51 protein-coding genes and 1 pseudogene (2 of these 52 only partly in view) are annotated in these 57,671 nt (G+C 48.4%); 42 read left to right on the forward strand and 10 right to left on the reverse strand.

The genetic code is table 11. The annotated features are described in order from the left end of the window. Together ACLTD4_RS11430 and ACLTD4_RS11435 are read right to left on the reverse strand one after the other, a co-directional pair. Window positions 1-869, reverse strand: an 869-nt coding sequence (locus tag ACLTD4_RS11430) for a diaminopropionate ammonia-lyase (RefSeq protein WP_412331318.1), incomplete at its 3' end; no start/stop codon positions are given. A gap of 59 nt (window positions 870-928) precedes the next feature. Next, complete coding sequence (locus ACLTD4_RS11435) at window positions 929-1,576, reverse strand: transcriptional regulator (RefSeq protein ID WP_002602709.1); 648 nt, start codon at window positions 1,574-1,576, stop codon at window positions 929-931. Between the two features lie 325 nt (window positions 1,577-1,901). On the opposite strand from ACLTD4_RS11435, the gene ssnA reads away from it, so the two are divergent. From ssnA to modA, 14 genes are all read left to right on the forward strand, one after another. Next, on the forward strand, window positions 1,902-3,236 hold the full coding sequence (gene ssnA, locus ACLTD4_RS11440) for a putative aminohydrolase SsnA (RefSeq protein ID WP_055659339.1): 1,335 nt from the start codon (window positions 1,902-1,904) through the stop codon (window positions 3,234-3,236). A 452-nt stretch (window positions 3,237-3,688) separates the two neighbouring features. Continuing rightward, window positions 3,689-6,679, forward strand: coding sequence for a putative selenate reductase subunit YgfK (gene ygfK, locus ACLTD4_RS11445; RefSeq protein ID WP_117634243.1), 2,991 nt, complete (start codon window positions 3,689-3,691; stop codon window positions 6,677-6,679). 17 nt (window positions 6,680-6,696) lie between these two features. Continuing rightward, window positions 6,697-9,264: a selenium-dependent xanthine dehydrogenase gene (xdh, locus tag ACLTD4_RS11450; protein ID WP_117623184.1), complete on the forward strand. Its 2,568-nt coding sequence runs from the start codon at window positions 6,697-6,699 to the stop codon at window positions 9,262-9,264. Window positions 9,265-9,460: 196 nt separating this feature from the next. Next, complete coding sequence (locus ACLTD4_RS11455; RefSeq protein WP_055659334.1) at window positions 9,461-9,970, forward strand: pyridoxamine 5'-phosphate oxidase family protein; 510 nt, start codon at window positions 9,461-9,463, stop codon at window positions 9,968-9,970. Window positions 9,971-9,998: 28 nt separating this feature from the next. Next, window positions 9,999-11,375: a dihydropyrimidinase gene (gene hydA, locus ACLTD4_RS11460; protein WP_117623185.1), complete on the forward strand. Its 1,377-nt coding sequence runs from the start codon at window positions 9,999-10,001 to the stop codon at window positions 11,373-11,375. Between the two features lie 21 nt (window positions 11,376-11,396). Continuing rightward, a complete protein-coding gene (yqeC, locus tag ACLTD4_RS11465) occupies window positions 11,397-12,173 on the forward strand; it encodes a selenium cofactor biosynthesis protein YqeC (RefSeq protein WP_117623186.1) in 777 nt (258 codons plus the stop codon). 21 nt (window positions 12,174-12,194) lie between these two features. Beyond that, a complete protein-coding gene (locus tag ACLTD4_RS11470; protein ID WP_055659327.1) occupies window positions 12,195-12,539 on the forward strand; it encodes a winged helix-turn-helix domain-containing protein in 345 nt (114 codons plus the stop codon). Between the two features lie 198 nt (window positions 12,540-12,737). Beyond that, complete coding sequence (locus ACLTD4_RS11475; protein WP_117623187.1) at window positions 12,738-13,772, forward strand: molybdopterin-binding protein; 1,035 nt, start codon at window positions 12,738-12,740, stop codon at window positions 13,770-13,772. Window position 13,773: 1 nt separating this feature from the next. Beyond that, entirely contained in the window at window positions 13,774-14,262 is a 489-nt protein-coding gene (gene moaC, locus ACLTD4_RS11480; protein ID WP_117623188.1) for a cyclic pyranopterin monophosphate synthase MoaC, read from the forward strand. After that, window positions 14,259-15,263 (forward strand): GTP 3',8-cyclase MoaA, encoded by a 1,005-nt coding sequence (gene moaA / locus ACLTD4_RS11485; RefSeq protein ID WP_117623189.1) that lies wholly within the window; start codon window positions 14,259-14,261, stop codon window positions 15,261-15,263. Before moaC ends, moaA begins: the two co-directional genes overlap by 4 nt. 4 nt (window positions 15,264-15,267) lie before the next feature. Continuing rightward, entirely contained in the window at window positions 15,268-15,711 is a 444-nt protein-coding gene (locus ACLTD4_RS11490; RefSeq protein ID WP_002602720.1) for an MOSC domain-containing protein, read from the forward strand. Then, window positions 15,690-16,181: a molybdenum cofactor biosynthesis protein B gene (locus ACLTD4_RS11495; protein WP_117623190.1), complete on the forward strand. Its 492-nt coding sequence runs from the start codon at window positions 15,690-15,692 to the stop codon at window positions 16,179-16,181. The genes ACLTD4_RS11490 and ACLTD4_RS11495 overlap by 22 nt, the downstream gene beginning before the upstream one ends. Before the next feature lie 30 nt (window positions 16,182-16,211). Continuing rightward, entirely contained in the window at window positions 16,212-17,015 is an 804-nt protein-coding gene (yqeB, locus tag ACLTD4_RS11500) for a selenium-dependent molybdenum cofactor biosynthesis protein YqeB (protein ID WP_117623191.1), read from the forward strand. Next, complete coding sequence (gene modA / locus ACLTD4_RS11505) at window positions 17,012-17,830, forward strand: molybdate ABC transporter substrate-binding protein (RefSeq protein ID WP_055659317.1); 819 nt, start codon at window positions 17,012-17,014, stop codon at window positions 17,828-17,830. Before yqeB ends, modA begins: the two co-directional genes overlap by 4 nt. Window positions 17,831-17,845: 15 nt before the next feature. Here modA and ACLTD4_RS11510 read toward each other — a convergent pair. Beyond that, window positions 17,846-17,896: pseudogene (locus ACLTD4_RS11510) on the reverse strand (DUF6783 domain-containing protein); the annotation flags it as partial. On the opposite strand from ACLTD4_RS11510, the gene modB reads away from it, so the two are divergent. The 4 genes from modB to ACLTD4_RS11530 all read left to right on the forward strand — a co-directional run bounded on the left by modB (window position 17,883) and on the right by ACLTD4_RS11530 (window position 20,729). Beyond that, the gene (gene modB / locus ACLTD4_RS11515) at window positions 17,883-18,641 is read left to right on the forward strand and encodes a molybdate ABC transporter permease subunit (protein WP_412331322.1); all 759 of its coding nucleotides are present in this window, start codon (window positions 17,883-17,885) and stop codon (window positions 18,639-18,641) included. The pseudogene ACLTD4_RS11510 and the gene modB overlap by 14 nt on opposite strands. A gap of 9 nt (window positions 18,642-18,650) precedes the next feature. After that, the gene (locus ACLTD4_RS11520) at window positions 18,651-19,697 is read left to right on the forward strand and encodes a sulfate/molybdate ABC transporter ATP-binding protein (protein ID WP_002602725.1); all 1,047 of its coding nucleotides are present in this window, start codon (window positions 18,651-18,653) and stop codon (window positions 19,695-19,697) included. 17 nt (window positions 19,698-19,714) lie between these two features. After that, a complete protein-coding gene (locus tag ACLTD4_RS11525; RefSeq protein WP_002602726.1) occupies window positions 19,715-20,287 on the forward strand; it encodes an NTP transferase domain-containing protein in 573 nt (190 codons plus the stop codon). A 100-nt stretch (window positions 20,288-20,387) separates the two neighbouring features. Then, window positions 20,388-20,729, forward strand: coding sequence for a hypothetical protein (locus ACLTD4_RS11530; protein WP_243008334.1), 342 nt, complete (start codon window positions 20,388-20,390; stop codon window positions 20,727-20,729). On the opposite strand, the gene ACLTD4_RS11535 is transcribed toward ACLTD4_RS11530, so the two are convergent. Beyond that, window positions 20,715-22,523, reverse strand: a complete 1,809-nt coding sequence (locus ACLTD4_RS11535; RefSeq protein ID WP_181988662.1) for a bifunctional 3'-5' exonuclease/DNA polymerase — start codon at window positions 22,521-22,523, stop codon at window positions 20,715-20,717. The genes ACLTD4_RS11530 and ACLTD4_RS11535 overlap by 15 nt on opposite strands. 352 nt (window positions 22,524-22,875) lie before the next feature. Between ACLTD4_RS11535 and ACLTD4_RS11540 the strand changes: the two genes are divergently transcribed. The 21 genes from ACLTD4_RS11540 to ACLTD4_RS11640 all read left to right on the forward strand — a co-directional run bounded on the left by ACLTD4_RS11540 (window position 22,876) and on the right by ACLTD4_RS11640 (window position 44,730). After that, window positions 22,876-23,178, forward strand: a complete 303-nt coding sequence (locus ACLTD4_RS11540; RefSeq protein WP_117623193.1) for an HPr family phosphocarrier protein — start codon at window positions 22,876-22,878, stop codon at window positions 23,176-23,178. Between the two features lie 376 nt (window positions 23,179-23,554). Continuing rightward, window positions 23,555-24,820 carry an HlyC/CorC family transporter gene (locus ACLTD4_RS11545; protein WP_117623223.1) on the forward strand — a complete coding sequence of 422 codons (1,266 nt, stop codon included), beginning with the start codon at window positions 23,555-23,557 and terminating at the stop codon, window positions 24,818-24,820. A gap of 129 nt (window positions 24,821-24,949) precedes the next feature. Continuing rightward, entirely contained in the window at window positions 24,950-27,196 is a 2,247-nt protein-coding gene (locus ACLTD4_RS11550; RefSeq protein ID WP_117623194.1) for an extracellular solute-binding protein, read from the forward strand. Between the two features lie 498 nt (window positions 27,197-27,694). After that, window positions 27,695-28,534: a glycerophosphodiester phosphodiesterase family protein gene (locus ACLTD4_RS11555; protein WP_055659305.1), complete on the forward strand. Its 840-nt coding sequence runs from the start codon at window positions 27,695-27,697 to the stop codon at window positions 28,532-28,534. 10 nt (window positions 28,535-28,544) lie between these two features. Continuing rightward, on the forward strand, window positions 28,545-29,681 hold the full coding sequence (locus ACLTD4_RS11560) for an extracellular solute-binding protein (RefSeq protein WP_117623195.1): 1,137 nt from the start codon (window positions 28,545-28,547) through the stop codon (window positions 29,679-29,681). 65 nt (window positions 29,682-29,746) lie between these two features. Further along, window positions 29,747-30,769: an ABC transporter ATP-binding protein gene (locus ACLTD4_RS11565; RefSeq protein WP_412331319.1), complete on the forward strand. Its 1,023-nt coding sequence runs from the start codon at window positions 29,747-29,749 to the stop codon at window positions 30,767-30,769. Next, window positions 30,766-32,514, forward strand: coding sequence for an ABC transporter permease (locus ACLTD4_RS11570; RefSeq protein WP_117623196.1), 1,749 nt, complete (start codon window positions 30,766-30,768; stop codon window positions 32,512-32,514). The genes ACLTD4_RS11565 and ACLTD4_RS11570 overlap by 4 nt, the downstream gene beginning before the upstream one ends. Before the next feature lie 130 nt (window positions 32,515-32,644). Further along, entirely contained in the window at window positions 32,645-33,322 is a 678-nt protein-coding gene (locus ACLTD4_RS11575; protein ID WP_002602736.1) for an MgtC/SapB family protein, read from the forward strand. Between the two features lie 35 nt (window positions 33,323-33,357). Continuing rightward, window positions 33,358-34,050 (forward strand): MgtC/SapB family protein, encoded by a 693-nt coding sequence (locus ACLTD4_RS11580; protein WP_055659300.1) that lies wholly within the window; start codon window positions 33,358-33,360, stop codon window positions 34,048-34,050. 239 nt (window positions 34,051-34,289) lie between these two features. After that, the gene (locus ACLTD4_RS11585) at window positions 34,290-35,078 is read left to right on the forward strand and encodes a DeoR/GlpR family DNA-binding transcription regulator (RefSeq protein ID WP_117623198.1); all 789 of its coding nucleotides are present in this window, start codon (window positions 34,290-34,292) and stop codon (window positions 35,076-35,078) included. A 28-nt stretch (window positions 35,079-35,106) separates the two neighbouring features. Continuing rightward, on the forward strand, window positions 35,107-35,913 hold the full coding sequence (locus ACLTD4_RS11590) for a BtpA/SgcQ family protein (protein WP_270467476.1): 807 nt from the start codon (window positions 35,107-35,109) through the stop codon (window positions 35,911-35,913). 19 nt (window positions 35,914-35,932) lie between these two features. After that, window positions 35,933-37,129: an ABC transporter substrate-binding protein gene (locus ACLTD4_RS11595; RefSeq protein ID WP_055659296.1), complete on the forward strand. Its 1,197-nt coding sequence runs from the start codon at window positions 35,933-35,935 to the stop codon at window positions 37,127-37,129. Window positions 37,130-37,141: 12 nt separating this feature from the next. Continuing rightward, window positions 37,142-37,918, forward strand: coding sequence for an ABC transporter permease (locus tag ACLTD4_RS11600; protein ID WP_055659294.1), 777 nt, complete (start codon window positions 37,142-37,144; stop codon window positions 37,916-37,918). After that, on the forward strand, window positions 37,918-38,718 hold the full coding sequence (locus ACLTD4_RS11605; RefSeq protein ID WP_055659293.1) for an ABC transporter permease: 801 nt from the start codon (window positions 37,918-37,920) through the stop codon (window positions 38,716-38,718). The genes ACLTD4_RS11600 and ACLTD4_RS11605 overlap by 1 nt, the downstream gene beginning before the upstream one ends. After that, a complete protein-coding gene (locus ACLTD4_RS11610) occupies window positions 38,691-39,458 on the forward strand; it encodes an ABC transporter ATP-binding protein (RefSeq protein WP_117623199.1) in 768 nt (255 codons plus the stop codon). Before ACLTD4_RS11605 ends, ACLTD4_RS11610 begins: the two co-directional genes overlap by 28 nt. Before the next feature lie 16 nt (window positions 39,459-39,474). Next, the gene (locus ACLTD4_RS11615) at window positions 39,475-40,218 is read left to right on the forward strand and encodes an ABC transporter ATP-binding protein (RefSeq protein WP_055659290.1); all 744 of its coding nucleotides are present in this window, start codon (window positions 39,475-39,477) and stop codon (window positions 40,216-40,218) included. A gap of 34 nt (window positions 40,219-40,252) precedes the next feature. After that, window positions 40,253-40,885, forward strand: coding sequence for a ribulose-phosphate 3-epimerase (locus ACLTD4_RS11620; protein WP_117623200.1), 633 nt, complete (start codon window positions 40,253-40,255; stop codon window positions 40,883-40,885). A gap of 1 nt (window position 40,886) precedes the next feature. Beyond that, window positions 40,887-41,999: a M42 family metallopeptidase gene (locus ACLTD4_RS11625; RefSeq protein ID WP_055659286.1), complete on the forward strand. Its 1,113-nt coding sequence runs from the start codon at window positions 40,887-40,889 to the stop codon at window positions 41,997-41,999. 33 nt (window positions 42,000-42,032) lie between these two features. Further along, window positions 42,033-42,938, forward strand: coding sequence for a sugar phosphate isomerase/epimerase family protein (locus tag ACLTD4_RS11630; RefSeq protein ID WP_181988663.1), 906 nt, complete (start codon window positions 42,033-42,035; stop codon window positions 42,936-42,938). After that, on the forward strand, window positions 42,931-43,794 hold the full coding sequence (locus ACLTD4_RS11635; protein ID WP_055659283.1) for a transketolase: 864 nt from the start codon (window positions 42,931-42,933) through the stop codon (window positions 43,792-43,794). The genes ACLTD4_RS11630 and ACLTD4_RS11635 overlap by 8 nt, the downstream gene beginning before the upstream one ends. Before the next feature lie 12 nt (window positions 43,795-43,806). Beyond that, the gene (locus tag ACLTD4_RS11640; RefSeq protein WP_117623202.1) at window positions 43,807-44,730 is read left to right on the forward strand and encodes a transketolase family protein; all 924 of its coding nucleotides are present in this window, start codon (window positions 43,807-43,809) and stop codon (window positions 44,728-44,730) included. Window positions 44,731-44,875: 145 nt separating this feature from the next. Here the strand turns inward: ACLTD4_RS11640 and ACLTD4_RS11645 are convergent, their stop codons facing one another. Together ACLTD4_RS11645 and mgtA are read right to left on the reverse strand one after the other, a co-directional pair. Next, entirely contained in the window at window positions 44,876-45,466 is a 591-nt protein-coding gene (locus tag ACLTD4_RS11645) for a hypothetical protein (RefSeq protein WP_117623203.1), read from the reverse strand. A 32-nt stretch (window positions 45,467-45,498) separates the two neighbouring features. After that, on the reverse strand, window positions 45,499-48,153 hold the full coding sequence (gene mgtA / locus ACLTD4_RS11650; protein ID WP_117623204.1) for a magnesium-translocating P-type ATPase: 2,655 nt from the start codon (window positions 48,151-48,153) through the stop codon (window positions 45,499-45,501). Between the two features lie 485 nt (window positions 48,154-48,638). On the opposite strand from mgtA, the gene ACLTD4_RS11655 reads away from it, so the two are divergent. Genes ACLTD4_RS11655 through ACLTD4_RS11665 form a run of 3 tightly spaced genes read left to right on the forward strand, consistent with a single transcriptional unit; the run spans window position 48,639 to window position 54,537 of the window. After that, the gene (locus tag ACLTD4_RS11655) at window positions 48,639-51,392 is read left to right on the forward strand and encodes a DEAD/DEAH box helicase (protein WP_117623205.1); all 2,754 of its coding nucleotides are present in this window, start codon (window positions 48,639-48,641) and stop codon (window positions 51,390-51,392) included. Beyond that, window positions 51,393-53,579, forward strand: coding sequence for an ATP-dependent helicase (locus tag ACLTD4_RS11660; RefSeq protein WP_117623206.1), 2,187 nt, complete (start codon window positions 51,393-51,395; stop codon window positions 53,577-53,579). Window positions 53,580-53,592: 13 nt separating this feature from the next. Next, window positions 53,593-54,537, forward strand: coding sequence for an N-acetylglucosamine kinase (locus ACLTD4_RS11665; protein WP_117623224.1), 945 nt, complete (start codon window positions 53,593-53,595; stop codon window positions 54,535-54,537). A 427-nt stretch (window positions 54,538-54,964) separates the two neighbouring features. Here the strand turns inward: ACLTD4_RS11665 and ACLTD4_RS11670 are convergent, their stop codons facing one another. Beyond that, window positions 54,965-55,708, reverse strand: a complete 744-nt coding sequence (locus ACLTD4_RS11670; RefSeq protein ID WP_117623207.1) for a hypothetical protein — start codon at window positions 55,706-55,708, stop codon at window positions 54,965-54,967. Between the two features lie 61 nt (window positions 55,709-55,769). After that, window positions 55,770-56,087 carry a hypothetical protein gene (locus tag ACLTD4_RS11675; RefSeq protein ID WP_117623208.1) on the reverse strand — a complete coding sequence of 106 codons (318 nt, stop codon included), beginning with the start codon at window positions 56,085-56,087 and terminating at the stop codon, window positions 55,770-55,772. A gap of 183 nt (window positions 56,088-56,270) precedes the next feature. Continuing rightward, window positions 56,271-57,671, reverse strand: partial view of a M56 family metallopeptidase gene (locus tag ACLTD4_RS11680; protein WP_412331320.1) — the 3' portion only. The gene runs 12 nt beyond the window's last position; the window shows 1,401 of its 1,413 coding nt (coding positions 13-1,413); its start codon lies off the right edge, out of view — the gene reads right to left on this strand; the stop codon is at window positions 56,271-56,273. Continuing rightward, window positions 57,670-57,671, reverse strand: partial view of a BlaI/MecI/CopY family transcriptional regulator gene (locus ACLTD4_RS11685; protein ID WP_117623210.1) — a 2-nt sliver only. The gene runs 412 nt beyond the window's last position; just 2 of its 414 coding nucleotides fall inside the window; its start codon lies beyond the right edge, outside the window; its stop codon straddles the right edge of the window (only 2 of its three bases are visible, at window positions 57,670-57,671). Before ACLTD4_RS11685 ends, ACLTD4_RS11680 begins: the two co-directional genes overlap by 14 nt.

The raw sequence follows: 57,671 nt of genomic DNA on the forward strand, positions 1-57,671 counted from the left end.
GTCTGCATATCGCCGTCCCCGGTCTGATTGCCGCCGTCGCCGGCGTTCGCACCCTTGTAGAGACAGGCTGCAACATCAGCTTCCACAACGACCACCTTTGGCGGGTTTTCCGGATAACGGTTTGCGAAGTAGCCCTGTACAGCTCCGGCAAGAGAACCAACGCCTGCCTGAACGAATACGTGAGTCGGTCTGTCGCATCCGTATTCCTCTAACTGCTCGCCGGCTTCCATCGCCATGGTTCCGTATCCCTGCATGATCCATGCCGGAATCTCTTCGTAGCCGTCCCATGCGGTATCCTGTACGACAACGCCGTGCTCTGTCTTAGAAGCGGCATCGGCTGCCATGCGTACACATTCGTCGTAGTTGACTTCCTCGATGGTAACGTCAGCGCCTTCCGCCTTGATGTTATTGAAACGGGTGATGGTGGAGCCCTTCGGCATGAAGACAACTGCCTTCTGTCCTAACCGGTTGGCCGCCCATGCAACACCTCGTCCATGGTTTCCGTCTGTGGCTGTAAAGAAGGTAGCCTGGCCGAATTCCTCGCGGAGTGCTTCGGAAGTCAGAACACTGTATGGAAGATCGGAGACGTCTTTACCTGTCTGCTGTGCTATGTACTTCGCAATCGCGAAGGAACCGCCCAAAACCTTGAAAGCGTTTAAACCGAAGCGGTAGGATTCGTCCTTCACATAAACCTGGCCGAGTCCTAAGTATTCAGCCATATGGTCGAGCTTCGCAAGCGGTGTCTTGCTGTACTGTGGGAAGCTCTCATGGAATTTCCTTGCCTTTCCGATTTCGTCCAGCGCCATGACAGGTAAATTCTTGTCGTCTGTCTTCGGCATGGTGTTAACCACCCATTCGATTGGATTCATGATGTTTGATTCTCCTTCTTATTTAATAATGAATTTAAAATGGAAATTTTATTGAAAACTTATTTGTTCTCTTTTCCGGCGTCCATGTAGCTGTAAAGCGTGAACTTGGATATACCGAAAAAGTTGGAAACCTTGTCGCCGGATTTTGTGATCAGGAATGCCCCGGCATCGTTTAAATACTGAATCGCTGTGATCTTGTCATCCTTGCTCATCAGCGCCACCGGTTTGCCGACCAGCTGTACGGACTGTTCGATGAGCGTATCTAAAAGGTCGTTGACGTTGTGCGTGATCTTTCTTGGCTGCCTGTCTTCTCCGGACATCTCCGCAGTGGAGATGAGAGAGCGGATCGAGTTGTCAACAGTGAGCAATCCTGTGATGTCATAATTTAAGGAAAAGATATAATCAATGGTACCGTCCTTTCCTCTTATATACATGGTACTGGATTTTAAAATCCTTCCGTCATCTGTCTTCGTTAAATAAGACAGCCGGTCTTTTAAGCATTCAGGATTCCGGTTCAGCGTTTCAAGAACGATTTCCGAAGGTCCGTCTCCCAGTTTTCGGTTGCTTACGTGACCGTTTTCGATATAGACGATGGAGCTCTCTATATCCTGCTTTTTTAAGTCGTGGATGACCACCTCACAGGCGTTTCCAAAATGGGATGCCACACCGTGTGCAATCTGCGTCAGTTGTTCGAGCTTTGAATCCATCTTGTAACCCCCCTTGCTTGAATTCTTATACTCCCATCATAACATAAAAAAATGAAAAATCAATACTTTTTCTAAAAATTTTTTAGGCAAACTAATTTTTTTTGTATTTTCATCTTGCATTTCTTACTTTTAGATGATACACTGTACCTATAAAGATATTTATGGTACAAACTGCATAAAAATGATGAGAAGGAAAAAGTTCTCAGGGACAATATGCAAGAACAATGCACGGGAGACGGGGAAGGTCCCATGTGCACACTGTATACTCAAAATTTTTAAGATTTTGACGAAAAATTAGGAAAAAGAGAGAAAAGGAGATGGAGACATGCTGATTATCGGTAATGGAAGAATGATCACAAGAAACCCGGAGGCTCCGTTTTTGGAAGACGGGGCAGTGGCGATGGATGGATCCACTATTATGAAAGTAGGAACGACAAAAGAGATAAAAGAGGCATATCCCGATGCAGAATATATCGACGCCAAAGGCGGCGTCATCATGCCGGCGTTTATCAACGCGCATGAGCACATCTACAGCGCATTTGCAAGAGGCTTAAGCATCAATGGCTACGATCCCCACGGTTTCCTGGAGATCCTGGACGGAATGTGGTGGACGATCGACCGCAACTTAACACTGGAGGAGACAAGGCTTTCCGCCATGGCAACCTATATCGATTCCATTAAGAATGGTATTACCACCACCTTCGATCACCATGCAAGCTTCGGCCACATACGCGATTCCCTGTTTAAAATAGAAGAAGCGGCTAAAGAGACCGGCGTTCGCTCCTGCTTATGTTATGAGATTTCAGACCGTGACGGCATGGATAAGGCCAGGGAAGCAGTAATGGAGAATGCGGCCTTTATCAAACACGCGCTGGCGGACGACAGTGATATGATCGCCGGAATGATGGGTATGCATGCGCAGTTCACTATTTCAGATGAGACCATGGAACTGGCAGCGGCCAACAAGCCGGCTGAGGTTGGATACCACATTCATGTGGCGGAGGGCATCGAAGACCTTCATGACTGCTTAAAGAAATACGGCAAACGCATCGTAGACCGTCTGATGGACTGCAATATCCTTGGTCCGAAGACACTGCTTGGCCACTGTATTTACGTAAATCCTCACGAGATGGAATTAATTAAGGAAACAGATACCATGGTCGTACATAATCCGGAGTCCAACATGGGCAACGCCTGCGGATGTCCTCCAACCATGGAGATCGTTCACAGAGGAATCCTAACCGGTCTCGGAACCGACGGATACACACACGACATGACGGAATCCTACAAGGTTGCCAATGTACTTCACAAACACCATCTCTGCGATCCAAACGCCGCCTGGGGCGAGGTTCCGCAGATGCTGTTTGAAGGAAATGCCAAAATTGCCAACCGTTACTTTAAGAAGCCTCTCGGCGTATTAAAAGAAGGCGCCGCCGCCGATGTCATCGTAACCGATTACATCCCGCTGACCCCGATGAACGCAGGCAACGTAAACAGCCATATTCTTTTCGGCATGACCGGCAGAAGCGTGACAACGACAGTCGGAAACGGAAAAGTCCTGATGAAAGACAGAATTCTTACGAATATTGATGAAGAGAAAGTCATGGCTGACTGCAGGCAGGCGGCGAAGGAACTGGCGGACCGAATCAATAGTAGATAGGGAAATTTTGATGAGGGAGTTGGGGATTGGCTGGCGGTTACGTCCTTTCTGCGGGAGACGAAATTTTATATAAATCTAAAGCATGATTTAATAAAATTTGTTCCCGCAGAAAGGACTGTGTACGGGCAGGCTGGAGACTCTCCTCGCAAAAGTTGCTGGTGGGCAGGTAGAAGATTCCAGAGAGAAAGTCTTTTGTTTGATGTAAAATGAAGGCAGTAAAGATAAATAAGAAGCAATCACAATAAAGCAGAAAGAAAATATTAGAAAATTCACAGCGAGGTGTTTTCTTTTTTCAGCGGCATCCAGGGATGCAGCGGGTTTTGGAGGGAAACAAATTTTATTAAATCATGCTTTAGATTTATATAAAATTTCGTCTTCCCTCCAAAACCCGCGGACCCGGCAGCCAACAAATTCAAAAAAAGATAAATCACCCGCAAATCAGGAGGTTAATGATGGGAGACAGAATGACACCAATGCCATTTCCGCAGTTAGTGGAGTGGGTAATGAAGGAACATGACGATAAGGGGACTGTGTTTGGGGTTTACAGACCTTATCAGGCGAAGGCGGAGAATGACAGGAAAATCTTTGGAAGGACTCTGGAGACTCCGGTTGGTCCGGCGGCGGGCCCTCATACCCAGCTGACCCAGAATATTGCAGCAGCTTACTATGCGGGAAGCCGGTTCTTTGAGCTTAAGACGGTTCAGATCATCGACGGCGAGGATCTTCCGGTGAGTAAGCCCTGTATCAAGGCTGATGATGAGTGCTATAACTGTGAGTGGTCAACGGAGCTTTACGTTCCGCAGGCACAGGAAGAGTACATAAAGGCATGGTTTTTACTGAGCGTTATGGCGAAAGAATATGGACTCGGCGCCATGGACGGATTCCAGTTCAATATGAGCGTGGGATACGATCTGGAGGGAATCAAGTCTCCAAAGATTGATTTGTTTATCGAATCCATGAAGGACGCAAAGGATACGGAGACCTATAAGAACTGCAGGGAGTATCTGCTGGAGAACGTCTCCATGTTTAAGAATGTGACGAAGGAGGATATTGAAGGGATTTCTTCTAATATCTGTAATTCCGTTACACTCTCCACGCTCCATGGATGCCCGCCTCAGGAGATCGAGCGGATCGCTACGTATTTGATCGAGGTGAAGGGACTTCATACCTTTATCAAGTGCAATCCGACACTTCTGGGATATGAATTTGCAAGAAAGACCATGGATGAGATGGGATACGATTACGTCGCTTTCGGCGATTTCCATTTCCTCGATGATTTACAGTATAAAGACGCGATTCCGATGCTTCAGAGGCTTAAAAAGCTGGCCGGAGAGAAGAATCTGGAGTTTGGCGTGAAGATCACCAATACGTTCCCGGTTGATGTGAAGCAGAATGAACTTCCAAGCGAAGAGATGTACATGTCAGGAAAATCGTTGTATCCGCTGTCTATTTCACTGGCTGCGAAGCTGGCGAAGGAATTTGACGGACAGTTAAGAATCTCTTACTCGGGCGGTGCAGATTACCATAATATCAAGAGCATTGTAGATGCGGGAATCTGGCCGGTAACGGTGGCTACCACCCTGTTAAAGCCGGGCGGATATCAGAGACTGGATCAGATGGCGAGTGAACTGGAATGTGGAAGCGTGGAGTTTTCCGGAGTGAACGCAGAGAAGGCCGCGAAGCTGGCGGAAGCTGCGATTACGGACGAACACCATGTAAAGGCGGTAAAGCCGCTTCCATCCAGAAAGATGAACAAACCGGTTCCGCTTACAGACTGCTATGTGGCGCCGTGTAAGGAAGGTTGTCCGATCCACCAGGATGTGACCACGTATTTACAGCTTTCCGGAGCAGGCAGGTATGAGGAAGCCATGAAGGTGATCGCAGAGAAGAATCCGCTTCCATTTATTACGGGTACTATCTGTGCACATAACTGTATGAGCAAATGTAACCGTAACTTCTATGAGGATCCGGTCAACATCCGCGGTGTCAAGCTGGTGTGTGCGGAAGGCGGCTACGACGCTCTGATGAAGGAAATTAAGGCCGGGGAGTTAAAAGGAAAGAAGACTGCTGTTGTAGGCGGCGGTCCGGCTGGTCTGGCGGCTGCTTATTTCCTGACAAAGAACGGCTGTCCGGCGACGATCTATGAGGCGGGCGACAGCCTTGGCGGCGTAGTAAAGCACGTGATTCCGGGATTCCGTATTTCGGATGAAGCGATTGCAAAGGATGTGGCTCTGGCTACGGCTTACGGCGCAGAGGTGAAGCTGAACACGAGAGTAGAGAGTCTGGAAGACTTAAAGAAGGCCGGATATGACTACATCATTCTGGCAACTGGCGCTTCAAAGCCGGGAGTTTTAAAACTGGAAGCAGGAGATGCTATGAACGCACTCGATTTCCTGGCACAGTTTAAGGCCACCGACGGAAATGTAAATATCGGCAAAAATGTCGTTGTCATCGGCGGCGGAAATACCGCGATGGATACGGCCAGAGCTGTAAAGAAAACAAAAGGGGTGGAACACTCCTATCTGGTATACAGAAGAACGAAACGCTTCATGCCGGCCGACGAGGAAGAACTCGTAATGGCAGTGGAAGACGGCGTGGAGTTCAAAGAACTCTTATCTCCTGTGAAGCTGGAAGATGGAAAGCTGATCTGCAATGTGATGAAGCTGTCTGATTACGATGCTTCCGGCAGAAGAGGCGTGTCCGAGACAGGTGAGACGGTGGAAATCCCGGCGGATACCGTGATTGCAGCTGTCGGCGAGCAGGTTCCGACCGATTTCTTAAAGGCCAACGGAATCAATGTGAACGACAGAGGAAGAGCCATGGTAAACGAGGAGACACTGGAGACCAGCGTATCCGGCGTTTATGCAATCGGTGACGGTTTATACGGACCAAAGACAGTTGTAGAAGCTATGCGTGACGCCAGAATGGCTGCGGAGGCAATCCTCGGTGCAAAGGCGGCAAGAGACTTTGATGATACGGTGGAGGATCTGGGAAAACTCTACGACAGACGCGGAGTGCTGGCTGAAACAAAGGAATATAAGGAAGACAGCACACGCTGCCTCGGCTGCTCCAATATCTGCGAGAACTGTGCAGAGGTATGTCCGAACCGTGCCAACATCGCGATCCGTGTACCTGGAATGGCGAAACACCAGATTATCCATGTGGATTATATGTGTAATGAGTGCGGTAACTGTAAGAGCTTCTGTCCATACGACAGCGCTCCGTACTTAGATAAATTTACCCTGTTTGCCAATGAAGCGGACATGGAAAACAGTAAGAATCAGGGCTTTGTCGTCCTCGATCGGGCTGCGGTTTCCTGTAAGGTGCGCTATCTTGGAAACATGTATACCTGGAATGCCGCGGACAGCGACAGCGTAATTCCGGAAGGCTTGCGCAAAGTAATGGAAACTGTCTGCAAAGATTATGATTACCTATTAGCATAGGGAAAGCGGGTGAACTTATGTATACCTTACTGGTGAATGGAACGAGCGTTACCGTGGAAGAGGACCGGAAGCTGATCGATGTGCTGAGAAATGATCTGGGGCTTAAATCCGTCAAGGATGGCTGCAGCGAAGGCGCCTGTGGAACGTGTACGGTTCTGATTGATGGAAAGGCCACCAAGGCCTGTGTCCAGAAGGTTTCAAAGATGGAAGGAAAATCCATCGTAACAGTAGAAGGACTCAGTGACAGAGAAAAAGAAGTATTTGTCTATGCCTTTGGAGAAGCGGGAGCCGTGCAGTGCGGCTTCTGCATCCCCGGCATGGTTATGTGCGCAAAGGGACTGATCGACCAGAATCCGGATCCGACCCGCGATGAGGCGGCCTTTGCAATCCGCGGCAATATCTGCCGCTGTACAGGATATAAGAAGATCATCGACGCGATACTGCTGGCGGCAAAGCTGTTCCGTGAGGACGTAAAGGATTTAAAAGCCCCGGTGGTAGATCATATCGGACAGCGTGCGCATCGTGTGGATGTACCGGAAAAGGTGCTCGGTTACGGGGAGTACGTGGATGATATGGAAGTGGAGGGTATGATTTACGGAAGCGCCATCCGCACACCGTATCCGAGGGCAAGGGTCCTGTCCATCGATAAATCCGAAGCGCTTGCGCTGCCGGGAGTCCGTGCGGTCCTAACCGCCGATGACGTTCCGGGAGGCAATAAAGTAGGTCATTTAAAGAAGGACTGGGACACCATGATCCCGGTGGGTGAGATCACCCGTTACGTGGGAGATGCGGTCTGCCTGGTGGCGGCCGATACGCCGGAGATTCTGGAAGAAGCCAAAAAGCTGGTGAAAATCGAATATGAGGAGCTGCCGGGTGTATTCAGCCCGCAGGAAGCTTTAAAACCGGATGCGCCGCTGGTTCATGAGACAGGCAACGTGCTGGCTCACGAGCACCTGGTGCGGGGCGACGCGAAGAAGGCCATTGAGAACTCCAAATATGTGGTGACAAAGGAATACCGCACTCCATTTACAGAGCATGCGTTCCTGGAGCCGGAATGCTCCGTCGCTATCGTAGACAGGGAGAAGGAAGAGGCTCTGATCTATTCGTCCGACCAGGGAACGTATGATACGCAGCGCGAATGCGCCGGAATGCTGGGCTGGGAGCTTTCCAGGGTCCATGTCATTAACAAACTGGTGGGCGGCGGCTTCGGCGGCAAAGAAGATATGGCAGTACAGCATCATGCGGCCCTTCTCGCTTACCATACGGGTAAGCCGGTCAAGGTGAGACTGACGAGAAAAGAAAGCATTATGATTCATCCGAAACGCCATCCGGCGTGGATGGAATTTACTACAGCCTGTGATGAGAACGGATATTTAACCGGCATGACGGCAAAGGTGATTACGGATACCGGCGCATACGCCTCCCTGGGAGGGCCAGTGCTCCAGAGGCTCTGTACCCATGCGGCAGGCCCCTATAACTATCAGAACATCGACATCGACGGCACCGCCGTCTATACGAATAATCCGCCTGCAGGTGCGTTCCGCGGGTTCGGCGTAACCCAGAGCTGCTTTGCTACGGAGTGCAACTTAAACCTCCTGGCTGAGATGGTGGGGATTACCCCGTGGGAAATCCGCTACCGCAATGCCATACGGCCGGGTCAGGAACTTCCCAACGGCCAGATCGCCTCTCCGGGCACAGCCCTTGCAGAGACGCTGGAGGCGGTGAAAGAAATCTACGACAGCCACCCGTATGTGGGAATCGGCTGCGCCATGAAGAATGCCGGCGTCGGCGTCGGCATCCCGGACTGGGGCCGCTGCCGTATGACCATCGAGGACGGAAAGGTTCATGTCCGCTCCGGTGCATCGTGTATCGGTCAGGGACTGGGAACTGTGCTGGAGCAGGTGGTCTGTGAGGCACTGGGCGTTACGGGAGACCGTGTGGTCTATGTGGCAGCCGAGACGAACCTGGCACCCGATTCCGGTACCACCTCCGGTTCCCGCCAGACCCTGGTGACAGGCGAGGCGGCCAGAAGAGCCTGTATGGATATTCTGGAAGATTTAAAGGGCGGAAAGACCCTGGAGGATTTGAATGGAAAAGAGTATTACGGCGAATACTTAGCCGCTACTGATCCCATGGGATGCGGCAAGAAGAATCCGGTATCCCACGTGGCCTACGGCTACGCGACCCAGGTGGTGTGCCTGAATGAAGACGGCACCATTGAAAAAGTGGTTGCGGCCCACGACGTCGGAAAAGCCATTAATCCGCTGTCCGTAGAAGGGCAGATCGAGGGCGGCGTAGTGATGTCCCTGGGATACGCCCTGACAGAGGATTTCCCACTGGATCACGGAAAACCACTGGCTAAATTCGGTACGCTCGGCTTATTCCGCGCGGATAAGACTCCGTCGGTTGAGAGCATCATTGTAGAGGAAAATAAGGATCCGCTGGCTTACGGAGCAGTGGGAATCGGAGAAATCACCTCCATCCCAACGGCACCGGCAGTCCAGGGCGCCTACTACAAGCTCGACGGAAAATTCCGTACGTCACTGCCTCTGGAAGATACAGCATACAGAAAGAGTAAAAAATAAAAAGCTAAACCTTGATAAGGGCGCAGAGGGCCGAGCAGTATGGTCCTGCGCCCTTAAAGTAAAAATACGTTTCTCCGCCTGAAACGGTTGTATGCAAAAGAAAAATAAGGTATACTGAAAATAAGTTATTTTAGTGAATATTCACAGAAACTTATGTTGTTGCGCTTATGCATGCGAGCGGAGAATGGAGGCCGTCATGTTCAGAGAATTGAGAAGAAAAAATCAGCAGTTATCGGAAACGGAAGCCAGGAGTATTTTGAAGAACGGAACCCATGGAGTGCTGTCTGTCCAGGGGGACGACGGTTATCCGTACGGTGTTCCGATGAACTATGTGTACGGAGACGACGCAATCTATTTCCACTGTGCAAAGGAAGGCCATAAGTTGGAGGGGGTTAGGCGCTCCGATAAGGTTTCCTTCTGTGTCGTGGGAGAAGATGAGGTGATACCGGAAGCATTTTCGACCGCTTATACCAGCGTGATCGTGTTTGGCAGAGCCGAGATTGTGGCGGATGAGAAAGAGAAGCGGGAGGCTTTAAGGCTTCTGGCGGAACGATTTTCCCCGGAGTTCGGGGAAGAGGGCGAGGCAGCGATCCGCAGCAGCTGGAATGATGTCTGTATCGTTAGGCTGAATATCGAACACGCGGTGGGAAAAGCCGGCAGGGAGCAGATTAAGCGGGAGGAAGCCCGATACGCTTCTTTCCTGTAACAGACAGCAGAAAGGAAGGAATTATCCCATGAAAAAAGTATTAAAAGGCGGTACCGTGGTATCGGGGGAAGGCTGTAAAAAAGCTGACGTTCTGGTAGAGGATGGGAAGATCGGAGCCGTGGCTCCGGAGATTACGGATGAGGAAGCGGAAGTGGTCGATGTGTCGGGGAAGCTTTTATTTCCCGGATTTATCGATGCTCATACCCATTTCGATCTGCATGTATCGGGAACGGTCACTGCGGATAATTTTGAGACTGGAACGAAGGCGGCCTTATCCGGCGGCACAACCATGATTATTGACTTTGCAACGCAGTACAAGGGAGAAAGCTTACATAAGGCTCTGGAGCACTGGCATGAAAAGGCCGATGGCAACGCGTCCTGTGACTACGGCTTTCACCTGGCCATATCCGACTGGAATGCCGAAATCAGCGAGGAACTCCAGCAGATCGTGGACGAGGGAGTGACTTCCTTTAAGATCTATATGACCTATGACGACATGGTGCTGGATGACAAGTCCATCTACCAGGTCTTAAAGCGGCTGAAGGAGGTCGGCGGAATCGCCGGCGTTCACTGCGAAAATAAGGGTATCATCGAAGCTTTGATAGAGGAAGAGAAGGCGAAAGGCCACCTCACCACCGACGCGCATCCGAAGACGAGACCGGCCGTGGTGGAGGCGGAGGCGATCAGCCGTCTGCTCAAAATCGCGGATCTGGTACATACGCCGGTCATCATCGTGCACTTAAGCTCGGGAGCCGGTTATCAGGAAGTGAAGTATGCGAGGGAACGGGGCCAGGAAGTGATTCTGGAGACGTGCCCGCAGTACCTCGTTCTGAATGAAAGTGTCTACAGCTTACCGGATTTTGAGGGAAGCAAGTACGTGATCGCTCCTACCATCAAGAAGGAGACAGACAGCACAAGGCTGTGGAACGCCATCAGAAAGGACCATATTCAGACGATTTCGACCGATCACTGCAGCTTCACCACCGGCCAGAAGGCGGCGGGAAAAGACGACTTTACGAAGATCCCCTGCGGCATGCCCGGAGTGGAGTCGAGACCGGCTCTGATCTACAGCTTCGGCGTTCTGGAACGCGATTTGAAGCTGGAGCAGATGTGCCGTCTGCTCTCCGAGAACCCGGCGAAACTTTACGGGGTATACCCGCAGAAGGGAGCCATCGCTCCCGGAAGTGACGCGGATATCGTCGTCTGGAACCCGGATACCGAATGGACCATGTCCGTGGAGAATCAGGTCGCCAATGTGGACTACTGTCCGTTCGAGGGCACGAAGGTGAAGGGAAAGGCGGAGCAGGTTTACTTGAAAGGCGAACTGGCCGCCAGGGACGGAAACGTGGTACTGGAGAAGAAGGGAAGCTACGTTCCGAGACAGCGCCGGATGGAACTGGATTAGGGAATCGAAAGGAAAAAAAGTATGATAGCTTACAGTTGGGAACATGACGGACTTCGGGAGCGCCCCACTCTGTGGGAGGCGTTAAAGCTTTCCGCGGAACGCCACAGGGGGATTGCCCTGACCGGCGGAGGCGGAAAGACGAGCGTCATGTTCCGGCTGGCGGACGAACTGGCGGATATGGGAAAGACAGTCATTGTGACGACGACGACCCATATCTTTAATCCGCCGGGCTGGAACGTGGTGGAGACTGACTGCGCAGAGGACGCGGCGAAGCGGTTGGAGAGAAATGGTTCAGTCCTCGTGGTCGGTGTTCCTGCGGCCGGCGGTAAGCTTAAAAGCCTGCCCTTAACGGAGGCTGCCAGGCTGAAGGAGCTGGCCGACGTCCTGCTGTATGAAGCGGATGGGGCGAAACGGCTTCCCATAAAGGTTCCAAAGGACGGAGAGCCTGTGATACTGGAGTGTACCGACGTCGTTATCGGCTGTATGGGACTGGACTGCATCGGCGGTGAGCTGGAGGAATTCTGTTTCCGCACAGAACAGGCTGCCGAACTGCTGGGTCTGCAGAAAGGACCGGATGGACATTGCAGCCACCGGATCACATGCGGCGACGCGGCGAAGATTCTCACCAGTGAATCCGGTACGAGAAAGCTGGTGGGAGAAAGAGACTACCGGGTAGTGATGAACAAGGCGGATAATGAGGAGCTTATAGCGAAGGCAGTCAGGATAGCAGGAGATATGGAACGGCTGCATCCGGTACCATGCGCGGTGTCCTGTTTTCTGCGCGGGGACCATTTGTAGCAAAAGAGAAAGGCGGCGAAGATGGAGCAGGAGAAAATACTGCGTTTCCATATGAAACTCCGGCTTTACTATGAGGAACGGAACTTTGGGCCGGGAGTCGCGGGCCTGATGCAGCTTGTGCGGGAACGCGGTTCCTTATCGGCCGCGTGCCAGGAGATGCATATGGCGTATTCCAAGGCCTGGAAGATCTTACACAAGGCGGAGGAGGACTTAGGCTTCACGCTTATGGAAGGAAAACGCGGCGGTGAAAATGGCGGAACCACGGTTTTGACCGAAGAGGGAGAAGCGTTTTTAAATAAGTATTTACAGTTTGTGAACGAAGCAGAAAATGCGGTTGCAGAGTTGTTTGAAAAGTATTACAGCTAGTACAGCGTTGCATAAGTTCCAGTGATGCTGTACTAGACAGGAGGATGGGGACGGGCAATCACCCATTTTAATTTTATTGGGGATATTCTCACTTGAGAATATCGACACAAATGGATGGGCTGCCTGTAATGATAAAGTGAGGTAAAAAATTGGGTTATAAATCAAGATTAAAAAATCAAGGATAAAGGAGCAGGAGTCATGAGGGAAATCAGGACAGAAGATGCGGTTGGCCACGTACTGTGCCACGACATTACGCAGATCATCCCGGGGGTGATCAAAGATGCGAAGTTTAAGAAGGGTCATGTGGTGACGGAGGAAGATATTCCGGTGCTGCTCTCGCTGGGCAAGGAGCATTTATACGTCTGGGAAAAGGACGAGTCGAAATACCATGAAAATGAGGCGGCCGAGATTCTTTGCGGCCTGTGCAGAGGCGATCATATGGAACGAAGCGGAGTGAAGGAAGGAAAGATTGAACTGACCTCCACGGTCCGCGGGCTTCTTAAGATAGATACAGAACTGCTGGACAGAATCAACGGACTGGGGGAGATGATGATCGCTTCCAGGCACAACAACACTCCGGTAGAGCCGGGAGACAAACTGTGCGGAACCCGGATTATACCGCTGGTCATCGAAAAAGAGAAGATGGAGGAAGCCGTGAAGGTCTGCGGCGGAAAGAAGATATTTACCATACTTCCGTATCAGAACAAGAAGGTGGGAATCGTGACGACGGGAAGTGAAGTCTATCACGGACGGATCAAAGACGCGTTCGGCCCGGTCCTGAAGGAAAAGGTGAAGGAATTCGGCGGGGAAGTGATGGGACAGACGATCACGGATGACAATCCGGAGCATACGAGGAAGGCGACCCTGGAATTTATCGCACAGGGAGCCGACATGGTATTGGTGAGCGGCGGAATGAGCGTGGATCCTGACGATAAGACGCCACTCGCTATCCGCAGCACTGGAGCGCGTGTCGTATCGTACGGAGCGCCTGTGCTTCCGGGCGCCATGTTCCTGCTTGCCTACTATGAAAAGGATGGCCGCCAGATACCGGTGGCAGGCCTTCCAGGCTGCGTCATGTACGCCAGGCGCACGGTGTTTGACCTGGTGCTTCCGCGCCTCATGGCGGATGATCCCGTGACGAAGACAGAGCTGGACAAACTGGGAAGAGGCGGACTCTGCCTGTCCTGCGAGGTCTGTCATTATCCCAACTGCGGATTTGGAAAGGGCTGGTAAGATGGAAGGACTGACACATTTTGATGAACACGGCAACGCCCGCATGGTGGACGTTGGAGAGAAGGCCGTGACGGACAGAATCGCAGCGGCGCATGGCTTTATTCACGTAAACCGTGAGGTCTATGAGGCTATAAAACAGGGAACAACCAAAAAAGGGGACGTGCTGGGCGTGGCGCGCGTGGCCGGAATCATGGGAGCGAAGAGAACTTCTGATCTTATACCGCTCTGCCACGTGCTGATGCTGACGAAGTGCACGGTGGATTTTATTCTCCATGATGACAGGATGGCGGTGGAAGCCGTCTGTACCGTAAAGACCAGCGGAAAGACCGGCGTGGAGATGGAAGCCCTGACCGGTGTAAATGTGGCTCTGCTCACGATCTACGACATGTGCAAGGCCATGGACCGGGGCATGACCATGACGGATATCACTCTCCTGCTGAAGGATGGCGGCAAGAGCGGCCTCTACCGGAAAGACGGAGAGAGCCTATGAGAGACGGCAATGGAAGAAAGATCGATTATATCCGCATTTCCGTGACGGACCGGTGCAATTTGCGCTGCCGCTACTGTATGCCGGAGGAAGGCATCGACTTAATGCGCCACGAAGACATTCTCACCTACCAGGAGATTTTAAAGATCGCAGAGACTGGGGCAAGACTCGGGATCAGACGCGTGAAGGTGACAGGTGGGGAGCCGCTGGTGAGAAAGGGCGTCTCCCAGCTGATCCGGGAACTGAATGCGATCGAGGGAATGGAGGACGTGACGTTGACCACGAACGGCCTTCTGCTGGGGGACATGGCTCCGGAGCTTGCGGAGGCAGGGCTCTCCAGCGTCAATGTCAGCCTGGATACGCTGGATCCGGAACGCTTCAGCCAGATTACCAGGCGGGACCGGTTCGCGGATGTCATGAAAGGGATTGAATCCGCTGTCAGGAGCGGGCTGAAGGTGAAGATAAACTGTGCGGTGATGGAGCATTTGAGCAGGGAGGATGTGCTCGCCTTCGCCGAATATTCGGTGAAAAGCGGGATTCCTGTCCGCTTTATCGAGATGATGCCCATCGGACAGGGAAGAAAGTACCACGCCATGGATAATGAGGAGCTGCTCAAAATCCTTTCTGAGGAATACGGCGATTTAAGGGAAAGCACGGAGCCGAGGGGAAATGGACCGGCGGTCTATTATACCTGTGCATCGGGAGCGGGCTGTATCGGACTGATTAGCGCCGTTCACCATAAATTCTGCGGAAGCTGCAACCGGGTGAGACTGACGTCGGATGGGTTCTTAAAGCTCTGCCTCGACAGTCCGGCCGGAGTCGATTTGCGGACACCGCTGCGCAGCGGCGTATCCGATGAGGAATTAAGAGGCCTTATGGAACAGTGGATCAGATTGAAGCCGGAAAGCCATCACTTCCTTTCCTCGGAGGGACGTGAGGGAGAACTGCCGCTTTCCGACGGTACAACGGAAAAATGTTTAAATATGAATCAAATCGGAGGATAAAAACATGGGTCAGGTTATGGCTGTCTGCATCAGCGAGAAAAAAGGGACGCAGAAAAAGGGAATTTCAGAGGGACATTTTATAGAGGAATTCGGCATTGAAAATGATGCACATGCGGGAAAATGGCACCGCCAGGTGAGTCTGCTGTCCTATGAGACCATCGAGGCATTTAAGGAGCGGGGAGCCGAGATCGGCGACGGCGCCTTCGGCGAAAATGTGATTGTGAAGGGGATCGATCTGGTCCGCCTTCCCGTGGGCACGAGGCTGTCCTGCGGCGATATCCTTCTGGAGGTGACGCAGATTGGCAAGGAGTGCCACAGCCACTGCGAGATTTTCAAGAAGATGGGGGAATGCATTATGCCTGCCAACGGAATTTTTACCCGGGTACTGCACGGAGGCGTGATGAAGGAAGGGGATGAAATAAACGTATGTACAGAGCAGGAATCGTAACGCTCAGCGATAAAGGCGCGGCAGGCGAGAGAGAAGATAAGAGCGGAGCCGTGATAAAGGAAATTCTGGAGTCAGCGGGCTATGAGGTGGTTGGCCGGAGTCTGCTTCCGGATGAGGGAGAGGCGCTGAAGGCAGAGCTCATCCGCCTGAGTGACCAGGTGCAGTGTGATCTGGTGCTGACGACGGGCGGAACCGGATTTTCCAGGCGGGATGTGACGCCGGAGGCAACGATGGCGGTAGCAGAGCGGAATGCTCCGGGAATCGCGGAGGCGATTCGTGCCTACAGCATGACCGTGACGAAACGCGCCATGCTGAGCCGCGGTGTGAGCGTCATCCGCGGAGGCACGCTGATTATCAATCTTCCGGGAAGCCCGAAGGCGGTCCGGGAGAGCCTGGAATACGTGCTGGATACGCTGCCGCATGGTTTGGACATCCTGTCGGGACGCGGCGGAGAGTGCGCCAGGAAGTAGAAAGAGATTGAGTGAAAGGAAGAGAGTGTTGTGGAAAAAGTATTGATAAAAGGGGCGGGAGATCTGGCAACAGGAATCGCCTGCCGGCTGCATCGCTGTGGATTTTCCGTGGCGATGACCGAAATTGCGGTTCCCACAACCGTGCGGAGAACGGTCGCATTTTCCCGGGCGGTTTATGAAGGAAATGCCCTGGTGGAAGATATTGAAGGGGTGCTTTGCCGGAATACGGAGGAAATAGATAACACTGTGAATCAGGACAAGGTGGCGGTAATTGTCGATCCGTCGTGTGAGACATTAGAATCCTGGAGACCGGATATCGTGGTGGACGCTATCTTAGCCAAGGTGAATCTGGGATCAAAAATGTCGGATGCGGATATTGTCATCGGTGTCGGTCCCGGATTTACGGCAGGTGAGGACTGTCACGTGGTGGTGGAGACGAAACGCGGCCACAATCTGGGACGCTGTATCTGGGAAGGCAGCGCATTTCCGAATACGGGTGTCCCCGGAATGATCGGAGGATACGATAAGGAGCGCATCATTCGCGCCGCATCTGACGGTATATTTACGGGAAATGTGAAGATCGGAACGTTGGTTAACAAGGGTGACGTGGTAGGACACAGCGGAGAAATTCCCATATACGCAGAGGTGGGAGGCGTTGTACGAGGGCTGCTTCAGGACGGTGTGGCAGTGACAGCGGGAATGAAATCGGGAGATATTGATCCAAGGGGTGTCGTCGAACACTGCTGGACCATTTCCGATAAGGCAACCGCCATAGGAGGCGGAGTGCTGGAAGGCATCTTTCATATAAAGAAGAAAAGGGGAGTAAAATTGTGAAAAAAGCAATCTTATTAGCAGGTGCATTAACAGTGGCGATGGCGGCGCTTACCGCTTGTGGAGGAACAGGAAAGGCTGAACCGGAGACGACAACACAGGCAGCTTCAGAGGCAGCAGCAAAAGCACAGACCGTGACCATCGCAGCGGCAGCAAGCCTGGAAACCTGTTTGAGAGATGAACTGATTCCATTATTTGAAAAACAAAACCCTGGTATTACAATTGAGGGAACGTATGACAGTTCAGGAAAACTCCAGACCCAGATCGAAGAGGGGGCCGGTATCGACGTATTCTTTTCGGCGGCGACGAAACAGATGGATGCTTTAAACGACGAAGGCATGATTCAGGACGGAAGCGTCAGGAATCTTCTGGAAAACAAGATTGTTTTCATCGTACCGACCGGTGACGAAGGAAACTACTCCTCTTTCGAGGATATTGCAAAGGCTGAAAACGCAGCGCTCGGAGATCCTGACAGCGTGCCGGTAGGCCAGTATTCGAAGGAAGCGCTGACCAACCTGGGACTCTGGGATGAGGTGCTTGCCAAGGCCAGTCTGGGAACGAACGTAACCGAGGTTTTAAACTGGGTTGCAGAAGGAAGTGCAAAGGCCGGAATCGTATATGCAACAGACGCGGCACAGACCGATAAAGTAACGATCGTGGCGGAAGCACCGGAAGGAAGCGTTAAGAAGGCGATTTATCCGGCAGGCATCATCAAAGACTGTGAAAATCCGGATGGCGCACAGAAGTTTATCGATTTCCTGGCCAGCAGCGAAGCTATGGATATCTTTGTAAAGAACGGATTCGCAGCGGCAGAATAAAACGCCGGGGGTTCATCATGTGCTGGAGCGTGTCTGAAAATTCATTCCCGCCATCTGCACGCCCCAATCTCACACAAAGTGTGACGCACAGCTGACAGAAAGCAATTTTCAGACACGCTCCAGAGATAAGGAGGAGAAGCAAGTGGATTTGTCACCGGTTCTCATTTCATTAAAAACATCAGTCATATCGATTATTTTCACATTTTTTCTGGGGATATGGGCGGCCAGAGCGGTGATTGCCCTGAAATCAGAGCGGGCAAAGGCTATACTGGACGGAGTACTCACACTTCCTCTCGTTCTTCCTCCGACGGTGGCCGGGTTCTTTCTGCTTTACATATTTGGAGTGAAGCGCCCGATCGGAAAGCTGCTTCTTGCTGTATTCAGCTATAAAATCGTGTTTACCTGGCAGGCAACGGTGCTTGCGGCGGCGGTGATATCATTTCCGCTTATGTACCGTTCTGCAAGGGGCGCGTTCGAACTGGTCGATGAAAATGTCTTAAACGCGGCGAGAACCCTGGGGATACCGGAACGGAAGGTTTTCTGGAAGATTCTTATGCCTATGGCCATGCCGGGAGTTCTCTCGGGCGGTGTTCTGGCCTTTGCCAGAGGACTGGGAGAATTTGGAGCAACGGCCATGATCGCCGGAAATATCGCGGGAAAGACGCGGACGCTGCCCCTTGCCATCTATTCAGAGGTGGCGGCGGGAGACATGGAGGGAGCGGGGAAATACGTGATTATTATCGTTGCCATATCCCTTCTCATCGTGGCAGGTATGAATGTGGCCGCCGCAGGCAAAAAGAAATTTTCATAGGAGTGAGCCATGAGCCTGAAGGTAGAGATCAAGAAAAAATTGAGGGATATGACTTTAAATGTCGCCTTCGACACGGAGAGAGATTCCGGAATCACAGGGATTTTAGGAGCCTCGGGATGCGGCAAGAGTATGACCTTAAAGTGCATTGCGGGAATTTTCACACCGGACGAGGGAAGAATCGAGTTAAATGGCCGCGTGCTGTTTGATTCGGCAAAAGGGATCAACGTAAAAATTCAGGATAGGGGAGTCGGTTATCTGTTTCAGAACTATGCATTGTTCCCCCACATGACCATACGGGAAAATGTGGAGATGGCCCTATCCTGCCCCAAGTCAGAGCGGCGCGAAGCCGCCATGCGGTATCTGGACATGTATCATATCGGCGAACTGGCGGACCGGTATCCTTCCAGACTATCGGGCGGCCAGCAGCAGAGAGCTGCCCTGGCCAGGATTATGGCATCGAAGCCGGAGGTGCTGATGCTGGACGAACCATTTTCCGCTCTGGACTACTATCTGAAGGAGAAGCTTCAGCTGGAACAGCTGGAGGAACTGAGAAACTATGACGGTGACGTACTCCTTGTCACGCACAGCAGAGATGAGATCTATCGTTTCTGCAGTACAATCCACGTGATCAACGAGGGTGAAATTGTGGTGTCGGGGGCCGTAAAGGATGTCTTTAAAGAGCCTGAGACCGTGTCGGCGGCCAAACTGACCGGATGTAAAAATATTCTGGACATCAAATATGTGGATGCCCACACATTTTACGTGCCAAATTGGGATATTCAGGTTATAATGAGAGACAGAGAAGTCCCAAAGGACAGGCCGTTTATCGGAATACGCGCCCATTACTTTACCGCCGCCCATGAGGCGGAAAAGGAAAATGTGATGGAGTGCCGCCTGAAGCAGATTCTGGATGACCCCTTTGAGGTTACGCTTATTTTGGAAAATGATCTCTGGTGGAAAATACCGAAAGGGCGCTGGAAGGATGATATGAAAGAGCGGGTGCCGGAGCGCCTGGTAGTTCCGGAGGAGAGCATTTTCTTTTTAAAGGACAGGTAGAATGGAGGATTTGGCGGATGAAACTGACTCTTATACTGCTGGCAGCAGGAAACAGCAGGCGGTTTGATGGAAACAAGCTGCTTACCCCGTTTCACGGGAAGCCAATGTATCAGTATATCGTGGAGGAGGTGGAAAAACTGCCGGATGGCCTTTTCGATGATAAAATCATAGTAACACAGTATCCTGAGATTATGGAAGACCTGGAAAAAAGAGGGTATGTGGTGGTAGAGAACGTACAGAGCAGTCTGGGAATCTCTCATTCGATCCACCTGGCCCTGGAAGCCGCGGCATCACCGGACGGTGAAGAAGCCTCGTACTGCTTCGCGGTCTGTGACCAGCCGTATCTGAAGGCAGCCACCATAGAGGGCCTGATCGAAGGCTGGAAAAACAGCAAAAGAGGAATCGGCTGTCTGTGCAATATGGGGGAGTTCGGAAACCCCGCGATTTTTTCGGAGGCATACAGGAATGAGCTTCTGGCGCTGGAAGGCGATGTGGGAGGAAAACGGGTTCTGCGCAGGCATATAGACGACCTCTATCTGCATGAAGTGGATGATGGCCTGGAGCTTGTGGATATCGATGTGAGAGGCTGAGGCAAATGCCCCCTCACAGCGAAAATAATTTTATAAAGTGGGGAATGCTTCTTACGCTTCCGGGGCTTTTGGAAGCCGGTGGCAGGGACATCTGGGGAAAATGAGAGAGAAGGATCTCCTCTCGTTCCGGTCGCAGCAGGTTGCGGAATTCAACAATACGGTCTTGTGTGTCGGGAAGCTTCTGAAGGTCTGTCCGGAAGAGGAAACGACGATCATTCCCCTTCTTCTGAATATAGACGGTCATACGTTTTTCCATCACGGTGTGCCGTCTCCGGAATGCCGGAATGTTGCAAAGGGACATATTCTGGAATGCTTTCTGGAACAATTCCCAGGTTCTGCCTATAGAGAGGAAATGGCAGCCTTCGCAGAATGTAACCTGGAAAATGACAGAAAACAGGTGTGTGCCAGGGCGCGGCGTCTTATGAAGCTACGGGGTTTTTGACTTGCCTGCCCAGGAATCAGCGGCCTTTGCATCCGCTTCACAGGGGACATCAGGGAGTATCGCATGTGCGGCTTCTTCCATCGTATTTTTTAACAGAACAACCGCATCGTCCACTTCCTCCTCCGGGACTTCCATCAGGATTTCGTCGTGGACGATGCCTACGATTTTCTTGTCACTTTCCCGGATCCGGGAGGCCAGAAGGCCGAGGGCATGCTTCAGAATATCGGCGGCCGTGCCCTGAACCGGAGTGTTGGCCAGATCGGCCAGACCTGTGTCCGGGGAAAACAGGAACCTGCGTCCTGTGAGCGTCCGGCCTTCCAGGGGATGGCTCTCTCTTAAGTCATGGTGCCACCAGTTGATCCCGTGGTAATTCTGAAAGAAGGCACTGCGAAACTGTTCTGCTTCTTCTAAAGTCATGTCTACACCATAGGACTGACTCGAGTACTGTCTGAGTCCTTCCGCGCCCATACCGAATATCAGACCGAAATTCACAGCCTTTGCGGCCTGACGCTGCGCTTTTGTTACCTGACTGATCGGAACATTGGAAATCAGGGAAGCGGTGAGGGCATGGAGATCCTCGCCTTTCTGACAGGCACTTTTCATTCTGGAATCACCGGAAATCTGTGCCGCTACGCGCAGCTCGATCTGGGAGTAATCGGCAAGAACCAGTTTTCTTCCATGGGGTGCTGTGAAGCAGCCGCGAAAATCGGCTTCCCGCGGAATCTGCTGAATATTGGGATTGTAACAGCTCATTCTTCCGCTCCAGGCGCCGATCTGCATGTATTTCGGATGGAGCCGGCCAGTCACGGGATGAATCTGGGCCGGAATGGGATGGAGGAAAGAAGAGAGGGATTTGGAGTGTTTTCTGTATTCGGTCAGCGCCTGCACCAAAGGCTGGTTATGGTAGGGAGCCAGGTTTCTTCGCGATGTGGAGTTGACCGGGATTCCGTACCGGTTCAGTAGTTTGAGCACATAGGGATTGCTCTCAAAGTTTACGTCCAGGGCTTCCTCGCCGCCCCACAGGGTCAGCTGGTACGTGGGAGTGCCGCTGTAGGTGTAGAGGGTCTCCAGAGCATTGTTATATTGCTTCTCGGTCTTCCTGCGCAGCGAATCCCACTGTTCCAGATCGAGATTGATTCCGTCATATTCTGTATGGGCGATGGCGGAAGCGCAGGCAAACTCAATGGAGGCAATCCGGTCGAGACCATGATGAGCCAGGAGCGGCTTCATCACACCGTACAGCTTCAGCAGAATCCCTGCATCCAACGCGGCATAAGCCAACTGGGATCCGGTCAGAGAGGTGCTGTCCCAGAGCCCTGTCTGCTCTGTCTTATCCATCCTGATGCCGAGATAGTGGTCCGCCACCGCCGCCAGGCCCGCCCGCAAAGGACCGCCGCATGGCCGGAGCAATTGAGCGGCCAGCATGGTATCGAAGACTGGATAGCATTCGATTCCAATCCCCATGAGAAACTGTAAGTCAAACTTGGCATTGTGGAACAGCTTTTCCGAAGGGGTGTCCAGAAGCTCTCTTAAGCAGGAAATTCCATCAGGGAGAAATACCGCACAGTCAAAGACAAGCACAGGAATACCAGGAGCGCTAATCTGGATCAGACGGAGCCGGTCGCGGTGCGGGTCGAGCCCGGTTGTCTCTGTGTCTATGGCGAGGAGCGGCGCTTCTTTTATTGCCTTCTGGTAGGGAAGCGTGTCGGAGGGGGAAGAGATAACCAGGTAGTCAATGGATAATCCGGAATTGTCTGTCGGCGTGGCCTGGGGTGGTGTGATTTTATTTTCCATTGACGGCTCCTCTCTGTTTTGTTAAAATAGAACGTACGTTCTTGCTTCTTCCAGTATACTATATTGTGGGCGGAAAAGCAATTGATAATGTGGTATTTTACTATATTAGGACTGTGAACGGTAACCGATGGAAAAAAATACAAATGCAGAAAGCCTGGATATAAGGTAAAATAGACAAAGTTTTAAAATGCAGATCAAATTCGCTTACAAAAATTTAATTTTAAAGATAAACTGGAAAAAGAAAGACAGTATTGAACGAAACAGAATTGGAGAAAATGATCAGACGTAAACGAATCAAACCGAGTAGGACGTTATATAGAATGATCATAGGGAAAGGACCGGATACAGATTAATGAAGAGCAGAGAGTACAATCTAGCGCCAGAAGAGAAAACGGCCAGGGAACAGATGATGGAACTGATTTTGATTTCCAGCCGTTTTACAAGCAGCATTACGGTTGAAAATGAAGAGAAACATTTTAATGGAAAGAGCATACTGAAGGCGGGAGAGCTGAAAAAGGGAGAGCGTTTTTATGTGGTGGCAGACGGCAGTGACGCTAAGGAGGCGATCGAAGCGCTTGACCGGTTATTTCCGTATGCAGTGAACCAGCCGGGTGTGCAGTCCTGTCCATCGAAAAAGGTGCCGAAACGAAGGTGATAAGAAAGCGTTAAGGAATACGGACGCTTCTTGACAATGACGCTGGGGTTCTTTATAATTTCTTTCATATTACCGCTTTATGCAGAAAGGAATTTACTCATTTCATGGACGACGCCGACAGTGACGCTGAACCTGACACACACCGGGCAAACTCAAATACGACAGTTACATACCGGTTGATAAAAAAGAACATGATAATTAAAATGAAATGTTGACATAGGAGCATAACCTGCGTTTCCCTCGGGAAAGGCGGGCTATGCTTTTTTGCGTAGTGGAAAAGCATTTTATTGGCTGCAAAAGCAGCCGTGCCCTGGTGAAAGAGTCCGTCAAGCCGGACTCTATGTGTCAAAAAAGAAGAAAGAGGAAGGAAAAAATTATGGAAGAACAGAGTATCTCATTGGTTATTATTATTGGATGTATCATTATGTCCGCGTATTTCTCGGCGACGGAGACTGCATTTTCCTCGCTGAACCGGATTCGGATCAAGAATATGGCGGAAAAGGGAAATAAGAGGGCAGGGCAGGTGCTAAAGCTGTCCGAAAACTATGACGGGCTGCTGTCCACGATCCTGATCGGGAATAACATCGTCAACATTGCAAGTGCGTCGCTGGCCACGGTCATATTTGTGAAGCTCCTGGGCGATGAGGCGGGCGCCAGTATATCAACCGTGGTGACGACGATCGTGGTGCTGATCTTCGGTGAGGTTTCCCCGAAGAGTATTGCCAAGGAGTCCCCGGAGCAGTTTGCCATGTTCTCCGCCCCGTTTTTAAATGCGTTTATGGTGCTGCTGACACCCGCTAATTACTTATTCAAACAGTGGAAAAAGCTGCTTTCACTCCTGATCCGGACTTCGGGAGATTCCGGCATTACGGAGGAGGAGCTGCTTGCCATCGTGGAGGAGGCGAAACAGGATGGCGGGATTGATGAACAGGAAGGAAGCCTGATCAAGAGCGCCATTGAATTTACAGAGCTGGAAGCCATGGATATCGCAACCCCGCGTGTCGATGTGACAGGAATTCCCGTCGATGCGGATAGAGAGGAGATAGCGGCGGTGTTTGGCGAGACCGGATATTCCCGTCTCCCCGTCTATAAGGATAAGATCGACGACATTATCGGGATTATTTACCAGAAGGACTTTTATAATCAGGTGTATCGCGGTGTGTGCGGTGTGGAGGCCATTGTCCGACCGGCGCTGTATGTGGCGAAGAGTAAGAAAATCAACGTCCTCCTGAAGGAACTTCAAAAAAATAAGATGCATATTGCGGTGGTAATCGATGAGTTTGGAGGAACCATGGGAATTGTAACTCTGGAAGATATTCTGGAGGAGCTGGTGGGGGAAATCTGGGATGAACACGATGTGGTGGTTCAGGAAATTGAGAAGATATCTGATCAGGAATACCTGGTTTTAGGCAATACCAGCGTGGAAAAGCTGTTTGAGGAGCTGAGTGCTGAGGAAGAGTTTGAATCGTTTACCGTAAGCGGATGGGTGATGGAGCTGGCGGAGCGGATACCGGAAGAAGGGGATGTGCTCTATTATGAAAATATGACCATAACTGTCATGAAGATGAAAGACAGGAGGGTGGAGCAGGTGAGGATCGTGCTGGAGGCGGAGGTCATGGAACCGTGCGCAGCCTCGTTTTAAAACCGCGTACGAAAGTCCCGCTCCAGTGTCCTGCACAAAGCCCTTGCAAAAAACAGATAGAAAACTCTCTGCCCTCGTGCTATAATGAAAATAATAAAATTTGAACGAACCAAAAACGAGGTGCAGCCTATGCCAACGATCAAAGATATTGCCGCCAAAGCAGGGGTATCCCACGGCACAGTTTCCAATGTGTTAAACAAGAGGGGGAACGTCAGCGCCGAAAAAATCCAGCTGGTGGAGCGGATTGCCAAAGAGATGGGATATAAAATGAATGTCCAGGCCCAGCAGCTGCGGGCCGGTACGGCACGGAGAGTCTGCGTCATTGTGCCTAAGATCAGCTTAAAATGCTACAACGATTTATATAACGGGCTGGAACAGTACCTGCGGGAGTACGACATCAGCATAGAACTCATATCCACCAATAACCTGGAGTGCGACGAGGAAAAAGCGGTAAAGAAGGCTCTCTCCTTAAATCCCATGGCGGTGGTGGTGGTCAGCTCGCTTCTTAAGAACAGGGGATTATACACTTCAGATACCAGGTTTTTCTTTGCCGAAAGAAAGGTAAAGGGAATGCCGGACGCGTCTGTCTACGTATCCTTTGGATTTGAGCAGGCGGGACGGGATATCGCGGTTAAGTGTATCGAGGATGGCCATCAGAATGTGGCTTTGCTCTGTGAGAACAGCATCTATTCCAACAATAAAAGCTTTATTAATGGTGTGGTGGATGTGCTGGAGGACGATAATTGCTCCAGCAAAATATTTCCCAGCGACGACAGCATGTGGTTTAACAAGGCCTTTGATATCCTGGGATCGAAAGAGGATTTTGACGCGGTGATTGCCATGAGCCAGGAGGACGCCGATTATTTGAGGGTGGCCCATCAGTATAATCCGGATAAGAAAATGCCGGTTATATATGCGCTGACCAGCAAGAGCATCGGAATCGATCCGGCCGTGTGCAGATATGAGCTGAATTATAAGCTGATGGGAAGAAACATAGCGGAGCAGATCGTAAATGCCGGCGGGGAAGATGCGGAGACGGCTCCCGCGCAGAAACAGCAGATTATCATGGAAAATGACGGATTCTACGATAATCCCCTTCCGGCCGCTGTTAAGAAAGACAGCATCTGCTTTTTGACCATCCAGAATCTGACCAGCAAGGCCATCGGCATGCTGCTTCCTTCCTTTACCAGGGAGACCGGAATCAAGGTTAATATGATCGAGGTTTCCTACGATGAGCATTACAAGATGGCGCAGGCCTGCGTGCAGAACAGCCCCTACGATCTGGTCCGCATCGACATGGCGTGGATGACGGAGCTGGGCGATAAGATTTATCAGCCCTTCGACAGCTCCAACTCTTCGGTCAGGTGGCTGCGGCAGCAGATTCTTCCCTCCCTCTCGGAAAACTATTCCATGGTTCATGGTGTCCAGTACGCGTTTCCGTTGGATGCCTGCGTGCAGATGCTGTTCTACCGGAAGGATCTATTCGAGGATGAGCTGATCAAGAGGGAATTTTTCGAAAAATACAAACGGCGTCTGGAGATTCCTAAGACGTTTGAAGAATACAATGAAGTGGCCAGATTTTTTACGAGAAAAGAGAATCCCGATTCCAGGACGAGGTATGGAGCCGTTACCGCTTACGGAAGAACATTCCTGGCGGCGTGCGATTTTCTGCCGCGTTTCCGGGAACTGAAGAAGGATATCTTCGATGCGCGGGGAAATGTAAATATCCTGATCCCCGAGATGAAACAGGCGATCCGCAATTATCTGGATACCTGTAAGTATGCGGGCAGTGATATCTATCAGTGGTGGGGGGAACCCACCCGCCAGTTCTCGGAGGGGAATACGGCGATGCATATCGTGTTTTCCAACTATGCCTCCGAGATGATACACAATCCGGAATCGAAGGTACTGGGGCGAATCGCCTGCGACACCGTTCCGGGCGGGCAGCCATTGTCGGGCGGAGGCTCGGTGGGAATCTCCAGATTCAGCAAAAAGTATGACGCGTGCATGAGCTTCTTAAAGTGGCTGTACCGGAAGGATATCGCGGAGACCATCACGTATCTTGGCGGATACGTCTGCAACCGCCAGATCAGCAGGAATATGGATATCCTGGAACGCTATCCGTGGCTCGAGAATATGGAAAAATCCTTCGAACCCGGCTGGAGGCTTTATAAACATGACAGAAATCCTGATTTCAATGAGTTCCTGTTTGAGGATATCCTGGGTAAGGCGATCCGGTCCATCGCATCGGGAATCGAAGAGATGGATGACGCGCTGGAGAAGGCGCAGGAGGAATGTGATCGGGCATTTAACGAAACAAGCGGGAATTCTCCCATCTCAATAGGCGGAGGGATGAATCGCCAAAAACAAGTTTAGCGGTAGTGGCGGGCGGAGAGAAATCGGTATCCCATATTGACATGAAGTTAAACTGCGCATCGATATAAGATGCAGCCGCACTCTGCGAAATTACGGAGCGTGGATAAAAAGAAATAACCGGCAGCAATGGAAATAAAAAGTTTGGAAGGCGCCGCGCAATAAGTTTTAGGTAAGTAATAGGATACCTGAAATTCGTTGCGCGGTGTTTTTAATGCTTTTATGAGGTAAGGATAGACTTGTGTTAAAAGGTGAAAGCTAAACAGAAATAAAAACTTTTAAAGTCGAATGAGGCGCAGAAAACAAATATATTTATTTGAACGTGCCAAATAAAATGAGCTTTTTGACTGCAAAAAATAAAACAAGACATAATAAAATGCACAAAAAAATGTAAAATCTATGTTATAACTATGTAAAATAAACAAAATAATTTGGAAATACTATTGACACGTTCCAATAAAAGGTGTATAAAATAGATATAGAGACAAGGAGGTACGGAAAATGTACACAAAGAATCAGTCAATCAGAGAACTCATTGATAAGAACCGGATTTTGATTGCGGCTCATCGCGGTACGTGCGGTGGGAACGTGGTGCAGAATACCTGTCTGGCATATAAAAACGCACTGCTTCATGGAGCGGATATGATCGAGGTGGATGCTTCCATGACTACGGACAAAGTATTTTACGCATTCCATAATGGGGAAGAGCCTCTTGAGCTGGGAATTGACCGTGATATCCGAACCATGTCGTCGGAGGAAGTGGAGAAGCTCTTTACGCTGAATTCCTTACGGCAGGTATGCGGACAGAAGCTGGAACATTTAGAAGACGTGCTGGAGCATTTTCGCGGAAAGTGCCTGATCAACATTGACAGGTCCTGGTTTTACTGGAAGGAGATCATCGCCCTTTTAGACCGCATGGATATGAAGGACCAGATTCTCTTAAAGTCCGGTGTAGAGGAGGAGCTCTTAAAGGAACTGGAAGAGAGCGGCACCGGCATCATGTATATGCCGATCATGAAGAGCCCGGAGGAATGGGATATCATTCAGAAGTACGATATCAATGTGGCCGCGGCGGAGCTTATCTTTACCGATCTGGACAGTGAATTCTTAAGCCCGGAATTCATGGGTCGTTTGAAAAAAGCGGGGATCGCTCCCTGGGTGAACGCGATTACCTTAAATGATGAGATCATTCTCTCCGGGCTGTTAGATGATAATAATGCCATTAAGATTGGTTTCGATGAGACATGGGGAAAGCTGATAGACTTGGGATTCGAGATTATCCAAACTGATTGGCCGGCGTTGTTAAAGGGATACATATCAAATAAATCAAATGAAAAGTAGGAGGAGAATTATGAGGAACTTAAAGAAATTTGCGGCACTCGGATTATCTGCAGCTATGGTACTGTCACTGGCAGCCTGCGGATCAGGAACAAAGAATACGACGACGGACACGACAGCCGCCAAGACGGAGGAAGCTGCGAAAACAGAAGCGGCAGGAGATACTGAAGCGGGAGATAAGGCGGCGGCCGGCGGAGACGTGGACAAGAGCCAGAAGCTGATTATTTACACAAACTCCGGTTCCAACGGCAGAGATGCATGGCTGAAGGAGAAGGCGGGAACGGCCGGATATAATGTAGAGGTGGTACAGATTCAGGGCGGCGATCTGGCGAACAGAATTATCGCGGAGAAGAACAATCCGCAGGCAGATATGGTATTTGGACTGAACTCCATTGAGTATGAGAAACTGAAAGCGGAGAGCGTACTGGATCAATGGGAGCCTTCGTGGGCCGGCGACGTGGATATGACACTGGGCGACAAGGACGGATACTATTATCCGATCGTGATCCAGCCGCTTGTCAATATGATGAACGCCGATCTCCAGAATCCGCCAAAGGACTACACCGACCTGGTAAATCCAGAGTGGAAGGATAAATACACCATCTTAAACTTCGGCGGCGGCACCGGTAAGACCATTCTTGCCAGCCTGCTTGTTCGGTACAGAGATGATAATGGGGAGTACGGCATTTCCGATGAAGGATGGGATTTCGTGAAAAGCTGGATTCAGAACGGCCACATGGAAGTACAGGGAGAGGACTACGTAGGAAATGCGATCTCCGGTACAGTTCCGATCACAGAGATGTGGGGAAGCGGCGTTCTTCAGAATCAGACAGAGAGAGATTATAAGTTCCAGATCATGGTTCCGGAAGTTGGCGTTCCATACGTAACCGAGCAGGTGGCCATGATTACAGGTTCCAAGAAGCGCGATCTTGCTGTAGATTTCGCCAACTGGTTCGGTTCCGCTGACGTTCAGGCAGAGTGGATGAAACAGTTCGGCACCATTCCGTGCCAGCCTAAGGCAGTGGAGGAAGCACCGGCCGATATCAAGGAATTTATGGATCAGGTACATCCGCAGGATATGGATTGGGGATTTGTAGCAGCAAACATAGATCAGTGGGTTGAAAAATGTGAGCTTGAGTTCTTACAGTAGGTGACGGACGGCGGTATGGTTTATGAATATAAATGATACCGCCTCTTTGTAAGGAGAGGAAAAGGATGATTGAGTTTAAAAATATTGAGATTAAATACGGGGATTTTGTAGCCATCAAGGATTTGAATTTAACGGTTGGCGATGGGGAGTTCTTTACATTTCTGGGGCCGTCGGGCTGTGGCAAGACAACGACACTGAGGGCTCTCGTGGGCTTCCTCGAACCCAGTGCCGGACAGATACTGATCGATGGAAAGGATGTTACCCACACTCCGGTAGAGAAAAGAAATATCGGGATGGTATTTCAGAGCTACGCCCTGTTTCCGACGATGACCGTCTATGAGAATCTGGCTTTTGGCCTGAAGGTGAAGAAGCTTTCAGCGGCGGAGATCGACCGGAAGGTCAAGGATGTGGCGAAGGTCATCGAGATCAAGTCAGAGCAGCTGGTGAGAAATGTATCCGAATTATCCGGCGGGCAGCAGCAGAGAGTGGCGTTAGCCAGGGCGATCGTTCTGGAACCGAAGATTCTGTGCCTCGACGAGCCGCTTTCCAACCTGGATGCCAAGCTTAGAGTGGGCCTTCGGAGCGAGCTTAAAAAGCTGCAGAAGAACCTGGGGATCACTACCCTATACGTTACCCACGATCAGGAGGAGGCCCTTACCCTGTCCGACCGGATTGCCGTGTTTAACAATGGATTTGTAGAGCAGGTGGATAAGCCTTACAACATCTATAACCATTCCGGGTCGGAATTTGTCTGCGATTTTATCGGTGAGATTAACCGGCTGAACGCTGCTGTCTTAAGCGAGGTGGAGACCCAGACCGGCCATGCGCTGGATGGGAATAAGAGCGGCTATGTGCGTTTGGAGAGAATCAGTTTAAAGGAAATTCCAGGCTATGCGAAGATGCATGGAGTGATCCGGGATTACGATTATAACGGAGTCATGACGAAATACCGCGTTGAAGTCATGGGATGTGAGATCCGCGTGATCCACGTCAATGACGGACAGCCGTTCATGGAAATCGGCCAGGAACTGGATATCTATATGAATCCAGGGATATCATGCAATTTTAAAAGGAGGGAGTTTGTATGAAACAGAGAAGCAAGAGTAAGTCTTTCAGTATACAGACCCTGATTTTAAAGATTGTCATTGTATGGGCCATTGTTGCATTTGTCATCTACCCGAACTTAAACCTGCTGGTCAGTGTCTTCTATAAAAATGGACAGTTTTCCACGGAAGTGTTCGGAAAGGTCTTCGGCTCCGCCAGAGCCATGAAGAGTCTTGTGAACAGCTTCATTCTGGCGTTCACCCTGGTGGTTACGGTCAACATCGTGGGGACGCTCAGCGTTCTTCTGACGGAATACTGGGATATCAAGGGCGCCAGGGTATTAAAACTTGCATATATGAGCTCGCTGATCTACGGCGGAGTCGTGCTGGTATCCGGCTATAAATACGTCTACGGGGCCAACGGACTGCTGACAAAGCTTTTGGTGTCAGTATTTCCGGGCATGAATCCGAACTGGTTTGTGGGATACGGGGCAGTCGTGTTCGTTATGACATTTTCCTGTACACAGAATCATATGATGTTTTTAAAGAATGCGATTCACGGTCTGGATTACCATACCATTGAGGCGGCGAAAAATATGGGGGCGTCCGGAAGCAGAATCTTCTTCCAGATCGTCATGCCGGTGTTAAAGCCTACGTTTTTTGCCATCACCATCCTGACGTTCCTTACCGGACTGGGAGCCATGTCGGCACCTCTGATTGTCGGCGGAGAGAATTTTCAGACCATCAACCCCATGATTATCACATTTGCAAAATCCAGTTTTTCCAGGGAGGTTGCGGCATTTCTTGCGGTTCTTTTAGGAATTGCCACGATGATTCTGCTGGCAGTGTTCAGCAGGATTGAAAAGGGCGGAAACTACATATCCGTGTCGAAGACGAAGGCAAAGCTAAAGAAGCAGAAGATCAGCAATCCGGTATTCAATGTGGCAGCCCATGTGGTCGCTTACGCCATGTTTGCCATCTATGTGATACCGATTATCCTGGTTATCGTATATTCGTTCTGTGATTCACTGACTATTAAGACGGGCAATCTGACTCTGAATTCGTTCACTCTGGCGAATTACCAGAAGCTGTTTACGAGCGCAGAGGCGATCAAGCCGTACATCGTCAGTATTGTATACTCCCTGCTGGCTGCGGTTCTGGCTGTACTGATGGCTGTGATCTGCGCCCGGTTTGTGCGCACGGCAAAGCATAAATACGACGTATTCTTCGAGTGGGGCATGCTGATTCCGTGGCTTCTTCCGGCAACCCTGATCGCGCTGGGACTGACCACGACCTACGGGGAGCGGCAGCCGATCCTGTTTAACTATGTTATGGTAGGAACACTGGTTCTGATGCTCGTGGGCTATACGGTCGTCAAACTGCCGTTCTCTTACCGGATGGTGAAGGCAGCGTTCTTCAGCATTGACAATGACCTGGAAGAAGCGGCGAAATGTATGGGTGCGAGCACGCTCTATACGATGATAAAAGTAATTCTTCCGGTTATTTTCCCGGCGATTATGTCCATTATTATCCTGAATTTCAACGGGATGTTATCGGACTACGATCTTTCGGTATTCCTGTACCATCCGCTGTACCAGCCTCTCGGCATCGTTGTGAAGGCCGCTTCGGATGAGTCGGCATCCATTGATGCCAGGGCCATGGGCTTTGTATACACGGTCGTTCTGATGATTCTCTCTTCTGTCGCACTGTATTTTGGACAGGGAGATGGAATGGAACGTATCAGAAGATGGAAGCAGAGACGGTTTGAGAAGAGAGTGGCGAAGGGATGAGGAAGAGATCAATAGGGTAAGAATATGAGCAGAAGGTAAAAAAAGAAATCAAAAGGCAAAAAAGAGATCATTACAGGGCGCCGCATGAAAGATATCATGCGGTATTCCTGTTTTTCAGGAGGCGGATTAGTTGAATGAATTTATAATGGAACAATGGATTTTTGTAGCCCGGCTCCTCGGGGCGGCTGTCTGCGGCGGGCTGATCGGTTATGAACGGCAGAGCAGGAAGAAGACGGCGGGTGTCAGAACACACGTTATCATTTCGGTTGCGGCCGCGACCATGATGATTATCTCCAAGTATGGCTTCAATGATGTTCTCGGCGAATACGTCCGACTTGACCCATCCCGGGTAGCGGCCGGTATCGTGACAGCCGTCGGATTTATCGGCTCGGGAATTATCTTTTTCCGCAACAACAATGTGAGCGGAATCACCACCTCCGCCGGTATCTGGGCCACGGTGGGAGTAGGCATGGCCATGGGCTGCGGCATGTATGTGCTGGGCGCTGTGTCCACGATTATTGTGATGGTTTCTGAGGTGTTTTTAGGGAGACGGGGATATTTTTCCAGAAAGGCAGGAGAAGAGCGGGAGCTGGAGATCGAGTATAAGGACAGCGACAAAGAAGATATCTTTTCCTATATTAATAAGACCATAGAGGACGCAGGCTGCAAAATGGAGAATATAAAGCTGGCCGACGAGGATTCCCTCTGCGTACTGAGTGCGGTTTTAAAAGCGCCTGATGAGCTGGATGCAGCCCTCCTGGTGGGGGAACTCAAAAAGAAGAAATCAGTGAAACGGGTATCTGTCTGAACAGGTTGTAAAACACAGGGATGAGAGGGGAATACATGGAGACAGTGACAGCGGCAGTGGAGTATCTGGAAGGCATCAATCTGGCTTCCATCACCATGCGGATCGTGATGTCCATGGTCTGCGGCGGTGTAATCGGAATTGAGAGGGGCAAAGCACATCAGCCGGCCGGAATGCGGACGTACATGCTGGTCTGTATGGGCGCGGCCATGGTCATGCTGACCGGACAGTATATGTACTATCATTTCCAGACCGGTGATCCGGCGCGGCTGGGCGCACAGGTGGTCAGCGGAATCGGTTTCCTGGGCGCCGGGAGCATCATTATCTCGGGCAAGACAAAGATTAAGGGGCTGACAACGGCAGCAGGCCTGTGGACTGCTGCGTGTATTGGGCTGAGTATTGGGATTGGTTTCTATGAGGCCGGGATCATTGCCACCCTGGCCGTGTCGCTCATCATGACACAACTGAAGAAGCTGGAGTACCATTTGATTTTTGATGATGTTTGGCTCAGCGTGTATGTGGAACTGGACGATGCGGTCAAAATGACGGATCTTGTCCGGGAATTTTCACCTGCCGGCCTGGTGATCGGCGAGGTGCAGATTGAAAAGAAGAGAAAAGGCTTCCAGAAGGCGGTGATCAGCTTAAAGAATACGGAACATAAGAGCCGGGAGGCGGTGCTTCAGTTTCTGGAAGAGGTGGAAGGGATTCAGTTTGTGAAGTATACGGCTTAAAAAAATTGACTTGTAAAAAAATACTAAAATCTTGGTTGTAGACTATATTGTCTGTAACCAAGATTTTTTTTGATAGAATTTGCAAACTAAAATGTTAAAATGTCAATTTTGTAAAAAATATTGACATTATTCGACGCATATGTGATAATAAAAACGTAAAATATAGCAGAAAGTTACAAAATATTTCAAAAACAATCAAAAACTACAAAAGAGAAAAAAGACCAGGAAAGGAAAAAAACATGGAACAAAAAACTTCTATTATTCCAGCCGGCCGGCTGCAAAAGATAATGGAATACATGAAGGAACATGGCAGCGTTCAAATTAAGGAACTGGCAGACTATCTCGACGTATCCGATGCGACGGTACGCCGGGACCTGGATGACTTAGACACTCAGGGGCTTTTAGTTAGGACTCATGGAGGGGCAGTCAGAAAGAATGATAACACTTCTTCATTTGAATGGCAGCATAATGAGAAGCTGACGATTATGCTGCATGAAAAAAAGCAAATTGCTAAATTGGCGGCGTCCTTTGTGCACGAGGGCGACACTATTCTGTTGGATTCAGGAACGACAACCTATTACCTGGCAAGTGAATTATCCGATATTCCTAATTTGACAGTAATTACTTATGACCTGTTTATTGGAGGAAATTTAGCTCTCCACCCAACATCGACTATGATTGTAACAGGTGGAATTCGTCGTCAGGGGTATAATAATGTGCTTTTGGGAAGTATGGTAGAAGATTACGTTCGTAATATTCGTGTGGACAAGGCTTTTCTGGGAGCAGATGCTATTGATGTGGATTTCGGCATTTCCAATACAAATGTGATGGAGGCCAGTATTAAGCGATTACTGGTTCAGGCTGGAAAGCAGGTGATATTGATTGGTGATCACAGTAAGTTAGGCAGAATGGCGTTAATCAAAGTATGTGATTTGACGGATATTGATGGGGTAATTATTGATAAGGCTATCGATGAAAACAGCCTGCACAGAATGAAGGAAAAAGTAAAAAATGTATATTTGGCATAATGTATATGCCTGAAAAAGAAAGGGGTTTATGATGAATTGGTTAAAAGAAGTATTCAAAACTGAAAAGCCTATTATTGCAATGTGTCATCTTCAGGCGTTGCCGGGAGACAGTGGCTATGACCAGGAAAAGGGAATGGAGTGGGTGATAGAGAAGGCTCGTGAAGATCTGCATGCGCTTCAGGATGGAGGGGTGGATGCAGTCATGTTTTCTAATGAATTCAGCCTTCCTTACCTTACTGATGTAAAGAAAGAAACACTTGCTGCAATGGGACGCGTGATCGGGGAGATAAAATCAGAAATTACAGTTCCTTTTGGGGTAAATGTTTTATGGGATGCCAAGGCGTCTTTGGATCTGGCAGTCGCTACCGGGGCTTGTTTTGTGAGAGAGATTTTTACTGGTGTCTATGCCAGTGATTTTGGATTATGGAATACTAATTGTGGTGAGACGGTGCGCCACCAACATGCGGTTGGCGCACAGAATGTTAAGTTACTGTTTAATATAGTTCCGGAAGCGGCTGTTTACGTGGAGCAGCGCAATATCAGAGAAGTGGCAAAGACAACCGTGTTTAACTGCAGACCGGATGCTTTATGTGTTTCCGGACTGACTGCAGGGGAAAGCACAGATACCCAGATTTTGAGTGAAGTGAAATCGGTAGTGCCGGATACGGTGGTGCTGGCGAATACGGGGTGCAGAATAGAGAATATTACAACTCAGTTATCTGTGGCAGATGGTGCCATTGTAGGAACAACGTTTAAAAAAGATGGAAAATTTGAAAATGGAGTAGATTATAACCGAGTCAAGGCTTTTATGGATCTTGTTAAGGAATTTCGATAAGAAGGGGAAGGTGTATCTTATGAGGAGAAGGTTACAGAAATGTTTTTGTCTTTTATTAAGTCTGTTATTAGTTCTGGGAACTCTCACTGCATGTAGTCAAAGTGCAGAGAAGACAGATAATAATACTGTTACAGGAAATAGCGGAAAAGAAGAAACAGGAAAAGAAGAGGCAGGAATTTATGATGGAATTGAGCCCTTAGAAACAGAGACTGAGCTGAATTTCGGATATTTGACTGGCTCCCATCATGGAATGATTATCTATATGATTGATAAGATGGGGGGGTATGAAAAGGCAGGAATACGAGCCAATATAGAGACATTTGGTAATGGCCCGGTTATGGTAGAGGCGATGGCTTCTGATTCCTGGGACTGCGGAACGATTGGGTTAGGAGGGGTTCTGACAGGTGTTATTAGCCAGGATATGGTCGTGATTGGAGCTGCGGCAAGAGATTACGATTCCCTGCGCATTTTTGCAAAAAATGATTCAGATGTTGTTTCAGCAGGAAATACGCTAAAAGATTTCCCGGATATCTATGGGACGGCAGATACGTGGAAAGGAAAAGAAATTTTGATTCCGACAGGGTCTACACTTCATTATGTTTTATCTACAGGCCTAAGCAAATTCGGCTTGTCTGATACTGACGTAGCAATGACTCATATGGATGTTCCAGGCATCAATACGGCGCTTCGGGCAAATAAAGGGGAGATTGGAGCACTTTGGGGCAGTTTTACATATGCAGATGAAATGAAGGAAAACTACACTGTGGTTATGAGTGCAAATGATCTGGGAATTGAATTGCCTACGGTTATGTGTGCGAATCCCAGGAGTTATGAAGATCCGGCCAAATATAAAGCGATAAAAAAATGGATGGAACTTTATTTTGCCACCGTTGATTGGATTTACAGCAGTGAGGAACATTTTGACAAGGCGGTTGAAATGTTTACGGAAATTAATGAGGAAGCGGGAGCTACAGGCACATTGGAAGAGAACCGGACAGTTCTTGAAAACAATCGCCATTACAGCCTGTCAGATAACGTAAAACTTTTTAATGAAAAAACGGAAGATGGATCGATGTTGTTAATAGAAGCGATGCATAACGACCCATTGTTATTCTATATCAAGAACGGCAGCTATCAGAAAGGTGATGATACCAAATTGTTGGGCGGTTATTTTAAAGCAGATATCATCAATGAAATTGCGGCAATGAAGGAGTAAAGGTGGCTGATTATGAAAAAAATCTTAGACCGGTATGCGGTAATCTCCGTACTCAGCGTTCTGACTTTTTTACTCATCTGGCAGGGCTTTGTTACTGCCGGGATACTATCAGATAAAATTTTGCCTGCGCCGACAAAGGTATTTGCGGCTTTGTTTGATAAACTGAATAATAAAAGCCCGGATGGTTCTCTGCTGCAGACGAATATCCTGGTCAGCTTAAAGGTTGCATGCAGTGGGCTGCTTCTTGCAATTGTGATTGGGGTTCCCTTGGGCTGGCTAATGGGCTGGTATAGGACAGTCAGCCGTTTTGTTCGCCCTATATTTGAGATAATGCGCCCCATCCCCCCAATTGCGTGGATTCCATTGACCATTCTGTGGGTTGGGATTGGCCTTGAGGCCAAAGCGATGATTATATTCTTTGCATCTTTTGTCCCATGTGTAATTAATGCCACAGCGGGAATCAAAAGTACTAATCAGACTTTAATTAATGTAGCAAAAACGTATGGGGCATCAGACTTTACGATATTTCTGAAAATAGGGATCCCCTCTTCTCTGCCCATGACTTTTGCAGGAATACGAATTGCACTTAACTCCGCATGGAGCACATTGGTAGCGGCAGAGCTGCTGGCTGCTAATGCTGGACTTGGCTATATGATTAATATGGGACGGCAGTTTGGGCGAGTTGATATCATTGTATTAGGAATGGTTACAATTGGAATCCTGGGTTTTTCGTTCTCATGGATATTCACAAAGCTGGAGCATATTTTTGTGAAATGGAGGACTGTCTGATGAAAAAAGTTACAGGTTGGAAAAAGAGTTTCGGACATATTTTTTATACGATAGCGCCTGCATTGTCATTGGTTTTGTTATTTCTCTTGTGGGTTCAGATTTCCAGAGGTAATTCGGATCTTGTACCTGGGCCAGATCTGGTAATGAAACGATTTGTTAAAACTTTCGAAAAGCCAATTAATGGATATCTGATCTTTGGGCATATTTTAGCAAGTTTAAAACGTATTTTTTTAGCATTGATATTTTCTCTGGGGATTGGGATTCCGTTCGGTATATTAATCGGATGGAATAAAACCTTTAATGCTATTTTCGGTACTCTGTTTGAATTTATCCGCCCCATTCCGCCGATCGCATGGCTTCCTTTGATTGTTATGTGGTTTGGTATTGGGGAGTTTCCCAAAGTTATCATTGTATTTATTGGGACCTTTACACCGGTGGTAGTCAATACCGCGACCGGGATTCGTTTAGTGGAGCCATTATACCTTGAAGTAGGAAGAATGTTCCATGCGAATGATAGAAAACTGCTTACCGAAATTGCGTTGCCATCGGCTATGCAGTCGATATTTGCAGGCTTTAGAACTGCTACAAGTGGCGGACTAATGGTCGTTCTTGCGGCTGAGATGATAGGGGCTAAGGCAGGACTGGGATTTTTGATTACCAGAGGACAGGATGCCTTTGATGTTCCGCTTATTATGGTTGGCATGATTGTTATCGCCATTGTTGGAACTGTAATTTCTATTTTCACGGATCTTCTTGAAAGGCGGATATGTCCATGGAGCGAGAATATAAAATCAGATTAGATATACAGAATATAAGCAAATGCTTTTCCATGGAAAACGGAAAGAACCATGAGGTTGTGAGGGAACTGTCGCTTACGGTACGGGATAATGAGTTTCTGATCCTGCTGGGACCGGGTCACTGTGGGAAGACTGTCATTTTAAATATGATTGCCGGTCTAATGCAGCCTGATTACGGAAATATTTGTTTAGACGGTAAGAATGTGGTGGGACCAAATCCAGATATGGGAATGGTATTTCAAAAGATTGGGACACTTCCGTGGAAAACCGTTATGGAAAATGTAGAACTGGGACCTAAAATGCGTGGAATACCGAAGCGTGAACGACGGGAAAAGGCTCAGCATTACATTGATCTGGTGGGCCTGCATGGCTTTGAAGAGCATCTGCCAAAGCATTTATCCGGTGGCATGAAGCAGAGAGTCGGAATCGCGAGAGCTTATGCAAATGACCCACAGATATTACTTTTAGATGAACCGTTTGGACAGTTGGATGCACAGACCCGATATAATATGGAAGAAGAAATTGCGCGAATCTGGGAGCAGGAGAAGAGAACTATTTTATTTGTAACAAATAATATTGAGGAGGCATTGATGCTGGGAGACCGGATTATCCTTCTTACGGAGTGTCCAGCAAGAGTGAAGCAGGTGTATCAAGTTGATTTACCGCGCCCCAGAGACATGATGGACTGTAGGTTTTTGCAGATGCGCCGTGAGATTTCAGAAAACACGGATTTGTCAATATAGAAAAAGGGTGCAGTATATGACAGAAAATTATAAAATTGAAGTGAAAGAGCTTACCAAAAACTTCGGAGATTTAAAGGTTTTGGATCATATTTCATTTAAAGTAAAGAAAGGAGAATTTATCTGTGTGGTAGGGCCTACAGGCTGCGGAAAGACAACATTTTTAAATTTACTTACACAGCTTATTGAACCGACATCGGGAGAAATTTTAATTGACGGGAAAACGGCGGATCCAAGGATACATAATATTTCCTTTGCATTTCAGGAACCATCTGCTATTCCCTGGCTTACCGTGGAAGAGAATATCATGTTTGGAATGAAATTAAAAAAGCTCCCTAAAGAGGAAATCTATCGAAGAACAGAAGAAATTCTTTCATTGGTAGGGCTTACCAAGTTCCGGAAACAATATCCTCATCAATTATCTACCAGTAGTGAACAGCGAATCGTAATCGGGCGAAGTTTTGCCCTGTATCCGGATCTGCTCTTGATGGATGAGCCTTATGGACAGATGGATATTAAAATGCGCTATTATCTGGAAGATGAAGTGATCAGGTTATGGAAAAAATTTGAAAGTACGGTTCTTTTTATCACACATAATATTGAAGAAGCGGTCTATCTTGCAGACAGGATTATTATCCTGACCAATAAGCCGGCTGCGATTAAAGAAGAACTGATTGTTGACTTAGCGAGGCCGAGAGACTTTACGGATCCACAATTTGTTGAGTTAAGAAAATATGTGACTGAGCAGATCAGATGGTGGTAAGTGGGAAAGGCATATCAATAAGGAGGACAAAGTAATGAAACTGATGCCATCAATTGCATCAGCCGATCCTTTGGCAGTAGGGGAGGTCTTAAAGAATCTGGAGGCATGGCCTTATCTGCATATAGATATCGAGGATGGAAACTTCGTTCCCAATATTACATTTGGAATGAAGACTGTCAGGGCGATATGTAAAGAAGCAGGGAAAAGGTATATTCAGGTACATTTAATGGTCAGTCATCCAGAATCGTATTTAGACGGTCTTGCCGCCTGCGGAGTGGATTCTGTGATAGCCCACTTGGAAGCGCTTGACTATCCACTTTATTTTCTCAATCACTGCCGTGCCCTTGGGTTGGAGACGGGGCTGGCTGTCAATATAAAAACACCAGTAGAAGCAGTAAATCCTTTTCTGGAAAATATGGATCAGCTGCTCCTCATGACATCGGAGCCTGATTATTTAGAAGAAAAAGTATATGGACCTGCAGTGGAACGCTTAATCCGTTTAGCCGGAACTATTCCGGCAGGAGTAGAATTGTATGCAGATGGAGGCGTGACCAGGGAAACGCTTCAGGAGCTTGAAAGAGCAGGTGTTCATGGGGCAGTCTTAGGCCGTCTGGTATTTCAGAGCCCTGATCCGTTAGAAATGCTTAAGGAACTTAAGGAGGAATAGAATGAATGCAGAAGAGGTATTAAAAGAACTTTGCCTGGCACCGGCTCCATCCGGTTACGAAAAACGAGCTGCAGAGGTATTTTCCAGTAGAATACGCCCGTTTGTTGACCGTATCATGTTAGACCGCATGGGTAATGTGATGGCCACGCTAGACGGTACAGATCCTGAATCACCTTCGGTGATGATGTACGCCCACTTAGATCAACTGGGATTTATTGTAAGAAGGATTGAACCGGATGGCTATATCCAGTTGGACAGATTAGGGGGGATACCGGAAAAGGTGTTGCCTGCACTGCGTTTATGGATACGCACGGTGCATGGTGATTTCATACCTGGTTTGATTGGAAATAAAGCACATCATGCGGCTTCAGCAGAAGAAAAATACAAGGTCGATATGGTGACGAATCTTTATGTCGATATTGGGGCCGCATCAGAGCAGGAGGTAAGGGCGCTGGGAGTGGATGTGGGTTGTCCTGCCATTTATGAACCGTCTTTTCAACCTCTTGCAGGAGATAAAGTAAGTGGTACTGCTTTAGATGACCGTGGCGGGCTGACCGCACTGATTCTTGCCGCCGAGAGTTTATGGGAAGACAGGCCGTCCTCAACTGTGCATTTCGTCGGGACCGTTTGGGAGGAGTTTAATATTCGAGGCGCTGCATTTGCAGCCAGAAGGTTAAAACCGGAGGTGGCTATGGGGCTGGATGTGGTTCTTGCAGGCGATACTCCGGATTTAAAAACGAAATATCAGAATGCACTTGGCAAAGGGCCGACAATTAATTTTTATAATTTTCATGGGAGAGGAACTTTAAATGGGATGATTCCCCATGAAGGTCTGGCCAGACTTGCAGAGGAGTGTGCTTTGAGAGAAAATATCCCCCATCAGCGGTTTGCATCTCTTGGAATTATAACAGAATCAGCCTACGTACAGATGGAAAATGAGGGAGTGGCTTGTCTGGATCTCGGCTACCCGGCCAGATATACTCACTCACCTGTGGAGACGTGCTCCTTAAGCGATATTAAGAATCTTGGCTTGTTGGCAGCAGCCTCCGCAAAGGCGATAACGCCGGAGTTTTCAATAAATCGCTATTCTATTGATTGCTGCAGTGATTCGTGATTAAGTGTATTCATGGCTGATAGGGAGGGGCATATGAAAAAAGGTATCCATTACTGGGCGCTTCCACATACGTTGAATTTAAGGGAGAAGATGGAATTTGCAAAGAGATTGGGATTTGAGGGAATAGAACTTGTAATTGTTGAAAAAGGGGAACTGCAGCTGGATTGCAGTAAAGAAGAATTGATGACGATCCGGCAGGCGGCGAAGGAGACCGGGATAGAAATTATTTCAGTAAGCAGCAGTTTAAACTGGAAATGCTCTTTCACCAGCGATGATGCTCAGATGCGAAAAAAAGCCGGAGAGATGCTGCGAAAACAGCTTTATATAGCAGCTGAGCTTAATTCCGAAGTGGCATTAGCCCTGCCGGGCTTCGTAACAGCAGACTTTATTTCTGACGAAATTCATCCCTCCTTCCGAACTCATGAAGAAGAGGACTATCATCCGGGGCTGGAAATCATTGATTATAATACAGCATATGAACGTTCACTTCAGGCATTTGAGGAGATTGCTCCTATCGCTGAGAGGGTGGGAGTAACGGTGGGAATTGAAAATGTCTGGAACCATTTTTTAATGTCACCGTTAGAAATGCGGCAGTTTATTGATGAGATAGGTTCCAGCTATGTACAGGTGTATTTTGACATTGGCAATGTACAGCCCTCCGGGTATCCGGAACAATGGATCCGGATTCTGGGGTCCCGCATTAAACGGGTTCACATAAAAGATTTTAGAAAAGGCTACTCCTCGGTTCAGGGTTTTGTGAATTTGCTTAGCGGAGACATTGATTTTGTGAAAGTGATGCAGGCCTTGCATGAGATTGGATATAATGGCTGGATTACCGCAGAGGTAAATGAAAAATGGGATTATCCGGAATTTGCTGCAAAAGCAAGTGCACTGGCTTTAGAGCAATTGCTGGAGGAAAGGAGTAACAGCAATGTATGATATAATGAAATTAAAAACAATTGCAAATCAGCTCAGAATAGAAACAATTGAATCTGTATACAGGGCGAAATCCGGTCATATTGGAGGCTGTCTATCTGCTGCCGAAATAATAGCAGTTCTCTATTTTTATAAAATGCGGTTAGATCCAGAACGGCCTGGGTGGGAGGATCGGGATCGCTTTGTACTGAGTAAGGGGCACTCGGCACCGATCTTGTACGCTGCTTTGGCAAAAAAAGGATTTTTTTCCGTGGAAGAGATGAGTCATCTGCGTCAGGCAGACAGCCATCTTCAGGGAGCCCCCAATCCTAAAACGCCGGGAATTGATATGTCATCGGGGCCTTTGGGACAGGGACTGTCGGCTGCAGTAGGTATGGCTCTTGCTGCAAGGACGATGAAAAAAGATTTTTTTGTGTATTGTATGCTGGGAGATGGTGAAATTGAAGAAGGACAGATATGGGAAGCTGCTATGGCTGCTTCAAAGTACCGATTAAATCGTTTGATTACGATTCTTGACCATAATGAGGTGCAGATGAGCGGTACAAATGAAGAGATTATGCCCCTGGGGGATCTAAAAGATAAGTTCGACTCGTTTGGCTGGAAAACCTACGAGATAAACGGTCATTCGATTTCCGAAATTATTGAGATACTGGATCATGTTACACAAGAAAGCCAAGTAGAGAAGAGTGAACCGGATAAACCGGTTATGATTATTGCCAATACGGTTAAGGGAAAAGGAGTTTCTTTTATGGAAGGAAAAGCGGAGTGGCACGGAGCTGTACCGACAGAAGAACAGTACGACGCTGCGTTGGCTGAACTGGGAAAGGGAGGAACTAATTTCAATAACTTACGCACTTAAGGAGGTGAAAATATGATTGCTAACAGAGTTGCTTATGGGAATATGGTACACAAGCTGGCGATGGAGGATGAACGGATTACGGTTGTAGATTCTGACTGCATAAATGTACTAAATTATGGTGAGTTCATTAAGGATTTTCCGGATCGTTTTTTTGAATGTGGGATTGCAGAGCAAAATATGGTATCTATAGCTGCTGGATTGGCGAGCTGCGGTATGATTCCGTTTGTGGCTTCCTTTGCAGTATTTACAAGCATGAGGGCGCTTGATCAGGTAAGAAATATGATTTGTTATAATGGTTATAGCGTAAAAATAGTGGGAACTCATGCAGGGCTCGAAACTGGCTTTGACGGCGCGACACATCAGGCTATCGAAGATATGGCGATTATGCGCGCAATACCAGGGCTTAGAGTTCTGGCTCCGTCCACTCCAAATATGACTGCAAAACTTACGCGTTTGATGGCGGAGACAGACGGGCCATTTTATATGAGATTCGGGCGGGAAATCAATCAGGAATATTATCCGGAGAATATGGAATTTACACTGGGAGGAAGCAGACTACTTCGAGATGGGGACCGTTTGACGGTTATGGCTTGTGGCCGCATGGTGGATTTTGCAGTTCGTGCAGCAGATCAGCTAATAAAAGAGGGGATCAGGGTAAGGGTTGTTGATATGTATTCCATCAAACCGATTGACGGGAAAGCGATAGAGGCTGCGGTGTCAGATACAGCATGTATTCTTACTGTAGAGGATCATAACACGATTGGCGGCCTTGGCGGAGCGGTCAGCGAATACGTTACAGAACATTGTCCGTGCAAAGTTCTAAAGATGGGAATGAGAGATGAGTTTGGACGATCCGGCTCCAGCGCTGATTTATTTGAGATGTATGGCTTGACAGCAGATAGTATTGCTGCCAGGATTCGTGAATTATTGGAGTGAGCAGAAAGTTAATGGAATATGAATGCAAATAGAGAAAAAGCTGTAATCCAGCCAAAGCTCCAGGTTTATGGAATTTGGCTGAATTACAGCTTTTTCTCATATTATCAGGATGATGCAATATTGGTCTCTTTTATGAATGGACGGTCTAAAATTCCAATTCCTTATCAAATACCAGATTACTAATTTCTTTGCATTTCCACTTTGTAATAGAGCCAAAACATTGTTCCGCATAGTCCAGAGGTGCCTGTTTGTTTGAATAGAGAGAGTTGATCAGGACGTATTTCTCTTTTGTTTCTATCAGCAGCAAATACCCTGGCGTCAATTCTACAAGATGGACTTTTACCGGATCGGGATATAGGGGTTCTTTTTCATAAAACTGCTGGTGCTTTATATCCGGCACGGCATACATGTAACGGACTATTTTTAAGGATTTGAACTGTTCATACATGACAAAAAACGCATCCAGCCCCTGCCTCTCATCGTGGTTGGTATGGTCCAATATCATATTTCGCCAGCCGGAGGTCGATTCATAATAGCCGTATTGGCGTGCGGCGTACTCATGAAAAAACCAAAACGGCAGAGGCAGCAAGGTGGCGGTATGATCCTCGATAGACAGCCGGTTAAGAGCCATGGAATACCCGTTTAGGAAGCTGTACAGGGCTGTAATGCTGTGATCCCCGATATACATTGCAGGCCTTATTTTGATTAGATCCAGAATTTCGTAAATTTCATTCATTTGGATATCCTTTCGTGGCGGGAGGGGCCATCTTACAGCCACTCCCCAAACCTCCGAATATAAATTGCTTTAAAAAACTGCGTTGACAGACAGTAGCCTGCAAGAAGGAGTACCAGCCATGGCAGGAATCCAAGCGGCAGGGGAGCCATATCCAGGCCGGAGGCCAGAGCGGAGAATCCAACCAGAACGGCTGCCAGGGCGACGATCGTGGTTGACAGGAGCAGCGGCTTCGCGGCCATGCTCTGTACAAATGGTACTTTCCCGCTGCGTATCATGTGAATGACCAGGACCTGGGATACGGTGCCGAAAACGAACCAGCCGCACTGAAACAGTGGGGCCATAGCCGGCGTATTTGCTTTAATGATCCACCACATGACCGCAAAACAGAGAATGTCGAAGACAGAGCTCAGCGGCCCCATAAAGGCCATGAAGGATTTGATGGACCGGGTTTCCCATTTCCGCGGCTTTTGTAAGTATTCCGGATCTACGTTGTCAAACGGAATCCCCATCTGTGAAAAATCACAAAGCAGGTTTTGGGTCAGTATTTGAACTGGCAGCATGGGAAGGAAGGGGAGGAACAGGGAGGCGACAATCACCGATATCATATTTCCGAAATTGCCGGAAGCCGCCATTTTAATGTATTTGACGATATTCCCAAAGGTCCGCCGACCAGCCACCACGCCTTTCTCCAATACCATCAGGTCTTTCTTCAACAGGATAATATCCGCGGTTTCCTTCGCAATATCTACAGCGGTATCCACGGAAATCCCCACATCCGCCTGGTGAAGCGGCGGCGCATCATTAATTCCGTCACCCATATAACCGACCGTGTGTCCGTTGGCCTGAAGTGCTTTCACTACCCGCTCTTTTTGGGAAGGGGACAGCTTCGCAAAAATACTGCAGCGTTCCACAGACTCTGACAGTGCGGCATCATCCATGGCCTCCACTTCTTTTCCCGTTAGATAGCGGGAAGTCTCCACGCCCACCTTACTGCATACTTTGACCGCAACGCCTTCACTGTCGCCTGTCAGAACAACAGTCCGCACGCCGTGGCTATCCAGGGCGGTGACTGCCGCCTTTGCACTTTCCTTGGGCGGGTCCAGAAAACCTACGAAACCAATCAGTACCAGGTCCCGCTCATCGTCCACGCTCAATTCTCCTCCTGCCACATCATTTTTCTGTGCCACCGCAATCATCCGGAGTCCGTCCCTGTTGTGCTGTTCGTAAACAGCCCGAACCTTCTGTAAAAGTGTTTCATCCAGCTTAAGGATCTGCCCGTTCCATTCTGCGTAGGTGCAGATTGCCAGCATCTCCTCCACGGCTCCCTTGGTTACCAGCTGCTGCTTGCCGTTCCGGTCTTCCAGGAGCACGCTCATCCTGCGCCGGGAGAAATCAAAGGGGATCTCATCCAACCGGGTGTAGCTGTTTAAGATGGCTTCAATGCCGTTTTCATGAGCCCGGTTTATGATGGCCAGATCAAGCAGATTTTTAAGGCCCGTCTGGAAATAGCTGTTGAGAAATGCGTGACGCAGGGTCCGGTTATCGTTATCCCCCACTACGTTCATGTATTTTTCCAGAATAATTCTGTCTTCCGTTAAGGTGCCGGTTTTGTCGGTGCAGAGTACATCCATTTCGCCAAAGGTCTGTATGGCTCCCAGGGTTTTGACGATAACCTGATGCTTTGACATGAGAACAGCCCCTTTTGCCAGCGTGGAGGTCATGATGACCGGCAGCATCTCCGGGGTCAGGCCTACGGCGATCGTGATGGAGAACAGAAGCGCGTCGCCCCAATCCCCCTTTGTGAAGCCGTTAATGAGCAGTACGACTGGCACCATGACCAGCATGAGCCGGATTAAAAGGCTGCTGACAGAATCAACGCCCCGTTCAAAGCTGTTTTTTGCCCGGTCTCCGGACAGGGATTTCGCCATGGAGCCAAAATAGGTTTCGTTGTTTGTGGCAAGGACGATGCCGGTTGCACTGCCGCTTACCATGTTGGTACCCATAAAACCGATGTTTTGAAGGTCGGTCAGCGCGTCTTCCCTGTCTGAACGGATATCCGCGTATTTTTCTACCGGATTCGATTCCCCGGTAAGGGAGCCTTGAGCGACAAATGCATCTTTCGTGAAAACAAAGCGGATATCGGCCGGAATCATATCGCCGGCGGAAAGCCGTACCATATCTCCGGGAACGACGTCTTCGATGGGAATTTCCGTCTGCACGCCATCACGCAGGACGTCGGCCTTGTTGGAAATCATCTTCGAAAGCTTTTCCGCCGCCGAGTTGGAGCGTTCTCCCTGGATAAATGCGACCAGACTGGAGACGATTACCAAAAACAGGATAATGCATACCGTAACGTAATCCGGGTGCTGGGAGTAAATGACATCTGTAAACAGTGTGATAACGGCGATGATAAGCAGTACAATATTGAAGGGATTGACAACCGCGTTTACCAGACGGTGAAGCGTGGTATTGCTCTGACCGGTTGTAATGATATTCTTTCCATACTCCTCCTGAAGCTGCTCCGCCTGCTTTGCAGTGAGCCCCGAGCCGGAGACGGAAAAATGGTCAAACAAGTCTTTTAAATCAAGAAATGCAAAGTTACGAAGAAGTTTTTCGCTTTCATTTTGTTTCTGCTGAATCTGAGCGTTTCTTTTTCTGAATCTGAAAATGTTCTGATTGAGTTTCATTGGGAATTACTCCTTTCCATAATAGAGTTCCCATAAAACAACATAGAATCCGGCCAGCCGGATTCCCGCGCCGGAACGCGGCCGTGCCAGCGGCCATATTTCCCTAACGTGGAGCGCGCACCCTGCCCGGAAGGCTTTTCCTGTTACACAAAAAAAACCACCCCGAAAGGCGGCGCAAAAGAAACGACAGTTCCATCTATTCCTATAAAAGCACAATAGACGGCCGGTCGTATCCCATGGTACCTACGCGGTTCATGTTGTGATATGAGATTTTGAAGACGTTTTTACGACTTCGAGGGTTGCCGTCCATTGTTTCACCTCCTTGTAACATAGACTGGACATTTTGAAGTGACTACGCCCATCATAGCATTCATGGCGTGATGTGTCAACCGAGTGTCAGGATAAAATATCCGATAAGAAAAATGATGCCAAACATCCGTTCTTGCGTTATAATGATCTTTAGGTAATGCAGGAGGAAGATAACTATGGATATCAATGATCTGATTATTTACAGAAGAACCATGCCGGAGCGGAGTGCCCGTTATGCCGGCTTCCCGGCGGAGCTTCCGGAGGAACTGCGGGAATATCTGCAGAAAAACGGGGTGAGAGGGCTTTATATCCATCAGGCGGAGATGTTTTTAAGGTCGTTGAAACGGGAGAACGTGGTGATTACCACATCTACGGCCAGCGGAAAGACGCTGGGCTTTCTGCTTCCTGTTATCGAGGAGATTTTAAGGAATCCGCTGGCGCGGGCGGTCTTCATCTATCCGACGAAGGCGCTGGCCAGTGATCAGTACCGCGCGATCCAGCCATTCATTGAATATTTCGGAAAGAGCCGCATTTCGGCGGGAGTTTACGACGGCGACACACCCGCGGGCGAGAGGAGCCGGATCAGGAAAGAAGCGAATATTATTCTGACAAACCCGGAGATGGTGAATGGTGCATTTTTGCCGAATCACAGTAAATTCGGATTCGATTTTATTTTTACGAATCTGAAGTTTGTCATCATTGATGAGCTTCACACCTATAGAGGCGTGTTTGGGTCCCATCTGGCCAATGTATTCCGCCGGCTTCACAGGGTGTGCCGCTACTACGGTTCATCACCGGTCTTTCTGTGCAGTTCGGCCACCATTGCCAATCCCGTCGAACTGGCGGAGGAGATCTGCGGAAGAAAATTCGTGCGGATCGAGCGGGAGGGCTCTCCTGCGGCAGAGCGAACCTACCTTCTGATAAAGCCTCCGAAGATTCTGGGGCACGATAAAAAGTACTATGGACAGGTGCAGGCCACGGCGGTGGCGGCGGAGCTGATCCCGGAGCTGGTGGAACAGAGAAAGAATTTTATCGCATTTGCCCGCTCCCGAAGAAATGTGGAGGTAATTCTAAAGGAGGCGAGGGACCGTCTTGAAGCGGAAAGTCCGGCCAGTGCGTCCCAGGCAGATAAAATATCCGGTTACCGGGGCGGTTACACGCCTGCGGAGCGTAAGGAGATCGAGCACAAGATGGTGACAGGAGCGCTGTGCGGGCTGGTGTCAACCAATGCGCTGGAGCTTGGTATCGATATTGGTAAGATTGATGCCACTGTGCTGGCCGGATATCCGGGAACGAGGGCATCCTTCTGGCAGCAGACGGGCCGGGCCGGAAGAAGCGGCCGGGCGTGCACCAATTATCTGATTCTTGACAGCCAGCCTTTCGATCAGTACATCGGAACGAACCCGGGATGGCTGTTCGAAAACAGCAGTGAGAGCGCCGTCGTAGACAAGAACAACCTTTTAATTGAACTTTCCCACATCAGGGCGGCTGCGGCGGAGATTCCCCTGACGTTGGATGATGCCTCTGTCTTTCCGGATCTGGGCGAGACGATTCCGGTCCTGATGCGGGCAAAGGAGCTGACCGGACAGAATGGCAAATTCGTGTGGTCGGGCGGTTCCTTCCCGGCCGGAGATTACAGCCTGCGCAATATTGACCCCAACCGGTACAAGCTGCTCTTAAAGGACAGCGGAAAAGAGATTACGGAGATGGACGAGATGCAGGCGTTCCGCGAGATTCACCCCGGAGCCGTCTATTTACACGGTGGCGTTCAGTACCAGGTGGTGACGCTGGATCTGGAGACAAGGACAGCCCGTGCCGTGCCGTTTAATGGAAATTACTATACGACGCCCATGGGGAATACGGATATCACGATCATTCACGGCAGAAAAGAGAAGCCATGGAAACGAATAGATGCGGTGTTCGGCGATGTGAATGTCAACGCGCAGGTTTCCCTGTACCGCAAGCTTCAGTTTCATAATCATCAGAATCTGGGCTATGAACAGATTAACCCTTCGTTATCCAGAGAATTTGAAACGGAGAGCGTCTGGCTGAAGCTCCCGGGTAATGTGGTAGCGGCCTACCGCCGTCTGCTGCAGGAGAGTCCAAACGGGCAGATGATCCGAAACAATCATTTTGAGGGGCTGTGCTGCGCCATTCGAAACGCAGCGCGCCTGGTAACGATGACGGAGCAGGAGGACATCGGCACGACTGTCAGCACTAACGCCGTTTATGCAGAAAAAAGCGTTGAGGAGTCCGTATATCTCTTTCTCTACGATCAGTATACCGGAGGTCTTGGATATGCCGAGAAAGCGTACGAGCTGATTCCGGAGATTATAGAAAATGGTATCGCCATGGTGAGCGGCTGTCCCTGCGAGGACGGCTGCGCCGCCTGTGTCGGTGACTACCATCTCGATAAAAGTATGGTTCTGTGGGGGCTTAGGAATATGCTGGAGGAGTCAGAAGTGCCGAAACATGTGAAAATGGCGCCGTACGGCCCATCGACATTTATACAGAAGCCATTTCGGTTTGACGAGCTGGAAGCGCAGTGGAAGGCATTTACCGCCATGCTGCTGAAAAACGGGGAGCCGTTTGCCTCCTTCTTAAATACGGTGAATGCGGTCAGGACGGAGGGGAGGAGACTCGCTCTGATTACGGATCAGCCATTTTACCGGGAGTGGATCATGGAGGAGACAAACCGAAAGGCCCTTAATAATCTGATTTCCTATTATACGGACGTACCGAAAGGATTTGAACTGGAGGTGGAGGTTCGGAAAAGAGAGGAAAACAGAGAGAACCGGGACGATGGCTGTGGTGAAAACGGCGGGGACAGAAGCGGAGACAACAGAAGCAGAGACAACAGCGGAGACAACAGCGATATGCGGAAAAAGCTTGAACAGAGGTTTAATAAGCTTAAGAAAAAGGAGAATTAGGTGGACTGGGAAAGAGAATGGGAGAGGCTGAACCCCTATCAGAGGGAAGCGGTCACCGATGAAAATAAAGCCTGCCTCGTGAGTGCGAATGTGGGGAGCGGAAAAACGACGGTGCTGACTGCGAAGATTCTCTATCTTCATGAGGTGAAGCATGTGAGTTACCGGGATATGGTGGTGCTTACATTCACAAACAAGGCGGCTTCTGAAATACGGGAGCGCCTTGTTCGTGCGGACCTGTCAGTAACGCCGGAGGAGACGGAAAACTTCGGGACGTTTCATGGCGTGGCTCTGGGACTCCTGAAAAAAAGACTCCCGGTGGAGACACTGGGATATACGAAGGACTTCATGGTGATGGAGCCGGATGAGGAACTGGAGCTGGCCCATGCGCTGATAGCGGAGAAAAAGCTGAAGATAAAGTACAAGAACCGGCTGAGAAAGCGGCTGGCGGCAGCGGAGCGCGTATCGGCAGCGGGCGATTCCGGAGTGGCCGGCAGACAGGATGATCTGGAAATCCTGGCAGGGCTTCTCACGGAGGAAAAACTTAGGCGAAATAAGATGACATTTTCGGATCTGATGAAAAATGCCTGCCTCCTGATAGCGAAAGAGGAAGGCGAGGAAGAGAGATCTGCGGATATTCAATGGGTGATTGTTGACGAAGTACAGGACTGCGATGGAAAACAGCTGGAATTTATTGATTGCTTTATGGCAAAGGGAGCGAAGCTGTTTGCGGTTGGAGATCCCAATCAGGTGATCTACAGCTGGCGTGGGAGCGCGTTTCATTTGTTTTATACTTTGAAGACGCGGTATCAGGCGGCAGAGCTTTCGCTCCCGGTCAATTACCGGTCCTGCAACGAGATTCTGGAGGCAGCCCGGTGTTTTCAGCAGAATGGCGGGGCTTTGGAAGGGATAAGAGGAAGCGGGGAAAAGATTGTGGTGAAGAACCACTACGACTCCTTTCAGGAAGCGTGTTATCTGACTGACCGGATCCGTGAACTGCAGAAACAGGGGATTCCTTTTGACGAGATCGCCATATTTTACCGCTTGCAGAGCCAGTCTAAGGTGCTGGAGGATGTATTTTCAAAGAATGGAATTCCATTTGAGGTGGCCGTAAAGACGGGGATTCATGAAATTCCGGTGCTGGAATGGCTCCTGCGGCTTCTGCGATTCCTGGCGGACCCGGCCGACCGCGCTGCTGCGGTTTTCGTTCTGAGCAGCCGGGAATACGGCGTGGGAATTTCTGCGAAGAAGGCGGAAAAACTGGCAGAGGAAGGCTGCGCGGGAGTATGCGGCCGAAAGGAAGCTTCTGAGAGTGGATCAGAAAAAGCTGCGGTGCCCGGACTTTTCGAAAAAATGGTTTCGTTTGACCGAAATGGCGCTGAGATAAAGAATACGAATGCATTTTATGAGTATTTTGATCTGGATTGTTCACTGAAACCCAATGCAGCGTCTTATGAGGACGATAAGGTAAATGTCTGGCATTTTCTGGACCGCATGTTTGCATTTATGAATGCAAAAGACCTTAAGCTTCCGGAAGGGCTTCGGGAATTCTTGAACTCAGCGGCGCTGTATGGAACTTCTCGGGAACTGCTTCCTGAGGCGGACGGCGCCGGGGAGGCCCGCGTGAAAATGATGACACTCCATGCCTCAAAGGGACTGGAGTTTTCCCATGTTTTTATCATTGGTGTGAATTATGGCCTGATTCCATTGCGGACGAAAGGGATAGACGGGGAAGATGAGGAGAGGCGGCTGTTTTTCGTGGGAATTACACGGGCCAGAAATTATCTGGAGCTTTCCTGGTATACAAATCCCGACATCTTCGGTGTGATGGCCGGGGAAAGCCGTTATATCCGGATGATTCCGTCAGAACTGGTGCAGGGACAGGAGCCGGAGAGGCGGACGGGAACTGCCAACCTGCAGGAGCTGCGGAGACAGGTACAGATGGCGAAGGAAAACGGGGAGAAGTTGGAAGAAAAGGATGTGGAGAAAGCAGATGGGATGAAGGAAATGGAGGAGAAAACGCCAAACATTGAATCTGTATCTGCCGAAATACTGGTTCGCCACGAAACATACGGATGCGGCAATGTTGTTGAAGAAGATGACACGATGATTACCGTAGAATTTGAAGGATACGGAAGAAAAGAATTTATCAAGGCATTTAGCTGCCTGGAAATATTAAATGGACAATAAGGGAGGAATTTTTATGAACTATTATGCTGGAATGGACATAGGCGGGACGAATGGAAGATTAAAACTGAAAGACGGAGACGGGAATATCCTCGGGGAATTCACCGGGCCAGGCTGCAGTATCAATACGGACGGATACGATAAAAGCCGGAGCCGCTGCCGGGAACTGGTGCTTCCGGCACTGAAGGAGCTGGAACTGAATCCATCCGATTGTATGGGGATTTGTGTGGCGGCAAGCGGAATTGATTCACCGGGATATGAGAAGATGTGCCGGGATATCTTCGAGGAAATGGGATTTAAGTCCGATTGTATCCGGGCAGTCAATGACTGTGAGGTCTTTCTGTATTTGAAGGAGGGGCCGTCGATGGTAGTGGTATCCGGTACCGGTTCCATCTGCTATGGAATCGATGCGAAGGGCACTATATACAGGACCGGGGGCTGGAATCATATCTTAAGTGATGAGGGCAGCGCATTTTATCTGGGTATGCAGACTATGAGACTTGCAGCAGAGGATCTGGACGAGAGGACCAAATGCCCGTATCTAACCCGGATGTTTATGGAAAAGAGCGGCCTGGATACGCTGGAAAAGATTGATTTGTTCGTGAATGAGCATTTGTTTGATAAGTCGGAAATCGCCTGCTTTTCCATGATTGCCTGTGAGGCCGCCAAACAGGGAGATCCACAGGCGGAAGGAATCCTTAAGGACTGTGCGGAGAAAATATGGAAACTCATTGAAGATACTGCCCGTAAGGCCGGCTGGACCAGACAGAGCCAGGAATCCTTTGCGAGCGGGATGGAAAAACCTCATCTGTGGCTGTGGGGCAGTGTTCTGGTTAAAAATGAGATAATCAGAGATGAAGTGGTAAAAAGGGTGAGACAGGTCATGCCGGAAATCGCTGTCGCTGTCCCGGAGACGAGTGCGCTTGATCTGGCTTTGATGCTTGCGGGAAAGATCAGATAAAAGAGCTTATCTGCTTATTTAACAAAATCAACGAGAATTCTCCCAGCCTCTACAGGTGGGAGATGAATCGCAAAAACAAACTTAGCGTCAGTGGCGGGCAGATATCCCCCACTGACATGAGGTCAAAACAATCCGGGCAACCGGATAAAATGGTAGCATAGCTACTATGTCATTCTGAGTTTTGTATTCTGGACTCAGAATGTGGATTGAAATAACAAATTAACTTGGAAAGAGATTTACATATACGGCAGACAAAATGGTTCCTGGTGCGATGACCACGAACCATTCCGTCTACTGTATGTGTTCTGACTTTCATTTGCCTGAATTTTTAATAATATATAATTATGTGTAATATAATCATATTGATTATATGTTATATATTTTATTATGTATCAGCATAAAAAGTCGACAAATATAGATTGTGAATCTAATATTCTTGAATATCTGGAATTTGAAAGTCATCAGGATCACCATATTTTGTAATATTCAATATATTAATTTCTTTTATTTCATTATCTAAAGCCACTTTTTTCTGCGCCTCTTCTAAGGAATACCCGTTAACAGATATATAATTAATAGTATCGCGCATTCGATTAAGATCTGTTAGATCTGTTTCAATTTTAGTAAGAACTTTGTTTTCTTTGTCCACATAATATTTTTGTGTTACTGTGGCTGATAATTTTTGAAAGGAACTATTTTTGGAAGAAAGCAAAACGGTGTATTCTCCTATATAAACATCTACATGATCCGTAGAAAAAGTTTCGTCCGGAATTTTTGAAAAAGTAATAGACTCTGCGTAACCATAAGGATAATTGCGTGTTGTAAGCTGTTTTGTCCAGCCATCATCCGTTGAAATATACGTAGTTACTGCTTTATCAGATCCTTGAAAATAAATTTCATTAAGCTGTTTATTTGCTGTACGATTAAAGTTATCGTAAGAAATGACTTTTTTGTGCTCTTTATATGGTTTTTGGAATACTTCACCCTCGTATACCACGCGCAGAATAAGTGAACCATCATCTGCATACTTTTCTGTGGTTTCTTCATAAGAATAGTCTGTTATATAAAAATCTGATACTATTTTTTCTATTTCACTTTTATCCCTCTTATAATTGCAGCCACAAAAAACGACGGATATCAGTAATATTACAATGATTAATTTTTTATTCATAATATAATCCGTTCTTTGCGCGGGGAAACTGTCTTAAGACAGTTTCCCCGCTATTAGTGGTTTAAACGAAAGCATTAATTAAATACCACAAAAAGGAGTCCCATCCCTTGGCGGGCTGACATATTCCTTTTGCGCGATCGTGACCAACGGCTACCCCAATATCATATAAAATACCGCTGCCATCTAAATTTATAGAATTATTTTCATAAGCTATATAAGCATTGCCTGAATCATCTTCGTTAGCTTTAAAATGCTTACAAGCGGTATTAATGTAAAAATCGCCGGTGCCAATCTCATAACTTTCAATAGCATCATATCCCAGTAGGTTGATACCATAGGTTACAGTTATATTTTGAAACCATTGACCAATTCCTACCATTTTGTTTTATCGTGCCTCTAACATAAAAGTTGTATTTTTCCTTGTTGAAGGTCAATACTCAGTGAACAATGTTGCCGAGCCAGTTGAGCATCGTTGAATGCTAGTATGAATGAACATGAAGTATATGCACCTGTTGCGGTAATCAAACAATCATTAGCTGGAATGCTCTTTTTTATTATTACATTATTCCTTAATTGTAATCATCCCTGAAACATGGACTTCAGAAGAGGATTTTCCTTCAAGATATAGTGTATAGTCTCCTGTTTCCTTAATTGTAAATGTATGATTTACAGTACCATTCGAGGAACTAACATAAGTTGATTTTAAACCTTGTGCGATGCCACAACGGAAGGAATCTGATGTGTTATCTGCCCCTATGACAAATTTGACAGTTGTGCCTTTAGACAAGGTGAGTGTATTAAAGGTAACTCTTCCAGTCTCTGGAAGTGTTAGATCGATTGGATTTGTTCCTCGGGGGGTTATACCGCTTATGGTGTTTACTGCAGCAGGAGTAACCGTCTCAGTATGTTCCATAAAACTATTGATGGGAATCTGTGCTTCTTGTTCGCTTTGGTTTATCAAAAGTTCATTGATAAATATATCCTGTGCATATGCTGTAGTTGATACAGCAGCAAAAACTGAAAATGGACAAGCAAATACAAACAGGGTGATCATAAGCAGTATTGCACTTTTTTTACTATGTGTATTTTCATGCATGATATAATAAAGCCTCCTTTTAGTAAAATTCATCTGTTTATCGGTCATACCGACGGAAACAGAGGTTTCTTTATTGGTATTTATCATATTTACAATTATTTCGGCATATCTCAATCTTTTCTCTTTCCGACAGCCATCCAAGACTATTTCATCACACGCAATCTCTGCATAATTACTAAAACTGATTGAAAAGAAATAAATAATTGGATTAAACCAATGAAGACCACTAATAAAAGCCATAACGCTTTTGTATAATACATCGCGGCTTTTATAATGCCATAATTCATGAGCGAGTATAAGATCAAGGACTTCCAAGTCAAATGTTTTGTCGGGGAGAAAAATAGTAGGTCCAAAAAATCCTACTATAAATGGTGAGGTAATAACATCGGATTGATAAATAGATACGTGATTCTTAATTTTGTATCTATCAGAAATACTTTTACATAGATTATATACATCGAGACTAATACATTCATTACTTACAGACCTCAGATGATGCATAAGCAATAATTCTTGAAATAAAGCAGCCGCATAGCAAATAATAAAGCCAGCTAACCATATACATAAAAGAATAATAAAGATTGCAGAATTTTGCAGATGCCGCCCGAAAGTATCTGTGTTACTGTGAAAAAAGGCTTTGCTTAAGTCAGCACCATTTATAAAATTAGATGTCGTTGATAAAAAACGCTCCCATGCCAGTAAAGCTATTAAGATAGAGGGAAAAAGAAAAAATATCATGGCGATCTTCATCATTGAATAGAACCATCGCGACTTTATGTAATTTTTAAAAAATAGATGCATAATTAAAACCATAGCATACAAAATACTTCCGGCCAAAGATAAACTAATGATAAGCAGTAGAATATC

The sequence above is a fragment of the Hungatella sp. genome (genome assembly GCF_046966825.1).

Excerpts from the sequence above, each read along its gene's own strand:
- ACLTD4_RS11630 (WP_181988663.1), top strand. The coding sequence starts at position 42,033 with ATGAAAAAAGGTATCCATTACTGGGCGCTTCCACATACGTTGAATTTA.
- ACLTD4_RS11520 (WP_002602725.1), top strand. The coding sequence starts at position 18,651 with ATGAGCCTGAAGGTAGAGATCAAGAAAAAATTGAGGGATATGACTTTA.
- hydA (WP_117623185.1), top strand. The coding sequence starts at position 9,999 with ATGAAAAAAGTATTAAAAGGCGGTACCGTGGTATCGGGGGAAGGCTGT.
- ACLTD4_RS11490 (WP_002602720.1), top strand. The coding sequence starts at position 15,268 with ATGGGTCAGGTTATGGCTGTCTGCATCAGCGAGAAAAAAGGGACGCAG.
- ACLTD4_RS11670 (WP_117623207.1), bottom strand. The coding sequence starts at position 55,708 with ATGAATAAAAAATTAATCATTGTAATATTACTGATATCCGTCGTTTTT.
- moaC (WP_117623188.1), top strand. The coding sequence starts at position 13,774 with ATGGAAGGACTGACACATTTTGATGAACACGGCAACGCCCGCATGGTG.
- ACLTD4_RS11435 (WP_002602709.1), bottom strand. The coding sequence starts at position 1,576 with ATGGATTCAAAGCTCGAACAACTGACGCAGATTGCACACGGTGTGGCA.
- ACLTD4_RS11540 (WP_117623193.1), top strand. The coding sequence starts at position 22,876 with ATGAAGAGCAGAGAGTACAATCTAGCGCCAGAAGAGAAAACGGCCAGG.
- ACLTD4_RS11665 (WP_117623224.1), top strand. The coding sequence starts at position 53,593 with ATGAACTATTATGCTGGAATGGACATAGGCGGGACGAATGGAAGATTA.
- ACLTD4_RS11585 (WP_117623198.1), top strand. The coding sequence starts at position 34,290 with ATGGAACAAAAAACTTCTATTATTCCAGCCGGCCGGCTGCAAAAGATA.
- ACLTD4_RS11580 (WP_055659300.1), top strand. The coding sequence starts at position 33,358 with ATGGAGACAGTGACAGCGGCAGTGGAGTATCTGGAAGGCATCAATCTG.
- ACLTD4_RS11555 (WP_055659305.1), top strand. The coding sequence starts at position 27,695 with ATGTACACAAAGAATCAGTCAATCAGAGAACTCATTGATAAGAACCGG.
- ACLTD4_RS11645 (WP_117623203.1), bottom strand. The coding sequence starts at position 45,466 with ATGAATGAAATTTACGAAATTCTGGATCTAATCAAAATAAGGCCTGCA.
- ygfK (WP_117634243.1), top strand. The coding sequence starts at position 3,689 with ATGGGAGACAGAATGACACCAATGCCATTTCCGCAGTTAGTGGAGTGG.
- ACLTD4_RS11590 (WP_270467476.1), top strand. The coding sequence starts at position 35,107 with ATGATGAATTGGTTAAAAGAAGTATTCAAAACTGAAAAGCCTATTATT.
- ACLTD4_RS11595 (WP_055659296.1), top strand. The coding sequence starts at position 35,933 with ATGAGGAGAAGGTTACAGAAATGTTTTTGTCTTTTATTAAGTCTGTTA.
- ACLTD4_RS11470 (WP_055659327.1), top strand. The coding sequence starts at position 12,195 with ATGGAGCAGGAGAAAATACTGCGTTTCCATATGAAACTCCGGCTTTAC.
- ACLTD4_RS11620 (WP_117623200.1), top strand. The coding sequence starts at position 40,253 with ATGAAACTGATGCCATCAATTGCATCAGCCGATCCTTTGGCAGTAGGG.
- ACLTD4_RS11560 (WP_117623195.1), top strand. The coding sequence starts at position 28,545 with ATGAGGAACTTAAAGAAATTTGCGGCACTCGGATTATCTGCAGCTATG.
- ACLTD4_RS11550 (WP_117623194.1), top strand. The coding sequence starts at position 24,950 with ATGCCAACGATCAAAGATATTGCCGCCAAAGCAGGGGTATCCCACGGC.
- ACLTD4_RS11615 (WP_055659290.1), top strand. The coding sequence starts at position 39,475 with ATGACAGAAAATTATAAAATTGAAGTGAAAGAGCTTACCAAAAACTTC.
- mgtA (WP_117623204.1), bottom strand. The coding sequence starts at position 48,153 with ATGAAACTCAATCAGAACATTTTCAGATTCAGAAAAAGAAACGCTCAG.
- ACLTD4_RS11565 (WP_412331319.1), top strand. The coding sequence starts at position 29,747 with ATGATTGAGTTTAAAAATATTGAGATTAAATACGGGGATTTTGTAGCC.
- ACLTD4_RS11635 (WP_055659283.1), top strand. The coding sequence starts at position 42,931 with ATGTATGATATAATGAAATTAAAAACAATTGCAAATCAGCTCAGAATA.
- ACLTD4_RS11600 (WP_055659294.1), top strand. The coding sequence starts at position 37,142 with ATGAAAAAAATCTTAGACCGGTATGCGGTAATCTCCGTACTCAGCGTT.
- ssnA (WP_055659339.1), top strand. The coding sequence starts at position 1,902 with ATGCTGATTATCGGTAATGGAAGAATGATCACAAGAAACCCGGAGGCT.
- ACLTD4_RS11675 (WP_117623208.1), bottom strand. The coding sequence starts at position 56,087 with ATGGTAGGAATTGGTCAATGGTTTCAAAATATAACTGTAACCTATGGT.
- ACLTD4_RS11455 (WP_055659334.1), top strand. The coding sequence starts at position 9,461 with ATGTTCAGAGAATTGAGAAGAAAAAATCAGCAGTTATCGGAAACGGAA.
- ACLTD4_RS11640 (WP_117623202.1), top strand. The coding sequence starts at position 43,807 with ATGATTGCTAACAGAGTTGCTTATGGGAATATGGTACACAAGCTGGCG.
- moaA (WP_117623189.1), top strand. The coding sequence starts at position 14,259 with ATGAGAGACGGCAATGGAAGAAAGATCGATTATATCCGCATTTCCGTG.
- ACLTD4_RS11570 (WP_117623196.1), top strand. The coding sequence starts at position 30,766 with ATGAAACAGAGAAGCAAGAGTAAGTCTTTCAGTATACAGACCCTGATT.
- ACLTD4_RS11525 (WP_002602726.1), top strand. The coding sequence starts at position 19,715 with ATGAAACTGACTCTTATACTGCTGGCAGCAGGAAACAGCAGGCGGTTT.
- ACLTD4_RS11495 (WP_117623190.1), top strand. The coding sequence starts at position 15,690 with ATGTACAGAGCAGGAATCGTAACGCTCAGCGATAAAGGCGCGGCAGGC.
- ACLTD4_RS11610 (WP_117623199.1), top strand. The coding sequence starts at position 38,691 with ATGGAGCGAGAATATAAAATCAGATTAGATATACAGAATATAAGCAAA.
- ACLTD4_RS11605 (WP_055659293.1), top strand. The coding sequence starts at position 37,918 with ATGAAAAAAGTTACAGGTTGGAAAAAGAGTTTCGGACATATTTTTTAT.
- ACLTD4_RS11545 (WP_117623223.1), top strand. The coding sequence starts at position 23,555 with ATGGAAGAACAGAGTATCTCATTGGTTATTATTATTGGATGTATCATT.
- ACLTD4_RS11625 (WP_055659286.1), top strand. The coding sequence starts at position 40,887 with ATGAATGCAGAAGAGGTATTAAAAGAACTTTGCCTGGCACCGGCTCCA.
- ACLTD4_RS11535 (WP_181988662.1), bottom strand. The coding sequence starts at position 22,523 with ATGGAAAATAAAATCACACCACCCCAGGCCACGCCGACAGACAATTCC.
- xdh (WP_117623184.1), top strand. The coding sequence starts at position 6,697 with ATGTATACCTTACTGGTGAATGGAACGAGCGTTACCGTGGAAGAGGAC.
- ACLTD4_RS11475 (WP_117623187.1), top strand. The coding sequence starts at position 12,738 with ATGAGGGAAATCAGGACAGAAGATGCGGTTGGCCACGTACTGTGCCAC.
- yqeC (WP_117623186.1), top strand. The coding sequence starts at position 11,397 with ATGATAGCTTACAGTTGGGAACATGACGGACTTCGGGAGCGCCCCACT.
- ACLTD4_RS11655 (WP_117623205.1), top strand. The coding sequence starts at position 48,639 with ATGGATATCAATGATCTGATTATTTACAGAAGAACCATGCCGGAGCGG.
- ACLTD4_RS11530 (WP_243008334.1), top strand. The coding sequence starts at position 20,388 with ATGAGAGAGAAGGATCTCCTCTCGTTCCGGTCGCAGCAGGTTGCGGAA.